The following is a 57353-nucleotide window of genomic DNA, read 5'->3' as shown; positions in this document are numbered from 1 at the left end:
TTGCCCGTGCCCGCGGCCTGGCCAGCCTGATGGCCATGGACTTCCAGCAACGCGCTGCACGCCTCAAGGCGCTCGCCCTGTACCTGGCCGAGCGCAAGGAACAGCTCTACGCCCTGTCCCACCATAGCGGCGCCACCCGCGCCGACAGCTGGATCGACATCGAAGGCGGTAACGCCACGTTGTTCTCTTATGCCGGCATCGGCAGCCGCGAGCTACCGTCGGGCAACCTGGTGCACGAAGGCCCGGCCATCGCGCTGGGCAAGCAGGGCCACTTCGCCGGCAGCCACATCCTGGTGCCGCGCGCAGGGGTGGTGGTGCACATCAACGCCTTCAACTTCCCGATCTGGGGCATGCTGGAGAAGTTCGCCCCGACTTTCCTGGCGGGCATGCCGTGCATCGTCAAACCGGCTACTTCCACCAGCTACCTGACCGAAGCTGTGGTACGCCTGATGAATGCCTCCGGCTTGCTGCCAGAGGGCAGCCTGCAGCTGGTGATTGGCGGCACCGGCGACCTGCTCGATCGCCTGCAAGGCCAGGATGTGGTGACGTTCACCGGCTCTGCCGACACCGCCGCCAAACTGCGCGTCACGCCCAACCTGATCCGTAACTCGGTACCCTTCACTGCAGAAGCCGACTCGCTGAACTGCGCCATTCTCGGCCCGGATGTGACCCCGGACAGCGAAGAGTTCGACCTGTACATCAAGGAGGTGGTGCGTGAAATGACCACCAAGGCCGGGCAAAAATGCACCGCCATCCGCCGCGCCATCGTCCCGGCCAAACATATCGACGCGGTGGCCACCCGCTTGCGCGAGCGGTTGAGCAAGGTGGTGGTCGGTGACCCGTCGCTGGAAGGTGTACGCATGGGCGCGCTGGCCTCCCACGACCAGCAGCACGACGTGGCCGAGCGGGTGCGCAGCCTGCTACAGAGCTGCGACCAGCTGTTCGGCGCCAGCGATGGCTTCGCTCCGCGTGGTGAGGGCGTGGCCGAGGGCGCATTCTTTGCCCCGACCCTGCTGCTGGCCCGCGACCCGCATGCCGAGGGCGGCGCCCACGATATTGAAGCGTTCGGCCCGGTCAGCACGCTGATGGCCTACGACGACCTGGATGAAGCCCTGGCGCTGGCTGCCCGAGGCAAAGGCAGCCTGGTGGCGACCTTGGTCACCGCGGACCGCAGTGTGGCCGCCAAGGCCATTCCGGTGGCGGCAGCCTGGCATGGCCGCCTGCTGGTACTGGACAGCGAAGCCGCCAAGGAGTCCACCGGCCACGGCTCGCCACTGCCGCAGCTCAAGCACGGCGGGCCAGGCCGGGCCGGCGGCGGTGAGGAGCTGGGCGGCCTGCGCGCGGTCAAACACTACCTGCAGCGCGCCGCAGTACAGGGTTCGCCGAGCATGCTCACGGCTGTCACTGGCGAATACGTGCGCGGTGGCGAAGTGATCGAGACCGAAGTGCACCCGTTCCGCCGCTACTTCGAGCAGTTGCGCATCGGCGAATCGCTCCTTACCCACCGCCGCACCGTCACCGAAGCCGACCTGGTCAACTTTGGCTGCCTGTCGGGTGATCACTTCTACATGCACTTTGACGAGATCGCGGCCAAGGAATCGCAGTTCGGCAAGCGCATTGCCCATGGCTATTTCGTGCTGTCGGCGGCTGCGGGCCTGTTCGTGTCGCCCGGTGCCGGGCCGGTGCTGGCCAACTATGGGCTGGATACCCTGCGCTTCATCAACCCGGTGGGTATCGGCGATACCATCCAGGCGCGGCTGACCTGCAAGCGCAAGATCGACCAGGGCAAGACCAGCCCGCTGGGCCAGCCGCAGGGTGTTGTGGCGTGGGATGTGGAAGTGACCAACCAGCTAGGCGAACTGGTGGCCAGTTATGACATCCTGACCCTGGTGTTGAAACAGCCGAAGTAATGTATTGATGCTACCGGCCTCTTCGCGGGCGTGCCCGCTCCCACAGGTAAAGCGCAACTGCTGGAAACTGTGCAGTCCCTGTGGGAGCGGGCAAGCCCGCGAAAAGGCCGGCGAGGTGTACATAAAGGCCAAGGGCCATCTCGTACATCTGCCCTAATCGCCCACCTCGTCCCTCGGCGTTATAGTCCAGCGATAACAACGCCAAGGAAGCCCTCATCATGCACCCCTTCAAGTTCGCCCTCAGTGCCGCCCTGCTGGTCGGCGTCACCGGCTGCCAGACCATCAAACCTTCCGAAGACACGCTCAAGCAGCGCACCGAGTTCGTCCTCAACACCAAGGTCTCGAAAGTGGCCGATGTGCGCAATGACAGCACCATCACCTACTACACCGCCACCACCGCAAAAGGCCAGTACGAGTGCCAGATGCCCAGCGGCGGCATCGTCGCCGTGGCCGGCATGGGCCTGTATGAGCCCACGCCGTCGTGCATGAAGGAAGGTCAGGCCATCATCCTGCAATAACCCACGCACAGCGCTTGCGCCCCCGCGCCGGCCTATATGGCCGGCGCCGCAGGCTCGTCTCGCAACGCGCGCAGGGCCGCTCGCAACTCGGCAGGGCGCACCGGTTTGGAAAGCACGGCGATATTACGCTCATGCACCACTGCCTGAATCTTCTCCGGGTCATGCCCGGTCATGATCAACGCAGGTACTTCCCAGCCGCGCTGGGCCCGCAGCCGGTCGATGCAGTCCACACCGGTAGCCTCCTGCCCCAAGTCATAATCGGCGACGATGACCTCACAATCACTGCTCAAACCAGCTGGCGAACTGTGCGCCTCCACTTCGCAACCCCAGCGCTGCAGCAGCGCCGATGTCGCCCGCAGCACGTTACGGTCGTCTTCCACCAGGCACACCCGCAGCCCGCCAAGCAGGCCAGGGGCTGCCGAGGCGCACTCGTTCTTCCCCAAGGTTGGTTGCGTAGCCAACTGCGGCAAGCCTTGCAGCCGTACCGCAGTGCCATGACCCAATCGCGAACGCAACTGGACCTCCAGGCCCATCAGATGCCCCAACCGCCGCACAATCGACAAACCCAGGCCCACCCCCTCGACATCGTTGTCGCGGACCTGGCGCACGCGGTAGAACTCTTCAAACACCAACCGCTGCTGCGCTTCGTCTATGCCCCGACCCTGGTCGTAGACAACAATGGCAAGGCCTTTGCCGCAGCGCCGTACCGCCAGCAGCAGCGGGCGATGAGCCGCATACTTGAAGCAGTTGGACAATACGTTCTGCACCATGGTGGCCAGCATGCCGCGGTCGGCACACGTCCAGTACGTGCAGGGCCGCAAGCGTATCTCCACACCGGCCCAGCGCGCGGCCTCGGTGTTCTGGCGCACCAGTTCAGCCAGAAAACCAGCCAGGGCGAATGTTTCGCTGCGCGGTTGCACGCGCCCGTTGTCCAAGGTGTAGAGGTCGAGAATCGAGCGAAACAGCTGCGATACGTTGAGCAGCGAGCGGTCGATGCTGTCCACCAGCCGCCGCTCCTCTTCGCCCAACTGCGCCTCACGCAGGCACGCCGTGAACAAGCCGATGGAATGAATAGGCTGGCGCAGGTCATGGCTGGCCTGGGCCAGGAAGCGGGACTTCTCGCGGTTGGCCGCCGCAGCCTGTTCCGAGGCCTTGCGCGTGCGCTCCAGCAGCAGGTGCGCATAGATCGGGATAACCGTACTGGTAGTGAGCAGCATCAGCACCATGAACGGGTTGGCCTGCCAGTAGGGCGTGATCTGGTAAACCACCAGCAACGCCACCAGCGCCAGCACGGTGGCAATCGCCAGGTAGCGCGAGCCGAAGCGCATGCCGTTGCCCAGGTTCACCCACACCATCACCGCATAGATCGGCAGCGCCGCCTCGCCACCGACCACCAGGCCGAAGCAGGTGCCGGTGTAGTCATGCACCATACCCAGCACGCGACGCCAGGGGTAATTGCCGGGCCAATGGGCAATAGCCTGGCGAAAAACGATCGACACCAGCACAAAGCCGCTGATGTAGTAGATGACCGGCAGGTACGGCGCATGCGAGTTGCCCGGCAGAAAGCCCAGCACAGTCATGTAGACCAGGGCACAGCAGGCGACGATGACCCGCAGGTTGGCTTGATCAAGTTCGTTGTTGTTATCCGGTTCCATGGCCAGTGTCCTTGTGCGCGGGGTCGCATTGCTGCCATCCGTGGGCAGCACCCTCTATCCGTGGCTGCTAAATTAGCATGGTCTACCAAATCCTCGGCTACAGGGAGTTGCCAGGCGTGACGTGTCGCATCATTGTGGCGGATGACCATCCGTTGTTCAGGGAGGCCCTGGCGCGCACTGTGCAGCGCGTAGTTCCGGGTGCCTGCATAGAGGAAGCCGGCGATCTGGATGAAGTGCTGGCCTTGGCCGATACTGGCGAGGCACCAGATACCCTGATCCTGGACCTGCGTTTTCCTGGGCTGGCGGATATCCAGTGCCTTGCACGCTTACGTCAACAGTTTCGACGCACCACGCTGATCATCGTATCGATGGTCGATGACCCCGCTATTATCGAGCAGGTAATGGCGAGTGGCGTAGATGGGTTCATTGGCAAAAGCATTGCCGCAGACGAGATCGGCGCGGCCATTCTTGCCGTGCGCGATGGCGAAGTGCTGGTAAAGTACGCGCCTTCAGGCTTGCTGCCCAACCTCGCCAGCGATAGCGCTGCGGAGCAACTTACGCAGCGTCAGCATGAAGTCCTGCAATTGATTGCCCAAGGCAAGACCAACAAGGAAATTGCCAAGGCTCTGGATATCTCGCCGTTTACCGTACGCATCCATGTATCGTCACTGCTCAAGGCGCTTGGGGTAAGTTCTCGTACTGCGGCTGCGGTGAAATATACCGGCAGCTGACACCGTTGGTCAGCGACTGCCGGCATTCGAGACGAGCATTGCGCGAAAGTTGGGCTTACACCATCGCTGCCGGGTCTCCTACAGACTGGTTCGGCTTGCTTCCCGAAATACGCCAGCTAACGGCGGTAATCCCGTAGCGTTCGGCCATCGGGCGGCTGATCTTCCTGACTTTTTCACGCCCGAACTTGGGAATGATGCCAATGCCCGCATCGCAACTTGCCCAATGCCAGGCCTCGGCATTGTCCAGGCGTTCAAGACGAATGATGAAACTGCGCGGCTGGCCATGCAGTTGGTAATCGATGATGTACAGCTGTGGGCTGGGCATCGCAGGGGCCTCCTCTTCTCCATGGATGACACCTGATTGATCGGGGTGTAGCCAGAAAATTCAAAGTTTTGTCGAACAATTGGCACCAGTGGCATTTTTGAGTGGCAGACGCAGCCTATGCGAGCCCATCGAGGCCCTGAGCGGCACGGTGCCATACTGAATGTCAGGCGTGCACACTCCAATGCACCGATTCAGCCGCGATCGGCATTTCATCGATGGCATGAATCATCCCGTTCTCCAGCGCCTCGCGAGGCCCCAGTATCCGTGGATAAGCCATCAGGTACCGCGGCACATCCAGCACCTCGCTCGCGCCCTGGGTCCGCTCGGCGACGATCTGCGCATACAGGCGCAGATCGTAATCCAGGCTCATCGCGTATTCGGCCATCCTTGAATGGTCCACCGAACCGTGCAAGGTCCAGTGAAACGGATGGAACAGGAATTTGCTGTAGCTGCATGCCGTGCGCCGCTCGCCAGCCAGGAACAGGATGTTGCCCATGGACTCCACCGTACCCAGATTGTGGGTGTGTACTTCGATGGGTAGCGTGCGCAGGAAGTTGTACAGGGTGAACCCGTAACTGCATTCCCCGCCCATGGTGGCGATGTTCAGCTGCAGCACTTCGGCCCCCTGCTGCAATGCCTTGGAACAGGTGTTGATCAGGTTTCCGCAGGTCGATGAATTGATCGGGCCGGTAAAATGAATGATATGTCTGGCCATGTTTGCCTCCTGGTTTCAGCATAAATCCACCAAAGTCTTGCCATTCTGGGGCATGGCATTGACGGTACAGGTGCATTCACTGCAGGCGCATCGTAGTTCGCTCATCACTTACCCTCCTCATCCCCGTCGACCACATCATCGGTCCACGGCTTGCCATCAAGGGGGGCGGAGCGCGCCAGTTCTGCTTCATCCAGGCCAAACCCGCCACCGATCTCTTCGGCATCCACATGACGCAAGCTCTGGTCGGCTGGCCCGCCATGGCCAGGCTCATGCGGATCACGTGCCCCCGGCTCGTCTAGCAGCGTATCCGGGCTGAGGTCATCATAGGTCACGCCATCCTCGTGCAGACTGTCACTCAGCGTCTCACCGCCAGTCATGCCACTCTCCGCCACACGGCGGGGCGGAAATTCATGGGCGACCTCCTGATCAGGGCGCTCGTCCCCCGCCCGCCCCTCGCGCTCATCCAGGCGGTCACTGAAGTCCAGCTCATGAACGCTGCCCATGCGGTCTTCGGTATCGTCGATTTCGGTCGGGGTATAGGGTTTCGGATCATCAGGTCTGGACATGATTGTCTCCATCAGTTGGCTTACCTAATGGTCGACTCCTTTACGCCCCGGATGATTCAGAGTTTCTTCTGTGCTTCAGGCCGACGACATCACGGCGCCCTGCTGGTCGTTCATCCCCTGGACTCAGGGTTCAGCAGCACCCGCTTGAACGCCTCGGCTGCAAGATGCACCTGAACGGCCCAGTCCCCAGCGGCATCGCTACCCGCATCGTCGGAAATGTACTTCAGGCACACAAACGGTATCCCTTCATTGCGCGCAATCAGCGCCAGCACATAGGCCTCCATGTCGACCACATCGTAAGGTGCGTCGCCATGGTTTATTTCGAAGCTGTCGCCGCTGCCACAGGTTTCCAGGGCCAGACCGGGAACTGCCACCCCGTGCTCCAGCAACACCGGGATATCCGACAAGGGCGTTTCATAACGGGCGAAGCCGAGTGGTGTCACATCCATGTCACGCTGCACAAAGCGCGTGCAGCACACCACCTCGCCTTTGCCATGGCGCTGGCTGCCGGCAGACCCGAGGTTGACGATCAGCTTTGGCCTGCGTGCGGCAATGGCCTTGGTCAGGGTTATGGCGGCATTGACTTTGCCGATACCGGTGAACACCGTGTTCACCTCGGCGAATACATCGCCCGCCTCGGCTTCGAGGGCGAAGACAAACAACGTGTCATCCAGGGAGATGTCGGGGAATTGCTTGATCAGCATCATGAACCAGATGTTTCCGAATGGCTGCAGGGGGCGCGGCCATTTTCAGGCAACCCCAGGCAATTGCAAGCCCTTGCGGCCGCGACAGCCCGGTTTGGGTAACCTGTTGCAGCGCCAGGTCGCCCCGGCACTGCAGGTCGGTCATTTACGAACGGCCGCCTTTACGGCCCGACTCGCGATCGTGCGGCATGTTGCTACCCGAGGACTGGCCGCCTTTGCGTCCAGCTTCGGAGGCCTTTTCACGGTCATTGGCGAAGTTACCCGGGTTTTTGTTGCCGCCTTGGCTGCCTTGCTGATTGCCGGTACGGCTATTGTCTTTGTTGGCCATGGTCATCAAGCCTCATATGACTTCGGAGTGCACGGCAAGCCGCCGTACACAGGTTGAGAGTTCAGCGATATCGGGGGATTCGCTTCATCGCGAAAGGTTCGGACCGGCGGCGTTAAATAAGCGGCAACGCCATATTTGGTGCGCTTGTCAGTCGTGCGGCGGATTATCCAGACTGGCTTGGCGGCGGCCGAGCCAGCCACCGGTCGCAGCCCAACCCAAGGCGAGTAATACGCCCATCACCATAGCCACCTGCGGGTGCTCGGCCATCATGTCCAACCCTCGCTTGACCCAGCCACTGAAGGCATCGCCACCGCGGTAGACCACCGTGTCGATAAAGTTTTTGGCTTTGTACTTGTCCTCGGCAGGCAGCACGGTGAACAGCATCTCCCGCCCCGGCCGCACCAACGCGTATTCCCCGGCCCGGCGCACCACCATCACCACCACGAATACCGCGAACACCGGCGCAAAGGCCAGCCACAGGAAACCTGCAGCCATCAACAGTGGCACAGCCACCAGCAACACCCCCACGCCCAAGCGACGGGCCAAGCGCCCGGTGAGGAAGACCTGGGTCAGGATGGCCAGGGCTTGCACCACGGTGTCGATCAGGCCGAAAACCTGGGTTTGCCGGGTGCGATCGGTGAACGTTTCGCTGACTATGCGCGCCTGCTCGAAATACAGGAAGGTGCTGACGCTGGCCAGCAACACCACGAACAGGGCAATACCCAACAGATACGGGGAACGCAGCACGGCGGTAGCCCCAGCAAACGGGTTGCCGCCCAGTGGCCGCGAGCCCGGGCGCTCGGCCTGTTCTGGCAGTGGTTGGCGCCCCCGCCAGCGTTGCAGGAACAGGGCCGCACCGATGCTGCCTAGCAGAAAGACCCCGGCCAGCACCAACAACCCCGCGTGGCCCAGCGGTGCCACCAGCAGGGTGCCAAGGATCGGACCGCTGAGCCCGCCCAAGCTGGCCCCGGCTGCCAGCAAGCCGAACAGCCGCTTGCCTTGGGCAGTTGAAAAGAGGTCGGCAAGCACGCTCCAGGCCAGTGAGATCGTCAGCAAATTGAACACCGATAGCCAGATGTAGAAGGCCCGGGCGGTCCACAAATCGTCAGGGTTGGCGGCAAGCAGCAAAGCGAACAGCAACAGGTTGCTGGTAAAAAAGCCGTAGGTCCACGGCAGGATATGCCTGCGTTGCACCCTGGAGGCCAGCCACCCGAACAGCGGCAGGCACGCCAGCGTGGCGATGAAGGTGCCGGTGAACAGCCATTGCAGGTTGTCCACACCGCCGGCGACACCCATGGTCTCGCGCACCGGGCGCAGCATGAAGTAGCCGGTGAACAGCAGGTAGAACAGCAGCAGGCCTGCGATGACCGCCGGCCCCTCACCGGGCTGGATGTTCAGGCCTTGGTCCAGGCGCCGCCGCCAGGTTTGCATAATGTCAGGCAAACTGCTTGATCAGCGCCTGTTGCTGCGCCGGGGTAAGCAGGGGCTCATGCCCGGCCTTGAGCTGATCGAGCTGCCTATCGGGGCGGCCGGTGGCGGGGATCACCGTGGTCACTGCCGGGTGGCTGATGGCGAACTTGAGAAACAGCTGCGCCCAGCTGCCAATGCCTGCTTCAGCGGCCCAACCCGGCAAAGCCTGGTCCTTGACCCTGGCGAACAGCCGACCATCGTCGAACGTCCGATTGATCAGTACCGCAACGCCCTTGTCCTGGCACAGCGGCAGGAGTTCGCGGGCAGCGTCGGGGGCATTGACCGAGTAGTTGATCTGGATGAAGTCCAGCGGCTCGTTGCGCACGATGCGGGCGACTTCGTCCTGACCGCTGTTCAGGTAATGAGTAATCCCGATATAGCGCGTCTTGCCCTGTTGCTTCAGCTCGCGGGCATAGGGCAGTTGGGTCTGCCAGTCACGCAGGTTGTGGATCTGCAGCAAGTCGACCTTGTCGGTACGCAGGCTCTTCAGGCTGCCAGCCCATTGCGCTTCGGCGTCGGCCCGGCTGTCGGCGGCAATCTTGGTGGCAATGAAACACTGCCGGTGCCAGCCGCCCTCTTCCAGCAATTGGCCGAGAATGCTGTCGGCACCGCCGTAGTTGGGCGAGGTGTCGATTACCCGGCCGCCCCCTTCGAAAAACGCCTTGAGCACCGCTTTGAGTTGCTGATACTGGGCCGAACCAGCTTCTACTTCAAAACTGCCGGAAGTACCGGCGCCAATCACCGGCAATGCTTCACCGGTGGCCGGTACTTTGCGCGTCAGCAAATTGGCTGGGGTTGCGGCGTGCAGCCAAGGGCTGGCGGCGGCCAGCAACCCCAATGTGGCACCTGCGCGTAGGACATCACGACGTGCGTACATGGAAAATTCCCGTCATGAATCGGAAACTTTCAAGGCTAGCCGCTCTATCCCGTGCCGGCAGGTGTTTCTGTATCTGGATGTTTAACGATCAGCCGCGCAGCAGTTGGCTGAGGTCAACACCCGTCTCGCCCATCGGCGGGCACCAGTAATAACCGCCGGTCAATGGCCGGCTGAAGCGGTACAGTCCGTCGATAATGCCGTCCTCCAGGCCGCTCATGCGCCGCAACTGCACTTCGAACGCATCAAAACTGTGGCCCAAGGCAACGAAGGCCAGCCCGGCACCACGTTGGTCAGCCCAGGCGACGGAGCGTCGAACCATGAACGCCTCCGGCTCAAAGCTTTCCTGGGCGGTGCGCTTGACGTGTGCGGACTCAGGGGCGTCTTCGAGCTCTTCGTTATCACTCAGACGCCGACCGATGATGTTGTCCTGGTCGGCCTGGGGCAGCGACTTGAAATACTCCAGGTCATGCTTCCACAGCTGGAATGCCGCAAAGCTGGAGCCGTCGGCAGCAATGGCCGCTTGTACCGCGTCTTCGTCCACCGGGTTTTCGGTGCCGTCTTCGTATCCTGTCAAATCATGGCCGCCACGGTGCAGGAAGCCATCGACACTGTCGGCCAGGCGCAAGGCCGGGGCCAGCGCCTGCTCCAGCGCCTGAGCACGCAACAGCAGGTCGCCGCGCTCGTTACCGCGCAGCCACAGCCACAGGGCGTGCTGGGTGCTCGGGTTTTCCACAGCAGCGTCCAGCAGCGGGAAAGCCCGCAGGCCCGGCACGTCACGGCCCAGGGCCTTGGCCAGCGGGGCGCCGACACCCAGGATCAGCTGGTCGCCATCGACCTGCGGCAGCAAGGCATCCAGAGCGGCAGGCAGCGCCTCGGGCGACTGCATGGTGAAAAACAGGTGACGGGCATGGGCCGGCACCGGGTTGGCAAGCAGGCCTTTCTGGAACGGCATGGCAGGCTAATCCTCGGTAAAAACCGGAATGCTACTGTGCCTGCAGCCCTACTGCAACGCGGCATGCAGCCTCGCCAGTCGTTGCGCCTGGTAACAAACGGTTACCAAGAGCTGGCCCTTTGCGATTAGCAATCAATCAACCTCGACCTACACTCCTCGAGATCCTTTGTCCGAGAGACCGCCCATGACCGCCTCGCCCCTGCTAACCGCCTTCCTGCCGCTCGCCTTGGGCATCATCATGCTCGGCCTTGGGCTGTCGCTGACCCTGGCCGATTTCGCTCGCGTGGTGAAATACCCCAAACCGGTAGTGATCGGGCTGGCCTGCCAGATCTTGCTGCTGCCGCTGGTGTGCTTCCTGATTGCCAACGGTTTTGGCCTGGAGTCAGCTCTGGCGGTGGGGCTGATGCTGCTGGCTGCCTCCCCGGGCGGTACCACGGCCAACCTGTTCAGCCATTTGGCCCATGGCGATGTGGCGTTGAACATCACCCTCACCGCCGTGAACTCGCTGATCGCGATCCTGACCATGCCATTGCTGGTGAACTTGTCGCTGAGCTGGTTCATGGCTTCGGACCAGGCCATACCGCTGCAGTTTGCCAAGGTCTTGCAGGTGTTTGCCATTGTCCTGCTGCCGGTGGCACTGGGTATGCTGATTCGTCGCTACGCCCCTGTTTTTGCAGCACGCATGCAAAAACCGATGAAACTGGTGGCGGCGCTGTTTCTGGCTTTTACCATCGTCTTGGCACTGGCCAAGGATTGGCAGACCGTGGTCGAGTACGCACCGGTGGTGGGCCTGGCAGCGCTGGTGTTCAACTTGCTGAGCCTGGCCGTGGGCTACTGGGTGCCGCGGCTTTTGAACATCCCCAAACGCCAGGCGATTGCCATCGGCATGGAAATCGGCATTCACAACGGCACGCTGGCGATTGCCCTGGCGTTGAGCCCCTCATTGCTGAACAACCCAACCATGGCGGTGCCAGCGGCGCTGTACAGCCTGATCATGTTCTTCACGGCAGCAGGGTTTGGCTGGTGGGTGAGCCGCGGGCATGTGGCCGCGCAGCCAGAGGGTGAAGCAGTGAATTGAGGCCTCAGCGGCGTTTACTGCGCAACTGCTGCTTCAACACCCTAAGCGGCGGGGCGTAGAAAAAACCGAACGACACACTGCCCGTGCGCCCCTTCACCGCGTGGTGTAACTGGTGCGCACGGTGCAAGCGCTTGAGGTAGCGGTTGACCGGCCGTGGCGCGCGCGGCCAGTGCCGGTGAAAGAACCCGTCGTGGGCCACGACATACAGCATGCCGTACCCCGCCACCCCGCCGCCAACCCACTGCAAGGGTGCATAACCACTTTTACCCAAGGCGACCAGCGCGGTGGCGATCAGCCCCAGCGCCAGCAGGTACAGGTCATTGGTTTCGAGCATGCCCAGGTGTGGCTCATGGTGCGAGCGGTGCAGCCACCAGCCCCAGCCATGCATGATGTACTTGTGAGCCAACGTGCCAACGCCCTCCATGGCCACCAGGGTGCCGAACAATACGGCGAGATTGAACAGCATGGAACGGTCCGCTGGATGGCAAAGGGAGGCGCAAGGGTAACGGCTGCCCAGGTTTTTTTCCATGTAGGCGTGACCGGCTGCAGGTCATGCACGGTCTTTCACTTTAGTTCCGCGTGGCTTGGTCAATCTGTAACGGCGGGCAGGTTGGCTCTGCATTGCGCCAGTGCCTCGTCACGCGCCGTCAACTGCTCCTCAAGCCGTTGCAGCTGCCGCGCCTGCTCTGCACACACATCGCGCCGGTTCTCCAGGCTCTGCGCTTGCACATCCAGCTGCCGGCGCATTTCTTCACTGGCGCCCTGAGCCTGGGCCAGGATCGTGCGCAAACCCTGAATCTGCGCATCGCGCTGTTCCAGCAACTCGTCCTGCGCCCGGCACTCGTTGGCGGCCTGGCGGTGCTCACCCAGCAAGCGCTCGTTATCCCGATGCAGGCGGGTCAGTTCGTCCTGCTTGACGATCATGCCCTGCTGCAACTGGCGCACTTCCACCTGCATCTGCTGCAACTGCGCTTCGTGGCGGCGCTGTTCCTGCTCGCGCTGCTCACGGCTGGCGTTGCGATAGTGTTCCAGGGCATCCCGGGCATGGCGGTGCTTGTCTTCCAGCGACTTGACCTGTTCGTCCTTGTCACTCAGGCGCACCTGCAACTCACCCAACGACTGATTGAGGCTCGCACTGCGCAGCTGCTCGGCCTGCAGGGTGCTTTGTGTAGACAGCAATTTTTCTGTCTCGGCGGCCAATGCCGCTGCATCGATCTTGTGTTGCTGATGCGCTGCAACCAGTGCCTGCCGGGTGATTTCCAGTTGGGCCTCAAGCGTTTCCCGCTGTTGAGTGAAGGTGCTTTCGGCTTGCTCGATCTGCAGGTCGGCCTCGTCCTGCAGCTGGGTTGCCAATTGCCCGACCATGCGGCTCAACACATCGCTCAGCGCTGCGCCGCCTTCGGAAGCCACCGGCTGCTGGCCGTTCAGCTCCTTGAGGTAACGGTGAATCGTGGTCTTGGAGCCGGTATTGCCCAGCTCGATACGTATGGCATCGATGCTGGGGTTCTCGCCCCGGGCAATCAGCGCCTGACGCGCCTGCTGCACTACCACCTTGTTGATACCGCCCCGGGCCATGCTTGCTCCTACGATTTTGTACTGTGTTATGTAACATGTAATTACGTACCAATTATGGCGATTTCGGCTTCCACCTGCAAACGTTTCCTCAGGTGGAATAATCACGGCTTATCGCATGTTAGAGGTGGGAAACGCAGAAAACGGCTGAGACCAAGCGTATCGTCGAAAGCAAAACGCCCCGCTCGGCACAAGGCCGGCGGGGCGCTTCATTAAAGGGTTGGCTGTTATCAGCGGGTCGTGCGCTCTACCGTGGAAGGTGTTCTGCGCATCAGCACCTTGCCATTGCGCACCGATACCAGTGCATGCCCTTGAGTGCGTACCATTTCGTAATCGTCAGGCGCCGACAACAGCAGCAGGTTCGCCGGCCGGCCCACTGCGATGCCGTAGCGCTCACCCAGGTTCAAGGTGCGGGCGCTGTTATCGGTGATCAGGTCAAGGCAACGTTGGAGGTCTTCATAGCCGAGCATGTGACAGATGTGCAGGCCGGCTTCAAGAATGCGCAGGATATTGCCGTTGCCCAGCGGGTACCAAGGGTCGACGATGGAGTCCTGGCCAAAGCATACGTTCATGCCGGCCCGGTCGATCTCGGCAACGCGGGTAACACCACGGCGTTTCGGGTAGTTGTCGAAGCGCCCCTGCAGGTGAATGCTTTCGGTCGGGCACGACACAAAGTTGATGCCAGAGAGCTTCAGCAGGCGGAAAAGCTTGTAGCAGTAGGCATTGTCATAGGAGCCCATGGCCACCGTATGGCTGGCCGTGACCCGGGCACCCATGCCGCGCACCCGTGCCTCTTCGGCCAGTACTTCCAGGAACCGCGATTGCGGGTCGTCGGTCTCGTCGCAGTGCACGTCCACCAGGCAACCTGTGCGTTCGGCCAGGTCCATCAGGAACTTCACCGACGAAACGCCCTGGTCGCGGGTATTCTCGAAATGCGGAATACCGCCGACCACATCAGCGCCAATCGCCACGGCTTCGGTCATCAGCGCCCGGCCATTGGCGTAAGACTCGATCCCCTCCTGCGGGAAGGCGACAATCTGCAAGTCGACCAGCTCACGCACTTCATCACGTACCTCGACCATGGCCTTGAGTGCGGTGAGCTTCGGGTCGGTCACGTCGACATGGGTGCGAACATGCTGGATACCGTGATCCACCAGCATGCCAATGGTTTTTTTCGCACGGGTCTTGATGTCGTCGTGAGTGGTGATTTCCTTGCGCTCGGCCCAGCACTCGATGCCTTCGAACAGGGTGCCGCTCATGTTCCACCTGGGCTCGCCGGCAGTGAGCGTAGCATCCAGGTGGATATGCGGCTCGACAAAAGGCGCCACCACCAGATTTTGCCCAGCATCCAGGTCATCGCCAGGGCCGGGCGCTTGCACCCCGTCCTGGGGCGTGATGGCGGCAATGCGCTCGCCTTTCAGTTCAATGCGGAACAGGCCAGGCTTGCCGCGCAGGCGTGCGTTGAGGATGTGCATAGTGTTGCTCCTTGCCGTGGACTTCACTCTCACGCAATTGTAGGAGTACCCCCATATTCCGCGCCGCCTGCTTCGCGGGCAAGCCCTGCAGAGCTTTTAAGCCGAGGCGTCCAGCCCCATCTGCCAGAAGTCCGCCTCCAGGCTGGACGCCTGGCCAAAGATCCCCACCAACTCGGCAAACCGCTGCTCGGTCATGCTCCGCGCAGCCAGCTCATTCAGGTGCTTGCGCGCGGCCGCCGCAACACCTTGGTAGCTTTCCCCGGCATACTCGCCAATCCACTCGCGGTACGGGTGGTTGCTCAAATCGCCAATCCGTTCGGCAAGGGTCCGGCCGATCTCGGCATAACCGATCACGCAAGGTGCCAATGCCACCTGCAACTCCAGCAGGTCGCCGGCAGCGCCGCAGTCCAGCACATAGCGGGTGTAGGCCACCGTGGCCTGGTGCTCTGGCGCAGCCTCGATGTCGGCTTGGGTCAGCCCCCAGCGCGCGCACAGGCGCAGGTGCAGCTCGGTTTCATCCAGGATCGCCGCCAGCGTGGTTTGAGCGGCGCGGATATCTGCCGGGCGCCGGCTTTTGTAGGCAGCCAGTGCCCAGGCGCGGGCAAACTGGATGAGGAACAGGTAATCCTGTACCAGGTAGGTACGGAACGCTTCCTCGCTGAGGGTGCCCTCACCCATCTGCTGGACGAAGTCATGGTCGACATAGCTGTGCCATTGCGCAGAGGCTGCGGCCTTGAGACGGTCGAAGATATCCATGCTCATTTGCCCTCCGGGTAAACGGCATCGAAGAAGGCCAGCTCCAGCGCGACGGTGCGTTGGTAGAAGTCACTTGCCAGTGCAGCTTCCTGGGGGCCGACGCGGTCCAGCTCGGCCTGCAGGAAGGCGACAAAGCGCTGGAATGCCGGGTTGTCGTGCAAGGTGATCCATTCGGCATGGACGAAATTGTCCGGCATCGGTTTGGGCGCCTTCAGCGCCCAGTCCAGGTACAGGCCTTCGGCAACGTTGAGCACTGCCAGCGCCGCTGCATAGGAGCGGGTTGCTGCCGCTTCGCGCATGATCGCCTTGAACCCTGCAGTTGGCGCAGTATCGGCCGGTTCACTGCGTTGCGCGGGGCTGACATCCAGGGCCTCGAAGGCGCGCAGGAAGTAGGTGTTCTCGTCGCTGGAGATCATGCCGGCAAAGCGGCCCAAGCGCAGGCGCGCCTCGAAGGTATCGGCAGTGGCAATGGCCGCGCCCAACAAGGTCAGGAAGCTGTCGAGAAAGCGATGGTCCTGCACCAGGTAGTCGACCATGATCGGGTCCGGCAGGCTGCCGTCGCACAATTGGGTCACGAAGCGGTGGCCAACGGCCGCCGACCAGGTTGGCTCGCATTGCTGGCGCAGGGACTGGCTGAAACGTTCGGTCATGTTGCTGTCCTTGTTGAAGGTGACAGCGAGACCTTTGCAGTGGACATGTACGGGCCTCGCAGTGAGGCCGGCAAAAAGGCAGGTTACAAGCCCCATCCCTTCGCCGGCATGATCCGGATCAGGTTCGAAGGGTCACCGCGCTGCTGCTTGCAGCGGTTTCTCAGCCCCTTGCAGGGCTCCCCTTGGTGGCGAACAGGTATACCCCAGCACGGCGGGGGTGTCACGCCCCATCCACCCAATCAGTGGGCATTGGGGCCCCGCTAATGGGGACTTATCCCCATTCTTGACGCGCCATTATTTAGCGCACCCTAGGTGCCACAAGGATTTGTTTAACAAAGCATTACTGAAATATTTGTTGGCACAGCCGTTGCTCAAGGCCTTTTACCGGGCAAAACGCCATTGATGGCCTACAGCCATAAAGCCGCGAGCGAGGCACAAGGCAATGAAAACACCTGCCGTGATCCACCCTAACAGGCACACATTCCAGCTGGCCTCCATCACTGCGCTGATGCTCAGCCTAGGGCTGATCACGGTCGCGGCCTCCCCGCTCGACGACAACAGCCAGCCGCCGCCGACCGACCCATCGGCCTATAGCGACCAGCCAGCCGACCCTACCCCGGCCCTGCTCAACCTGAACACCTTGCCGGAAGCCAACGAAGGCTCGCTGGAGCTGACCGATGGCGTGTTCGGCGATCGCAATACGGTGCGCACCGACAACGTGCTACCGCCTGCCCTGCAAACGTCGGACAGGTACCCCACTAACGGCAAGCCCAGCCCGCTGTTCGGTGCGCAGCCGTTTACCCAGCAATTGCTGCTTTTTGAAGAGTTCGGCCCAGAAAAACTTGACCCGGCACTGCCGCCCCCCGACCTGACCTTCCCCGTGCCCACACTGGGCGCAGCTCCCGCCCAGGATCCTAACGTGGTAGCCCGCAGCGGCCCCAGTGGCACGGCCCTGGAAGCCTTCCTGAAACAACCTGGCCTGTACCCGTTCCCGACCCAGTTCGCCAACGTGCTGGACCGCAACCCGTGGAAAGCGCAGATCGAGCTGTTCCTCAACCGCCAGCCGGTCGGTTCGCCGGCAGAAGGCCGGCCACCAGGAAAAGGCTGGTCGCACCAGCGCTGGAACGAGTTTTACCCGCAGGCGGCGTTCAAGACCGCCCAGGCCGGTGCGCGCATCAACCTCGGGCTGCGGGACCGCAAACAGCTGCACAACTATGCCGTTGGCGAATTTGCGCCTGGCGGCCTGTATTACCAGACGTCCGACATCCCGACCACACTGGGCACCACCAAGGGCATCGACACGCGCTTCCACCCGAACATGCCCTTGCAGAACCACAAATCACTGTGGACATTCGACGGCACCTTCCCGGCCAAGCTGTTGATGGTGCGTTACGGCCAGCCGATTTTGATGCGCCATTACAACGCCCTGCCGGTCGACCCCTCGGCCAACGGCGGCTTTGGCCTGCACACCATTTCCACCCACGAGCACAACGGTCACTCGCCGGCCGAGAGCGATGGTTTCGCCAACGCCTACTTCTTCCCGGGCCAGTACTATGACTACCGTTGGCCGGTGCAACTGGCCGGCTACGACACCATCAACACCCGTGCCCAGGACGCCCGTGCCGCATTCCCCTGCGCGCCGGGTGAAACCCTGTTCGTCAACGACGGCACACCGGGCCTGAAGACCTGCCAGAACGGCAGCATCAAGATTCGTGGTGACTGGCGCGAAACCATGAGTACCCACTGGTTCCACGACCACATGATGGATTTCACGGCGCAGAACGTCTACAAAGGCAATGCCGTGATGATGAACTACTACAGTGCCCTGGACCGGGGTAACGAGGCCCTGCAGGACGGCGTCAACCTGCGTTTCCCCAGCGGCTCGGGCATGCCGTGGGGCAACCGTGACTATGACGTCAACCTGATGATTGCCGACAAGGCCTGGGATGCCAACGGCCAGCTGTGGTTCAACCCGTTCAACACCGACGGCTTCCTCGGGGATCAGATCCTTGTGAACTGGCAGTACCAACCCAAGCTCAAGGTGCGTGCGCGCAGCTACCGCTTCCGCATACTCAACGGCTCGGTGTCGCGCTACTTCAAGTTTGCCGTGGTGCGGGAAATTGCCGGCACCAGCGGTGAGTTCAAAGGCCCGTCCGGCTCCAACGTGTCGTATGCCCGGGTGCCGTTCCACATGATCGGCAACGACGGCAACATCATGGAACACGCCGTGCCATTCGACGGCACCATGGACCTCAACGGTGACGGTGATACCAAGGACAACAACGGTATCCTGCCGCTGCAAGGCATTGCCGAACGCTACGACATCATCATCAACTTCGCCAAAAACGGCATCAAGGCGGGCGACAAGCTGTACTTCGTCAACCTTGAGGAGCACCGCACCGGCAAAGGCCCTGAGGGCACCATTTCGCTGGCTGATGTGCTGTCGGAAAAGTACAAAGCCGTGATCAAGCAGACCAGCAAGGGCCCGCAGTGGGACAAAGGCGACCCCGCAGTCGGCAAGTTCCTGCAATTGCTGGTACAGCCTTACACCGGCCAGGACGTGAGCATGGACCCGGTGGCCTATGAGCCAGCCAAGCCAGGCAAGGCCGCCGGGCTGAAAATGCTGCCGCTGACGATTGACCGCAACCTGGCAGCCGACCAGGCCAAGCTCAAGGATGCCCGCCACCGCGAGTTCATCTTTGGCCGCTCCGACGGTACCGACACAACGCCCTGGACCATCAAGACCGATGGCGGCTTCGGCTACAGCATGGACCCAAGGCGCATCAGTGCGGCGCCTCAACTGGCCAACCAGTCCACCGACGGCGGTTTCAGCGGCGACGGCACCCTGGAAGTGTGGAAGATCAAGAACGGCGGCAATGGCTGGAGCCATCCGGTGCATGTGCACTTCGAGGAAGGCGTGATACTGAGCCGCGACGGCAAGGCCCCACCCGAATGGGAAAAATGGGCGCGCAAAGACGTGTATCGCATCGGGCCGGATGCCGACTCGTCGGAAGAAGTGGAAATGGCCATTCGCTTCCGCGAGTTCGCCGGTACCTACATGGAGCACTGCCACAACACCCAGCACGAGGACTCGTCGATGCTGCTGCGCTGGGACATAGAACACCCGGGGCAGTTCCAGGTAATGCCGACCCCGCTGCCGGGATGGGATGGCGTGCAATACATGGCTTCGGTAGGCCTGCCGACCTTCCGCACCAAAGGCCATGACGACAACGACGACCCGGCCAACAAGCCACCCGTCGCGGCCAATGACAGTGCGGCAACCACCGCTGGCAAACCGATCACCCTGAACGTGCTCGCCAACGACACCGACCCGGACGGCAACGTGCCGCTGACCGTAACCGGCCTCAACCAGCCGGACTCCGGCCAGGGCAGCGTCAGCACAGACGGCACCACAGTGACCTACACACCACCTGCCACAGTCGCTACGCCGTTCACCGCGAGCTTCAGCTACACGGCGCGCGATGCCAAGGGCGCCGAGTCGGTAACCCCGGCCACGGTCAACATCGCCGTGACCGCAGCGGCAGCGGTCGACCAGATCCAGGTCACCAGTGCCACGGTGCAGGTGCGCAGCGGCAACCGCTTCACGTGGGATGTGCAGGGGACTACCACGGTGGCCACAGGCAACAGTATCAGCGTGACTGCCGCAACCACCGGCGGCCCGGTAAGCCTGGGTAACGCCACGCTGACTGCTGCTACCACGGGAGCTCGCTGGCGGGTGTCGGTGACCACCACCGGCCTCGGCCCGGCCACACCGGCAACGGTCACCGTGAAATCGACGCTTGGGCAGAGCGTGACGGCGCCGGTCAAGTACCAGTAAGTGCAAAGCGGGGGCCGCTGTGCGGCCCTTCGCGGGCACGCCCGCTCCCACAGGAATTTCAACAGCGCTTGAAACTGCGGGAGTCCTGTGGGAGCGGGCATGCCCGCGAAGGGCTGCAAAGCAGCCCCAACCAGCCAAACATCGAGGACTGCATCATGCCTGGCTCATGGCGTTTCCTGCTGGTGCTCGCACTGTTCGCCGCCAGCATTCCCTACTGGCCGCTACAGCCGCAACAACCGGCGGCCGAAGAAGCCGACAGCCCTTGGGGTGCCAGCTATTTCCCCAACATCTCCCTGCTCACCCAGGACGGCGAGAAGGTGCATTTCTACGACGACCTGATCAAGGACAAGGTCGTCGCCATCAACTTCATCTTCACCGGCTGCTCCGACTCCTGCCCGGTGGAAACCGCCCGCTTGCGCCAGGTGCAAAAGATTTTGGGAGACCGGGTCGGCAAGGACATTTTCCTTTATTCCATCAGCATCGACCCTTACAACGACACCCCCGCCACCCTCAAGCGCTACGCCGAAAAGTTCGGTATCGGCCCCGGCTGGACGCTGCTAACCGGCGAACCCGCCGACATCGAGCAATTGCGCCGTAGCCTGGGGCTGTGGATCGACGGCCTGGAAAACGGCCGCTCCAAAGACCACAACCTCAGCCTTATCATCGGCAACCAGGCCACCGGCCGCTGGATGAAGGCCTCGCCCTTCGAAAGCCCGTATATCCTCGCTGACCGGCTGGGCAACAGCCTGCACAACTGGAAGCAGGCCAGCGCCATGAGCAATGACTATGCCCAGGCTCCCGAGATACGTTCGCCCAGCAGCGGCGAGCAGATATTCCGCACCCGCTGCTCATCCTGCCACGCACTGGGCAACACCGAGCCAGGGCAGCCCGGTATCGGCCCGGACCTGCTGGGTGTGACCCGCCAGCGTGACGCCAGCTGGCTGACCCGCTGGCTGAAGGAACCCGACCGGATGCTGGCCGAAAAAGACCCCTTGGCCATGCTGCTGTTTGAGCAGTACAACCGCCTGGCCATGCCCAACATGCGCCTGGGCGATGCCGAAGTCAGCGCACTGATGGGCTATATAGAGGAAGAAACCGCACGCCTACAGGCGCCCCTGGCGGATACAGGAAACCCTTAAAGGCAATTAGCCATCAGTCATCAGGCTGTCATCTCCCTGTCGTATTTTTTGAGCATCACCCAGGGTCGGGAAATAACAGCAGTGATACGCCGTTCGCTTTCATCCGCCAGCCTCTTGCGGCTGCTGATCCTGATGCTGTGTGCTGCGACCCTGGCCTTTCTCTGGGGGCTGCACATTACCCAGAAAGCCGCCGCCCGCCAGGACGCGTTGTCGGCCAAGGCCGCCGAGCACCTGAACCTGGCCAGCATTGTCGGCGAAAGCCTGCGCCAGCTGGTCGACCGCGCCCAAGCCGTTGGGCGTGTCACTCAAGATGACATGAAGGTACTGCGCCAGGGCAACTTCAGCCTGGCGCGCATACTGGCCGAAGACCCTGTCTTCAAGCGCATGAGCCTGTACGACCGGCAAGGCCGGTTGTTGTCAGCCAGCCATACCGAAGAGGCCACCGCACTGCCCGAGGACTGGCTACGCCAGCTGCAAAGGCACGTTGCCCGCTATGGGTTCAAGCCCTTTCTACCCAGCGTGCAGCCGCCTGAACAGCAGGCCACCCTGCCCAACTGGCGCCTGCCCTTTCTGCTGCCGTTGACCGACCTGCCAGGTCGCGAAATCGAAAACATCCTGGTCGTGCAACTGGACATCGGTTACCTGGCAGTACTGTTCCAGCACATCGACCTGGGCAGCAGCGGGCTGGTGCGCCTGCTACAGGATGACGGACTCGAACGGCTACGTATAGACACCAGCGGCGTGGTAGTCGCCGGCGATGCGCTGCAGCCAGAACTGCCGGATACCGGCAGCGATGCGGGCATGCTGACGCAATACGCGGCCGGCGACGCGTACCAAAGCCTCTACCGACATGTACCAGAGCGCGGGTTCAGCGTAGTTGTCAGCCAGCGCCAGGATGAAATCCTCGCGCCCTCGACGCTGGCCTATTCCCGACAATTCTGGTTGAACCTGAGCATGACGCTGATGATCATCGCCAGCCTGCTGTGGACCTTGCGCCTGTTGCGCAAGCGCCAGGAGGCCTTCAGCGCGCTGGAACAAGCCCAGCAGGTAAACCAGCAGCTTATCGGCCGCCTTGAGGACGAACACCGGCGCAGCAGCCATGCCGCCGCCACCGACCACCTCAGCGGGCTCCACAACCGCCGCCAGTTCGTCGAAGTAGCCGGCCAGGCGCTGACCCGACAGCGTGGCATGCGCCGGTTGATGGCGATCCTGTTCATCGACATGGACCGTTTCAAGTCGATCAACGATTCGCTCGGGCACAAGATCGGCGACTTGTTGCTGCAGGCCGTGGCCGGGCGCATTCAGCGGTTACTGGAGCCCGGTGACGAGGCTTCGCGCTTTGGCGGCGACGAATTCGTGGTGTTGCTGGCGGGCGAGCGCAGTGAAGAGCAGATCAACGCCTGGGTTCGTGAACTGGTGCAGCGGTTGTCGGCCACCTACGCCCTTGACGGCCAAGAGGTCAACACCAGCCCAAGCGTGGGCGTGAGCATATGCCCGCGCGATGGCCAGGACATCGACAGCCTGATCCGCAGTGCCGATGCCGCAATGTATTCGGCCAAGCAGGCCGGGCGCGCCCAGTATCGCTTCTTCGACCCCTCACTGAACCTGGCCGACATCCAGGCCTTCACCCTCGAACAGGCGTTCGGCAGCGCCTTGGCCGAGCGCCGGTTCGTGCTGCACTACCAGCCACAAATCCGCCTCGACACCCAACAGGTACTGGGCTACGAAGCGCTGGTGCGTTGGGACCACCCCGAATTCGGCCTGCTGTACCCGGACCGCTTCATCGACCTGGCGGAGCGCAGCGGCTTCATCGTCGACCTGGGCTGGGAGGTGTTGCGCCTGGCCTGTGAGGCACTGGCGGACTGGGACGCCGAAGGCCGAAGAACGCGGCTGGCCGTCAATGTATCCGCCCTGCAACTGCGCCAAGGCGACTTCGCTGCACGGCTGCTGAGCGAACTGCAACGGTATGCCATTGCCCCGCAGCGGCTGGAGCTGGAAATCACCGAAACCACCATCCTCGACCCCGAAGGCACGGCCGTGGAGCACCTGCATACCCTGCGCGGTGCCGGCCTGGGCATCAGTCTGGATGATTTCGGCCGCGGCTACGCCGGCTTTGCCCATCTGCATTCGCTGCCTTTGAGCAAGCTGAAGATCGACCGCTCGCTGATCGCACCGCTGTCCAACAGCCACGATGACAGCCCGATCGTGTCCTCCACCATCATCCTGGCCAAGCGCCTGGGCCTGGAAGTGGTTGCCGAAGGCGTGGAAACCCGCGAGCAGGTGGTGTGCCTGAAGCTCGCCGGCTGTGATATCGCCCAGGGTTACCACTTCAGCCGGCCGCTGTCGTCGGCGCAGTTGCGCGATTATCCGCCCTTCAATTGCATCGAGGAGAAGGCATGCGTGTACTGAGAACACTGGTATGGCTGATGTCCGCCAGCGTGTCAGTCAATGTCGCACAGGCCGATTGCACGCCACACAGCTTGCGCCTCGCGGTGATCCCGATCAAAAGTGCCACCGACATGGCCCGTGAACACCAACCCCTGCTGCAACGCTTGAGCCAGGCGGCAGGGGTACCGGTGGAACTGGTGATTGCGACCTCTTACGAAAGCGTGGTTGACGCGATTGTTTCCGGTGGTGCGGACATCGCCCGCCTTGGACCCGCCTCGTATGTAATGGCCCATCGTCGCGCTCCGGGTATCGAGCCGTTTGCCACCTTCACCTTGAGCGCCGGCCCGTATACCCCGGCTGGCAATCATTACCAGGCGCTGCTACTGACCCGCGGCGACAGCCCTGACGATATCGAAGCGCTGCGCGGCAGGCGCGTTGCCCTGACCGACCCGGCCAGCACCTCCGGCAGCCTGGTGCCCAGTGTCGAGTTCGCCGCCCGGGCGGGCATGCCGCTGCCGCAGTTCTTTGGCGCGCTGGTGTACGCCGGCAACCATGACAAGGCGTTGGAGGCGTTGCTACAGGGCCGTGTGGATGCCGCGTTCGTCGCCAGCGAGCGCACCGATGCCTATCTGGCCCTGCATGCGATCGCGCCGACGCAGCTCAAGGTGCAGTGGCGTTCACAGCCGATCTACTACGACCCGTATGTATTCAGTGCCAGCCTCTGTCCGGCCCTGAAAAGCCGTATTCGCAAGGCCATGCTCGATGACCCGCAGGCACTTGCAGCGTTCGTGGCCTCGCAGGATGCCAGTGGGCTGGTGCCAGTCAGTGCGGCCGAGTATGCCCCGCTGCAGCAGATGATGGATGCCGCCTTGCCGCCCCATTAGCAGCCGATATGCAATTCTTGTGGGAGCACCAGTGCCTGTGCCATCACCTGCAGAGGGCGAGCTACAGGACAGGCAAACCATTTCGGTTTATCGTGTGCACATTACCCGCCGGCACCCGCACCATGACCGATATCGAGCGCTACCTTCGCGCCGCCACCCGCGACAACACCCGGCGCAGCTACCAGGCTGCCATCGAACACTTTGAAACCCACTGGGGCGGTTTTCTTCCGGCCACCGCCGAAAGCATTGCCCGCTACCTGGCCGACCACGCCGACCAGCATGCCGTCAGCACCCTGCGCCAACGCCTGGCTGCGCTCAGTCAGTGGCACGTCGCCCAGGGTTTCCCCGATCCAACCAAGGCGCCACTGGTGCGTCAAGTGCTACGGGGTATCCGCACACTACACCCGGCACCGCCCAGGCAAGCTGCCCCGCTATTACTGCAGCACCTGCAAACTGCGGTGGCCTGTTTCGAGGAGGAAGCCCACCAGGCTCGTGAACATCACGACCTGGCCGCGCTGCGCAGGGCCCGTCGCGACAGTGCCCTGCTATTGCTGGGGTTCTGGCGTGGTTTTCGCGGTGATGAACTGGCGCGCCTGCGCATCGAGCATATCCAGGCCGAAGCCGGCGTCGGTATCACGCTGTTCCTGCCCCGCAGCAAGGGCGACCGCGAGGCCTTGGGCGTGCAACACCGCACCCCTGCCCTGAAGGCCTTGTGCCCGGTCACAGCCTACCTGCAATGGCTGGAGGTCGCCGGTATTGCCCATGGGCCGGTGTTCCGCAAGCTCGACCGCTGGGGCAACCTCGGTAACAACGCGCTTAACAGCAACAGCCTGGTCGGCCTGCTGCGTCGCATGCTGGAACGTGCCGGGGTACCTGCGGCGCTGTATACCGGCCACTCGCTAAGGCGTGGCTTTGCCACCTGGGCTACCGCCAATGGCTGGGAGCTCAAGTCGCTGATGAGTTATGTGGGCTGGAAGGACGCCAAGTCGGCGCTTCGCTACATCGACTCGGCGCAGCGCTTTGGCGAATTGGCCGTTTTACCAGCCAGCCAGACGCAACAACTCATTCCTTGAAGGTGTGCCGGACAACGCCGCCCGTTTCCGGGTGGCCGGTTTCAGCACAGGCTCTGCGCCGTAGATCAGGTTCGCTGTCCGCAGCGCCACAGGCGACCAATGTCGCAAGCCCGCGCCTGTAGCAGCTGGGCAGCATTGGTACATGCCTGCTCCAGGCTCATCGGCCCGCTGGCCAAGGCAAAGGCCGCATCGACCCCATGAGAATACAACTGTTGGTAGCCCTCACCCAAGGTCCCGGCCAGCACCACCACTGGCACGCCATGACGCTTGGCTACCCGGGCCACCCCCATCGGCGTCTTGCCGCGCAATGTCTGTGCATCGAAACGGCCTTCGCCGGTGATCACCAGATCCGCCCCTTGCACCAGGGCGTCGAGGCCAGCCAACTCGGCCACCACCTCCACCCCTGGGCGGAACTGTGCGCCCATGAAAGCGCGGGCGGCGAAGCCCATGCCACCGGCTGCGCCACAACCTGGATAGTCGCGCACATCCGCACCCAGTAGCTGTGCACAATGGTCAGCAAAATGGCCCAGCGCCTGGTCCAGCGCCTGCACTTGCTGAGGGTTGGCACCCTTCTGCGGGCCGAAGATCGCCGACGCACCGTTGGCGCCGCACAGCGGGTTGTCTACGTCCGCAGCCACTTCGAACTGCACCTCGGCCAAGCGCGGGTCGAGGTCGCTGGCGTCGATGCGCGCCAGCCTGGCCAAGGCAAGGCCGCCCTCTTCAAGCGGCTGCCCGTCGGCATTCAGCAGGCGCAGGCCCAACGCCCGCAACATGCCGCTGCCTGCATCATTGGTGGCGCTGCCGCCGATGGCCAGCACCACCCTCTGCGCACCGGCGGCCAGGGCTGCAGCTACCAGTTCGCCAGTGCCCCAGGTGCTGCTACTGCAAGCATCGCGTTGGCCGGTCGGTACGAGTTGCAGGCCACTGGCCTGAGCCATTTCGATAATTGCCGTGCGGCTCTGCGGCAACCAGCCCCAGCCTGCCTCCACGCTTTGCCCCAGCGGCCCACGCACGGTCTGGCGGCGCAGTTCGCCGTGGCTGGCGGCCAGGATTGCGTCCATGGTGCCTTCGCCACCGTCGGCCATCGGGCACTCGACCAGTTCCGCTTCAGGCCACGCCTCGCCCAGGCCCGCAGCAATAGCGCGAGCGACACCGGCAGCGTCGAGGCTGTCCTTGAACGAGTCGGGGGCAATGACGATCTTCATGGGGATTCTCCTGTCCTGATGAGCGGCATGCTGACAGTTGTTCGCCATGACGGCCTCGGTCAAATGCACAAAACGCCAGGCGGGTTGTTTGGGCACATGCCTTCGTAGACAGATGCGATCGTCTGTAGGAGCGGCCTTGTGTCGCGATCGGGCCGCAAAGCGGCCCCGGCAGTATTTGCCTTGATGCCGGGAATGGGGCCGCTCTGCGGCCCGATCGCGACACAAGGCCGCTCCTACAATTACCGCGACAGGCTTCAATCTGCTGGAAGTAGCTGCAACCCCAGGTACAAGCTCAGCATACCTTCCATCCGTAGCGGGTCGACCTCCCCCAGTTCCGCAATCCGCTCCAGCCGGTAGCGCAGGCTGTTGCGATGGATACCCAGGGCATCAGCGCATGCCTGGCTCTGGCCGTCATGGGCACACCAGGCACGCAGGGTGGTGAGCAACTGGCCGCTGTTGTCCCTGGCGCGGATGCGCTGCAACGGCTCCAGCAGCTCATCCAGCGCGTCATCGTTGCGGTGGCGCCACAGCAGCGCCGGCAACCGGTAGCGCTGCAGGCTGAGCAGGCGCTCACTGGGCAATACCTCGCGGCCATAGGCCAGCAAATCGCGTACCCGACGGTAACCCCGGCGTAACTGCTCCAGACTTTGCGCGGCACTGCCCAGGGCCAGCCGCTCCACGTCCCAGCCGTGGCGTTGCAGGCGCTCCAGCAGGCGCGGCTCGTCCAGTGCAACGCTGGCCGGCCGGCACCACAGCAATGACTGGCGAGCCGGGCTGACGCACCAGCTGTCCGGGTACCGGCTCGACAACCATGCCGACAGCGCCTCGGCGGGTGGCCCGGAGGCCAGCTCGAACAGGCAGGGTACTCGCGGCAGCTGCGGTTTCAGCCCCAGTTGCCGGGCCTCGTCGAGCAGCCGGGGTGAATCACCGCTGCCACCCAGCAACAGCGCCAGCAAATCATCACAGCGCTGCCGTCGCCATTGCTGGTCGGCCTGTAAATGGCGCTGGGCCAACAGCATCTCGGCAGTCATGCGTACCAGTTCGCCATAGGTGCGCACCTGCTGCGGGTCACCGGTCAGGCCCAGTACACCCATCAGCCTGCCATCGAGCATCAGGGGCAAATTTACCCCGGGCTGCACGCCTTTAAGGCATTTGGCCGCGTCCACGTCCAGCTCGACGATCCGGCCGTTGGCCAGTACCAGTTGCGCGCCTTCATGGCGGGTGTTGATGCGCTCCGGCTCGCCACTGCCCAGGATCAACCCCTGGCTGTCCATGACGTTGACGTTGCACGGCAGAATAGCCATTGCCCGGTCAACGATATCCTGTGCCAGGTCGTGGTCGAGTTCGAACATTGCGCGATCCTTTAGGTGTTAGGCTTTTGGGCTAGGGCACAGCAGCCACGGCCAAGCGCTGTGCAAAAGCACAAAGACAGGCTAGCCGCAGTCCCCGAGACTCGTCAGGGCGAGCGCCGGAACAGGCGACGCGGCAAAAACCATAACAACAGAGAATCCGATCATGGCACACAGCCCCGCCCTTGACCAAGGCACGGACACCACCCGCAATGCGCTGTACCGGCGTATCACCCTGCGGCTGATTCCGTTCATTTTCATCTGCTACCTGTTCAACTACCTGGACCGCGTCAACGTCGGCTTTGCCAAGCTGCAGATGCTCGACGCCCTGAAATTCAGCGAAACGGTGTACGGCCTTGGTGCCGGCATCTTCTTTATCGGTTACGTGCTCTGCGGCCTGCCAAGCAACCTGGCACTCAACCGCTTCGGCCCACGGCGCTGGATTGCGCTGATGATGATTGCCTGGGGCAGCTTGTCCACCTGCCTGCTGTTCGTCACCACCCCCACCGAATTCTACGCCCTGCGCCTGCTCACCGGCGCTGCCGAAGCCGGCTTCTTCCCAGGCGTGGTGCTGTACCTTTCGCGCTGGTTCCCGGCCGCCCGTCGCGGGCGCATCATGGCCCTGTTCATGTCGGCGATCCCGGTGTCGGGCCTGCTCGGCGGGCCGTTTTCCGGCTGGATCCTCCAGCACTTCGCCGCCGGCCAGCATGGACTGGCGGGTTGGCAATGGATGTTCCTGATCCAGGGCCTGCCCACCGTTGCCCTGGGTGTGCTGGCGGTGTTCCTGCTCAGCGACGGCTACCAGAAAGCTGCATGGCTGAACCCGGGTGAACGCCAGTTGATCGCCGCCGATCTGGAGGCCGACGCTGCGAGCAAGCCCACCACCACCGGCGATGGTGTACTCGCCGTATTGACCAACCCGCTGATCTGGACCTTCGGTTTCGTCTACTTCTGCATCCAGAGTGGCGTGTACGCGATCAACTTCTGGCTGCCATCGATCATCAAGAGCATGGGCTTCGACAACCCGCTGCTGATCGGTTGGCTCAGCGCCATCCCGTACCTGTTGGCTGGTGTGTTCATGATCCTTTGCGGGCGTTCGGCGGACCTGCGTAACGAGCGCCGCTGGCACCTTGTAGTGCCGATGCTGATGGGCGCCGTCGGCCTGCTGATTGCGGTGAACTTTGCCGGCAACCCGGCCATTGCCATTCTCGGCCTGTCGATCGCCACCATGGGCGCCCTCACCGGCTTGCCGATGTTCTGGCCAATGCCCACCGCGTTGCTCAGCGCCGGTACCGCTGTGGCGGGCCTGGCAATCATCAACTCGGTTGGCCAGATGGCCGGCTTCCTCAGCCCGTACCTGGTGGGGTTCATCAAGGACCAGACCGGTTCGACTGACGCGGCGTTGTATTCGCTGGCGGCGCTGATCGTTGTCGGAAGCCTGGTGGCCCTGCGCGTAACGCGGGCGAATGCAATGAGCGTTGCTCGCTCCGCCGATTGATAAACTCAAGGGCCATTGCGGCCCTTGTTCTTTCACGCTTGACCACCTCCACGGATTTGGCTGGCGAGTATGGGCCCGACTACCAAGCCTACCCCAATAACCCCTGCTGCAACGCGAACCGACCATCGTTTGAGCGTTGAAGGCTGACGCCGTGCAATGTTCAGGAATGCCGGGATTCCACTCGTTTCAGCACTTCTTCCGAAATGGTCATCTGCAAATGTTTGAGCTGCCAATCCCCTTGGATCTTTGCTCTGTTTGTATGTCGGTATAACCTTGTCACGCTGTGTTGCAGGGTTGTACCGCACCGCGTCAAGCTGGCGCTGATCGATATGCCGCGAGGCTTCAGTAAAACCGGGTAGTTCCTCATTGTCTTTCCAGTTACTGGGAAGGCTATCGCGACGTTTGCGAGATATTCGGACAGGCGTCGCCTTCAGGGGGCCGGAAGCTCGACGTTTAGGGCTGTAAGCCGGCGGGCGCATGTGGCCCCATCTGCGGAAAAGCCCGGTAGGGTCTGTGAAATTGACGGGGTCGCCTCCACAGTACGCATATGCATTGACTCCACCTTTGCCAAATGGGCTCAACGGATCCGGGCTGCAGAAGGTGCCGCGCGCCGGACTATAGAGACGCCTTCCTTGCCCCAGGTGATAACCTTCCACCCATGGGTCCAGAGGCTGCCCGTTGTACCCTAGAACGTTGCATCCTGAACTGCATGCGTTCATTCCATAAGCCGTATAGGTAGCCAACAGGCCTTTGGGACAGCTGCAGAGGTTGTTTGAACTGGATGTGGTCACTTTGCTTTCCTCGCTATGAACCTCGCTTGAAACTAACCAGGTGATTGCATGAATGGAACTCGCAGATTTCACAGGGTGCGGGTACACCAAGGCGCAGTCCGAGCAGCGCTGCGGTTATCATCAGGCTGCCTTTCAAAGTGCCCCGGTTGTGTGTAAAACAGGTGGATCAGCCGACCGCAAAAGGACCCACGCGCATGATCTACCGCCCCCTCGGCCACAGTGGCCTGCAGGTTTCCGCCCTTACCCTGGGCAGCATGATGTTCGGCGAGCAGACCAGTACCGAGGACGCCCTGCGTATCATCGACAAGGCCTGGGACCAGGGCATCAACTTCATCGACACTGCCGACGTTTACAATGCTGGGCGCTCGGAAGAAATCGTCGGTGAAGCCGTGGCGCGCCATCGTCAGGACTGGATCGTTGCCAGCAAGGTAGGCTTCGGCCCGGCCGATGGCCTGCCAAATCGCAGCGGGCTGTCGCGCAAGCACATTTTCAACGCGCTGGAAGCCACACTGACCCGCATGGGTATGGATTATCTGGATATCTACTACCTGCACCGGGAAGACCACAAGGTGCCGCTGGAAGAGACCGTACAGGCCATCGGCGACCTGCTGCGTCAGGGCAAAATTCGCTACTGGGGCGTGTCCAACTTCCGTGGCTGGCGCATTGCCGAGGTCTGCTACATTGCCGAGCGGCTCGGCGTGCCCAAGCCAGTGGTCAGCCAGCCGCTGTACAACATCGTCAATCGCCAGGCCGAGCCGGAGCAGCTCAGTGCAGCCGCCGCACACGGGCTGGGGGTTGTGCCATTCAGCCCATTGGCCCGGGGCGTACTCAGCGGCAAGTATGCACCGGGTGCCGTGCCCGATGCCGGCAGCCGCGCCGGGCGCCAGGACAAGCGCATCATGGAGGTGGAGTGGCGCCAGGAGTCGCTGACCATCGCCCGACAGATCCAGGCTTATGTTGAAGCCAAGGGCGTGGGAATTGTCGAGTTCGCCATTGCCTGGGTGCTGAACAACCAATGCGTGAGTTCGGCGATTGTCGGGCCCAGGACTGAAGAGCAGTGGGATACCTATGGCGGTGCCCTGGCAGTGAAGATCACTGCAGAGGATGAAGCGTTCATCGATTCGCTGGTGACGCCGGGGCACGCGTCAACGCCAGGGTTCAACGATGTGGCGCATTATGTGAGCGGACGGTTGGCCCGTAGCTGATCGGCTTCCTGTACCGGCCTCTTCGCGGGTAAACCCGCTCCCACAGGTGGCCCACACTGTTCAGAACTGTAATCATCCTGTGGGAGCGGGTTTACCCGCGAAGAGGCCGGGACAGGCAGAGCAGACATTCAGGATTAGCCATTGGGGAGCTCAACGCCGGGCTCCCGGTCCCCCCTTTCCCCAATCATCTCGGTATCGTGCGCACCATTGGTTTTCACCTCTGGAGCTGCAATGAAACTCTTCCAACCCTTGCAAATCGGTCCGCTTACCCTGCCCAACCGTGTGTTCATGGCACCCCTCACCCGCCTGCGCAGCCTCGAGCCGGGCGATGTGCCGACCGCCATGATGGCCGAGTATTACCGCCAGCGTGCCAGCGCCGGGCTGATCATCACCGAAGCCACCCAGATCTCCTTCCAGGCCAAGGGCTACTCCGGCTCGCCCGGCATTCATAGCACCGAGCAGATCGCTGCCTGGAAGCTCATCAACGAAGGCATTCACGCCGAAGGTGGCCACAGCGCCGTACAGGTATGGCACACCGGGCGGGTGTCACACACCTCGTTGCAACCCGGCGGCGAAGCACCCGTGGCGCCCTCCGCGCTGCCGGCCGGCGCCCGTACCACCCTGCGTGACGAGCAAGGCAACCTGCTACGTGCCGACACCTCCGCCCCGCGTGCCTTGAGCGAGAACGAAATCGCAGGCATCGTCGCCGACTTCGGCCAGGCCGCGGTCAACGCACGCGAAGCCGGCTTCGACTTCGTCGAACTGCACGCTGCCCACGGCTATCTGCTGCACCAGTTCCTTACCCCGAGTGCTAACCAGCGCGAGGACCGCTACGGCGGCAGCGTCGAAAACAGGGCGCGCATCGTGCTTGAAGCGGTGGACGCGGCGATCGCCAACTGGAGTGCCGAGCGTGTGGGTATCCGCGTGTTCCCGCTGGGTGGGTTCAATGGTGTGGACAATGGCGAAGACCAAGAGGCCGCAGGCCTTCACCTGATCCGCGAGCTGGCCAAGCGCAACCTCGCCTACCTGCACCTGTCCGAGCCGGACTGGGCCGGTGGCAAGCCACTGCGTGACGAATTCCGCCAGGCAATCCGCGCTGCCTACCCTGGGGTGATCATTGCTGCTGGTGCCTATACCGCCGAGAAAGGCGAAGACTTGATCGAGCGTGGTCTGATTGATGCCGTCGCGTTCGGGCGCAGCTACATTGCCAACCCGGACCTTGTACAGCGGCTGCGGGTGCAGGCACCTCTGAACGAACATCGGGCACAGTTCGATTACGCCAATGGGCCTGAAGGCTACACAGACTATCCGCTTCTGGACCGCCCTCTGGGCGCTTCCAACCCGCTTGAACTGTAAAAAAAAACGGAGCCCTTCAGGGGCTCCGTTCTCCAGTGAACTGGCACGCCGTGGCATGCCCGTCACTCATGCAACTTACTCGGCGCGCACTTGCGCAGCCTGCATGCCCTTCTGTCCCTTCTCAGCAACGAAAGACACTTTCTGGCCTTCTTTCAGCGACTTGAAGCCGTCCGATTCAATGGCTTTGAAGTGCACGAAAAGGTCGTCGCCACCGCCATCGGGGGTGATGAAGCCGAACCCCTTCTCATCGTTGAACCACTTGACCGTACCTGTTTGTCTGTTGGACATACTCAAAACCCTCGAATGCTCATGGTTGCGCTTGCGTGGACAATAAAGCCGCCGTTCGTTCGGCTGGCCTCTTCACAATGCATCTTGGGCGATCTAAAGCCAACTAGCCACTGACACTTCTATCAGCACGCAAAAAAAACCGGCTTAGGGGGCATAAATAAGGATCTGGTATTCACCAATCAGTACTCCCAAGGCACGCCCGGCTCCCAGCTGGCCACCAACAAGTCAATGAAACCTCGTACCCGAGGGGACAGGTGGCGCTTGCTCGGATACACGATGCGAATCGGGTCCGCTGGTGGCCGGTAAGCGTGCAGTACCTCCACCAGGGTGCCGCTGCGCAGGTCGTCTCCGGTGATGTAGGTGGGTAGGTGAATCAGTCCGAAACCGGCCCGGGCGCCGTCGAGCATCGCCTCGGAGCTGTCAATGTTCAACCGACCAGGGTCTTCGCACAGGTGCAGCCCCGCCTGCGTGTTAAAACGCCAGGGCATGGCTTTCTCGCCCGCGAGAAAGGCGATCTTGTCGTGGCCATAAAGGTCGGCAGGCACCAGCGGAATACCCCGCACGTCGAGGTACGCGGGCGAGGCGCAGGTGACAAACTGCTGCCAGGCCACTGTGCGGGTCAACAGCTGTGAGTCTTCCTTGGGCGCGCCAATACGCACCGCGACGTCCACACCCTCCTCGACCAGGTCGACGAAGCGGTCGGTGAAGCGGATGTCTGCGCGCAGCTCAGGCCACTGCTTGAGGTACTGGTCCAGTATCGGCAGCACATGGCGCTGGCCAAACGACAGCGGCGCAGTCAGGCGCAAGGTGCCGGTGGGCTTGCCCCGGCGCAGGGCCATTGTGCTTTCAACCTCGTCCAGATCATCCAGAATCTGCCGCCAGCGCTCATAGGCGACCAGGCCTTCGTCGGTCAGGCTCAGCTTTCGTGTGGTGCGGTTGAGCAGGCGCACAGCCATGCGCGCTTCCAGCCGGGCAATGCTCTTGCCCACTGCCGAGCGCGTCAGGCCCAGGCTGGCGGCTGCGGCGGTAAAACTGCCAGCCTTGGCCGCGCTGACGAAGGCGGTGATGTCGCCGAAGCGGTTGGGTTCCATGGCTCGGTTCCTGGGTTCAAGGTGACCGCTGTAGATGGGTCTGAAATTGAAGATTGCAAGCGGGGGCTGCCATGCAGCCCTTCGCGGGCACGCCCGCTCCCACAGGTTCAGCGCATCTTTCAGGCTGCGTACATTCCTGTGGGAGCGGGCGTGCCCGCGAAGGGTCGCAAAGCGGCCCTATACCAGCCCTGTCACCTGTTTCAGTGCTGGCGAGTACCCAGATATCGGTCTGTCCAGGCAGCCAGTGGCAGTGGCGGCTGTTGCTCGACGATGCGACGCCAGATCAGCGCCAGGTCATCGCCATTGAACATTGAACCTGGCCCAGCGCCTTTCCACGTCGTAGGCACATCGGCAATCCAGTGCCCCTGGCTGTCGCGGTGGGCCATGTTGAAGCGGAACGTGTAATTACCGGGAATGCCCATGCGCAGGTCGGTTACTACCAGCGCATTGCCCACCTGGTCGTATCGCAGCCAGTCACCGGTAAACCAGCGCAAGCGCTGGTGCAAAGGGTCACCGGCCAGCGCTTTGGCCAGTTCCAGATTACGCGGCAAGCGTTGCATCTCGGGTGGCTGGCGGTCGAACGCGCTGCTGATACCTTCGTAGTAATCGCCGTCCGGGGTCTTGGCCAGTACCCGCCAGACCAGGCTGTTGAACGCGATCGGCACGGCACGCACCTCGCTGGCGACGATCCCTTGCTGGTCGAGCGACGCCTGGAAGCGCTGTTCGGCCGCCATGCGCCCGGCCAGGCCGAAACCCAGGTAGCCGGTGCTGACCACCAGAGCGATGGTCAGCAGGCGGCAAGCCCTGCTGGTCACGCCCTTGAAGATGGCGTAGGTCACCGCAGCCAGCAGCGGCAGCGTGTAGACCGGGTCGATGATGAACACCGCCGCCCAGCTTTCCGGGGTAGTCTGCAAAGGCCAGAACAATTGCGTGCCGTACACCGTGAAGGCGTCGAGCATCGGGTGGGTGACCAGTACCAGCCAGAACGCCACAAACAGTCTGGGCAAGGTGTAGCCCTTGCCGGGCCAGCATCTGTTGACCAGCCAGGCGAGTAACCAGGCCAGCCCGGTGAGCACGAACAGCGAGTGGGAGAAGCCGCGGTGGTAAGTCATCTGCGACACCGGGTCGGCGTAGCGGATGATCACGTCGAGGTCGGGCAGCGTACCCAGTGCTGCGCCATACAGCAGCGAGCGGCGGCCCTGGATACGCCCGAGCACGGTCCCTTGCAGGGCCGCGCCCAGTACAGCTTGGGTAATGGAGTCCAAGAGTGACATTCCTGAAAAATTCGTTCCCCGAAGCTACCTTCATACACCGCTGACGCGCAATTCCCCTGGATGGCTCAGAACAGCTGCCATGTGTACACCAGCGTCAAACGGTTTTCGTCGATGTCGCTGCGGTAGTTGGAGCGCGCCATGGCGTTACGCACCCTGATCCCTAGCCCCTTCAGCATCCCGCCCTGCACGGCATAGCCGATGTCCAGGTCACGCTCTCGGTCACGCCCTTCGTAACCCAGCCCGGTATCAACATTGTTACCGGTGATGTAGCGCACCGTCGCCGTCAGCCCCGGCACCCCCATGGCAGCAAAGTTGTAGTCGTAACGCACCTGGTACGAACGCTCGTCGGTATAGGCGAATTCATAGGTCGGCACTTCGTTGCCCAAGGGCGAGATGTTGGCAAATACCCGTGGGAACGGGCTGTCGCCATAGATGCCCTGGTAGCCCACATGGAAGCTGTGCCCGCCGTGCCGCGCGGTGAACATCGAAAATAATGCCTGGTTGTCGATGTTGCCCAGCAACGCATCGCCATCATCACGCGCGGTGAAGTAGCCAAGGTTGGCACTGAGCACCCAGTCGCCCAGCGGTTTGCTGTGCTTGAAGCCGACGAAACCCTGCTCGTAGATGTCCTCCAACTGCCCATACCAAAGGCTGACGCTGCTCAGGTTGGCATTGAACGCATAGTCCCCGCCCACGTAGTTGAAACCATCGCTCTCGGCCTGACGCATCGGCACATGGCCGAGCATCGCGTTCATCTTGCCGTCGCCGCCTTCGTTGCGCAGGTGGGTACTTTTCAAATGCCCGGCCTGCACGGTCAGCCCGTCAATTTCCGACGAACTCAGGCTGGCACCCTGATAGGTCGGCGGCAGCAGGCGGATGTCGCTGAAGGTCAGCACCGGCAGGTTCGGTTGCAGCTCACCAACGCGCAGTTCGGTCTTCGACAGCCGGGCCTTGAAGGTGGGCGCCAGGCGGCTGTACTCGTCGGTAGCCCGGCCGTCGCCATGCACCGGCAGCAGCCCAGTGTTGGCACGATCGGGGCTGCTGTCCAGCTTGATACCCAGCAGGCCCAGGGCATCGACACCAAAGCCGACCGTACCCGGGGTGTAGCCGCTCTTGAAGTCGAGGATGAAGCCCTGGGCCCACTCCTCGGCCTTGGACTGCTTGTTGGCCCCGACGATATCCGAGAAATCGCGGCTGAAGTAATAGTTGCGGGCACTCAGGGTGGCCTTCGAGTCCTCGAAAAACCCGCCTTCGGCGGCCAGCAACGGTTGGCTGAGCAAAGTCAGGCCCAGGGCAACGCAAGGGGTGTGATTCATTCCGAAGCTCTCTTGATCTTGTTTTTATGGATAAAGCGTTGGGAACACGACAGCTCATGGGGTACGACGCAGCACCTCCCGGGTACGTGGCTTGCGCAGCGTGAGCAGCGCATGGGCCAGCAGGCCGAACAGCAGCCCCCAGAAAGCCGCCGACAGGCCAAGGAAGGCCACCCCCGAAGCAGTGACCAGAAAGGTGAAAAGCCCTGCATCGCGCTCGGCCGGCTCTGCCAGGCTGCGGGCCAAGGCTTCGCTGATGGCGCCATACAGGGCCAACCCGGCCAGGGCAGCGATCAGCGCGGCGGGAAAGGCTGCAAACAGCGACATCAATGTGGCACCGGCGATGCCCAGCAGCAGGTACAGCGTGCTGCCAGCCACCGCCGCCACATAGCGCCGCCTTGGGTTTTCATGGGCCTCATGGCCTGTGCACAGGCTGGCGGTAACCGCTGCCAGGTTCAGCCCGTGGCAGCCGAAGGGCGCCAGCACGGCACCGGCCACGGCACTGGCGCTGATCAACGGGCTGGCCGGTGTGGCATACCCCGCATTGCGCAGCACCGCCATGCCGGGCATGAACTGGCCGGTCAGCGCCACCAGCACCATCGGCAGCGCCAGGCTGAATACCGCCGACAGGCTGAACTGCGGGGTGACCCACTGCGGTGAAGCCAGTTCCAGCACCAGCGCCTCGCTGCGGAACGCACCGCTGGCCACGGTCACCAGCGTACCCACGCACAGCACCGCAGCTACCGCGTAACGGGGCTGTACCCGGCGCATCAACACGTAGGTGACGAACATCGCCAATACCAGCAACGGCTGCACCGGCAGGGCGCGGAACACTTCAATACCGAAACTGAACAGGATGCCGGCCTGCATGCCAGCGGCGATGGACCCCGGCAGGCGCGCGATGATGCGGTCAAAGGCCCCGCTGATGCCGATCAGCAGCAGGACCAGGTTGGCCACCAGGTAGGCACCCACGGCCTGTTCCAGGCCAAGTTGCGGCAAGGCGGTGACCAGCAGCGCCGAACCCGGTATCGACCAGGCGATCACCACCGGCACGCGGTAGCGCAGGCTGAGCAGTGCGCCAAGGATGGCACTGCCCATGGACACGGCCCACACCCAGGATGACAACTGCTGATGAGACAGGCCTGCAGCTTCGGCGGCATGAAAGATGATCACCAGCGGGCCGGCGTAGGAGATCATCGTGGCAATGCAGCCCGCGACGATGGCGGACAGCGAGCTGTCCTTGATCAGGGTTTTCATCAAGCCTCTCGCTATGCCTGGGCCGCAACGGCCTGGGCTTGCCGACGGCCGCTGGCCAGGTGCACGGCCATGGCCAGGGCGGCGATTGCGCCGGGGATGGCGAAGGCGATGAAGTTGAGTTGCAGGGGCAGGTTGATGCCCATCAGTGCACCGCCCAGCAATGGGCCGACGATGGCGCCGTTGCGGCCGATACCCGATGCCCAGCCAAGCCCCGTGGAACGCACCGACAGCCCGTACATTTGCGCGGCGCCGGCATACAGCAGGATCTGCGTACCAATGGTGGTAGCGCCAGCAATGAAGATCAGTAGGTACAGCACCGGCATCGGGCTGTTTACCCCCAGCAGGCTGATCGACAGCGCGGCAGCGATGAAGAACGCCACTTTGACTTTGACCAGGTTGTAGCGGTCACCCAGCCAGCCGCCGAGGATCGCCCCGGCCATGCCGCCGAAGTTCAGTACCAGCAAGAACGACAGGCTCGAACCCAGGCTGTAGCCGGCGTTGGCCATCAGCTTCGGCAGCCACGAGCTAAGGGCATAAACCATCAGCAGGCAGCAGAAGAACGCCAGCCACAGCGCCAGGGTACGAATGGCCAGGCCGTTGCGGAACAGCTCCAGCACCGACGCCCCGCCGCCCTTGCGGTCCGCCGCCTGCAACACGTCATCGGCCTGCACATCGCAGTCCGGATCCAGGCGCTTCAGCAGTTTGCGCGCCTCTTCGCTACGGCCTTGGCGCACCAGAAAACCGATGGATTCCGGCAGGTAGTAGAGAATCACCGGCAACAGCAGCAGCGGCACGGCTGCGGCGAAGAACATCGACTCCCAGCCGAAACGCGGCAGCATGAAAATGCCCACGCCCGCTGACAGCATGCCGCCGAGCGAATAGCCACTGAACATGATCGCGACCAGCGTGCTGCGCAGGCGCTTGGGCGCGTATTCGTTCATCAATGCCACGGCATTAGGCATAAGGCCACCACAACCAAGGCCAGCGATGAAGCGGTAGATGCCGAACTCACTTGGGCTGCTGGCGAAGCCATTGAGAATTGTCGCCCCCGAGAACAAGGCGAAACAGATGGCAATGCCCTTCTTGCGCCCGATGCGGTCGGCCAGGCTGCCGAATGCCAGGGCGCCGAACATCATGCCGAACAGCGCATAGCTGCCCAGCGCACCGGCCTGCAACGGGGTCAGGCCCCACTCTTTCATGATGACCGGCAGTACCACGCCGTAGATGAACAGGTCATAGCCGTCGAATATCAGCAACAGGCCGCACCAGGCCATGACCATCCAGTGGAACGAGGTAAAGCGCGCGTTATCGATGATCGGGTGTACGTCAAGGGTTCGCATGGCATCTGTCGCTCTTGTTTTTGTTGTGATGGAAAGCTGTTGCCTTGGGGGTGTTGATCAGCCGAGGTCGCCGCCCCCTACCGGCAGGGTCACGCCGGTGATGTACGAGGCTTCGTCGGACGCGAGGAACAGGATTGCCCCGACCTGCTCGTCGATGCTGCCGTAGCGGTGCATCAGGCTGCTGTCGAGGGTCTGGTCGACGATCTGCTGGTACCAGTGTTTTTCCTGCTCACTCTGCTCGTTGCTGTTGCGCGGCACCCGCCGGGGTGGCGCTTCGGTGCCACCGGGCGCGGTGGCGTTGACGCGGATGCCACGGCCAGCGGTTTCAAAAGCCAGGCAGGCGGTAAGCGCATTGACGCCGCCCTTCGCAGCGCCGTAAGGCACACGATTGACACCACGGGTGGCGATGGACGAAACGTTGACGATGGCGCCGCTACCGCGTTCGAGCATGTACGGCAGTGCGGCGTGGCAGCACCACAGGGTGGGGAACAGCGAACGGCGCACTTCTGCCTCGATCTGCTCGACTTCGTAGTGCTCGAAAGGCTTGGCCCAGATGGTGCCGCCGACGTTGTTGACCAGGATGTCGAGGCGGCCGAAGGTTTCCACGGCGCTGGCCATGACACGGGCGCAGTCGGCGTGTTGTTCAAGGTCGGCGGTAAGGGTGAGCATGCCCTCGCCTGCCAGTTCGTGGACCAGCTCGGAACGGTCTACCGCGACCACTTGCGCGCCTTCGGCCTTAAGCCGCCAGCACACGCCCCGGCCGATGCCCTGGGCGGCACCGGTGACCAGGGCGACCTTGCCTTGGAATCTGTTGTTCATACCTATCTCTCCGGTTCGCCACAATCCCTGTGGGAGCGGGCATGCCCGCGAATGCGTTCGACCAGACAAAGTTGTTGAACCTGCTGGCCTCTTCGCGGGCATGCCCGCTCCCACAGGGTCGGCGTAATGCTTGGAATAAAAGGAGGCTGTCAGGCCGCAGCCGCGAACTTCTCGTAGTAGAAGTTGGCCGGGGTAATGCCCTGCTCGCGCACGTACTGGCTCACCGCCTCGACCATCGGCGGCGGGCCGCACAGGTAAACATCCACATCGCCGTCGTTGAGGTGGCGAGGCTCGATGTGCTGGGTCACGTAGCCCTTCTGCGGGTAGTCGCTATCCGGGTTGGCCACGCAGGCGCTGTAGGTGAAGTTGGGGATGCTTGCCGCCAGTGCTTGCAGGCGGTCGAGTTCGACCAGGTCAAAGTCGTTGGTTACGCCATAGATCAGGTGCAACGGGTGTTCACTGCCCTGTTCGGCAATCTTTTCCAGCATCGCTGTGAACGGCGCCAGGCCGGTACCGCCAGCCAACAGCAGCAACGGACGCTGGATCGGCCGCAAGTAGAAGCTGCCCAGCGGCCCGGCCAGGCTCATGCTGTCGCCAGCCTTGGCCAGGTTGGTCAGGAAGCTGCTCATCAACCCGCCCGGTACGTTGCGGATCAGGAAGCTGACTTCGCCGCCCTTCTGCAACGAACTGAACGAATAGGCGCGGCTCTGCTCGCTACCCGGCACCTTGAGGTTGACGTATTGCCCCGGCAGGAAGGCCAATCGGCTCAGTGCTTCGCTCTTGATCGACAGGGCAATGGTGCTGGCCGACAGTTGGCGTACATCGCTGATGGCGGCCTCGAAGCTGGCCTGCTCGGTCTTGCACAGCTGTGACGAGGCCGGGATGCGGATGACGCAGTCGCTTTCGGCGCGCATCTGGCAGGTGAGCACGAAGCCTTCGGCGATTTCGTCTTCGCTCAAGGCGTCTTCGATAAAATTGTCGCCCAGGTCGTAGCGGCCGGCCTCGGCCTTGCACTTACAGGTACCACAAGCGCCGTCGCGGCAGTCCAGCGGGATGTTGATGCCCTGGCGGTAGGCAGCGTCTGCCACGGTTTCATGGCTGGCGGCTTCGATGAAACGGGTAACCCCGTCTTCAAAATTCAGTGCGATCTGGTAGCTCATGTTGCACCTCGCGGGCGAGCCGGGCCACGGCGCGTCGCAGGACGCACCGGGCAGTGCTCGCAAAACCCTGTATCAGATGTGATAGATGTCGATGACCTGACGCACGTAGTCGTTCTTCAGCACCACCTTCTTGGCCTTGATCAGCGGCTGCTCGCCGCGCAGGTCGAGGGTGTAGAAGCTGGTGCCGAAGTAGCTGTCGGTGGTCTTGTAGCGGAAGCTCAGGGTGTGCCAGTTGAAACGCACCTGGCAGCTGCCCTCGCCCTGCTCGACGATCTCGATGTTGCTGATGTTGTGCGAGGTGCGGGTGTCGGGCACGGTCGCACTGGAGCGCTCGGTCTTGATGCGGAAGATGCGGTCTTCCAGGCCGCCACGGTTGCCGTACCAGATCAGCGAGATCTCGCTTTGCGGGTCTTCGGTGAGGGTGTCATCGTCATCCCATGATGGCATCCAGAAGCTGGCATCGCTGGCGTACAGTTCCAGCCACTGGTCCCATTGGGCGTCGTCCAGGAAGCGCGCTTCGCGGTAGAGGAAGTCGCGCACGGTCTCATAAAGGCTCATTGCACGGCCTCCACGGGGATCAGCTGCTGCTCATCCTTCAGGGCCTGGATCATGGTGTCCTGCCAGTACTTGTGCTGCAGCACGAACAGGCCTTCGTCCTCGGTGCGCACGCCAGACAGCAACGGCTCGAGTTCGATTTCCCTGGCTGCCTCGTCAGCGCCTTCCACCCAGTGCCTGGCGCCGCGCGACATGTCATTCCAGCCAGTGCCACCGCCATAGCCGGTCTGGCACGAGCGGAACTCTTCCAGGTCGTCCGGGGTGGCCATGCCACTGACGTTGAAGAAGTCCTCGTACTGGCGGATGCGCTTGGCGCGCGCATCGGCGCTCTCGCCTTTCGGCGCGATGCAGTAGATGGTGATTTCGGTCTTGTTCACCGAAATTGGCCGGGCCACGCGGATCTGCGAGCTGAACTGGTCCATCAGATACACGTTCGGGTACAGGCACAGGTTGCGCGAGTTCCCGATCATCCAGTCGGCGCGGGCCTGGCCATAGTCGGCGGCCAGCTGGTCGCGGCGCTCAAAGGCCGGGCGGTCTTCCGGGTTGGCCCAGCGGGTCCACAGCAGCAGGTGGCCATGGTCAAAGGAATAGAAACCACCACCGGTCTTACCCCACGCGCCGGCGCTCATGGTCTTGATCTCGTCACCCGCCTCGCGCTGCTTGCGCTGGCTCTGGGTGGCCGCGTAGTTCCAGTGCACGGAGCTGACATGGTAGCCGTCGGCACCGTTCTCGGCCGTGAGCTTCCAGTTGCCTTCGTAGATATACGAGCTGGCGCCGCGCAACACTTCCAGACCTTCCGGCGACTGGTCGACGATCATGTCGATGATCTTGGCCGACTCGCCCAGGTGCTCGATCAGCGGCTTCACATTGGCATTCAGGCTGCCGAACAGGAACCCGCGGTACGACTCGAAGCGTGCCACCTTGGTCAGGTCGTGGGAGCCGTCGCAGTTGAAGCTGTCGGGGTAGCCAGCGTTGCTCGGGTCTTTCACCTTGAGCAGCTTGCCGCTGTTGTTGAAAGTCCAGCCGTGGAACGGGCAGGTATAGCTGGAACGGTTGCCGCGCTTGTGTCGGCACAACATGGCCCCGCGGTGGCTGCAGGCGTTGAGGAAAGCATTGAGCTCACCGTCCTTGTTGCGCGCGATGAAAATCGGCTGGCGGCCCATGGTCAGGGTGAGGAAGTCGTTTTTCTCGGGGATCTGGCTTTCGTGGGCCAGGTAGATCCAGTTGCCCTCGAAGATGTGTTTCATCTCCAGGTCGAACAGGCGTGGGTCGGTGAACATCTCGCGCTTGCAGCGGTAGATGCCCTTTTCACGGTCGTCCTCGAGCATGGCATTGAGGTAGTCGAATCCCAGGGACATGGCCAGGGTCTCCATTGTTATTGTTTAGACCTGGTCAGGTTAGGGGCTGGGATTGGGCGGGAATATCCGGTTTGTGCGGGGTGTTATCCGTTTTGTGCAGGTCGTTGTGAAAGGCTCAAGGGCCTCTTCGCGGGTAAACCCGCTCCCACAGGCTCACCTCAAGCCTGAGGACCTGTGCAAGACTTTGTGGGAGCGGGTGAACCCGCGAAGAGGCCCTTGAAGTTCAGCGCCGATTACGGAGGGTTTCCGAAGGCAATTCGCCAAACTGTTGCCGATACACCTCGGAGAACCGCCCAAGGTGGAGGAAGCCATAGTCCATGGCCAGCTCAGTGACGTTGCGTACCGAACAGCTCGCGTCGCTCAGGCAGGCATGCACCTGCTCCAGCTTGCGCTGGCGCACATAGTGCTTGGGCGTGGTCTGCAAGTGGCGGTCAAACAGCGCATACAACGAACGCAGGCTCATGCACGCCTGCTCTGCCAGCGCTTCGGCGCTCAGATCAAGCTTCAGGTTGCGGTCGATGTGGTCGATGATCCGCTCCAGGCTAGCGCCTGGCGAACCCAGGCTTTCGCGGCGGATATTGGTGCTCATCAGGGTCAGCAACTTGCTGGCGACGATCTGGCTGTAGTGGCCCTGCACCCTGGGCAGCGAATCGCTCACCTCTGCCTCATGGCACACCATGGCCAGCAGGTTGACGAACCCGTCCAGTTCATCCAGCCGGTAATGATTGCGCAAGAAGCGCACGCCCCCTTCGGGCCGGTGCCAGCGCTGCTCGTCGCAAATCGAATCGAGCAGCCGGGTTGGCACTTTGAGGATGAACTTCTCGCAGTCTTCCGAATAGGTCAGGTCAACCGGATCATCCGGGTTGATCAGCAGCAGCTCGCCCGGCACCAGGTGCTGTTCGCGCTTGTGCCCGCGCCACAGGCAGTTGCCGTTGAGCAGTACTTGCAGGTGATAAATGGTTTCCAGCGCCGGCGAGGTAACGCGCACGCTCCCGCCATAGCTGATACGGCACAGATCAAGTTCGGCGAATTTGCGGTGGCTGAGGCTGGCCTGGGGGTGGGTGGTGCGGGACAGACCGATGCAGTGCTGGCCTACGTGCTGGTTCACATAATCGGACACAGCATACGGGTCAGCGTGGTGAAACACGCTACTGCGTTCGCTCAGCAGGCGGCTTTCCATAGGCAAGGCACTCGGTATCGTTATTGTTCTGGTCGCCGCTTCCTACGGCCTTGTGGGCTGTGGTTGCGGTCGTCACGGTCATTTTATCGGGCCGGTCGCGGGTCGCGGGGGGCAGGCGACAACCGGTGGATGGGGACACTACAGCAAAAAGACGGGGGTTGGGCAATGCGGCGATGGGATTGGTTGGGCGGATAGCGGACATGACGCGTGCAGCGAGTGTTCGTTTATCGAACAGTGTTTTCCTGCTGCGGTGCCCACCCCTGGCTGCGCGCCCGGTACTGGCGTGGGGCGATGGCAAACAGCTCACGGAAGCGCCGGTAAAAATGCGGGAAGCTGACAAACCCGCTGGCCACCGCTACTTCGGTCAACGATTTGCTGGTGTGCTGCAACAACTGCCGCGCATGGGTCAGGCGGAGCTCCAGATAATACCGGGGCGGCGTGGCCTGCACATGCCGGCGGAACAAGCGCTCCAGGTGGCGGCGGGACAGCCCTGCATGCTCGGCAATCTCGTCAATGCCAATCGGGTCTTCGATGTTGGCGTGCATCAGTTCCAGCGCCAGGCGTACGCCTTTGGGCAAGCTGGGGTCGATTTCCGGTGCGCTGGCCGGTGCATCGCTCATTATCCGCGAGCGGTCACAGGCCAGCATCTGCTCCACGGCCCGGCGCAATGGTACGCCTCCGCAGTGTTCGAGCAACGCCAGCATCATGTCCAGCGCACTGCTGGCCCCCGCGCAGCTCATGCGTCGACGGTCCAGTACATGGGCCTGGCGGCTGATACGTACCTTGGGGAACAGCTCACTCATCATTGCCCGGCCATCAGGGTGGAAGGCGCAGTCGTGATCGTTGAGCAAGCCCGCCTCGGCCAGGAAGTAAGCGCCGTTCCACAGTCCGCCCAGCCGGCAGCCATACTGGTCGGCCTGACGCAGCTTGGCACGCAGTTGTGGCGCAGTTTCCAGGCGCACGCGGAAGCCGCCACACACCAGCAGGCAGTCCAGGCCTTGCACGTCGAGGTCGGCCAGCTGTGTCTTGACCGGCAGGGCGATGCCCAAGTCGCTCATCACCTGAGCGCCCTCACCTACTACCTGGACCTGGAACAACGGCGTGGCACTCATCAGGTTGGCGGTGACCAGGCTGTCCATGGCAGCGGTGAAGGCCATCATCGAGAAGTGTTCGCGCAGCACGAAGGCCACGCGCTGGCACGGGATTGACAGTGAGGTTCGGATGGCGGGGTCCAGGTGGGCCAGGTTGGTGTTCTTGAGGATGCTTTCGAAGTGGCTCATGGCGTTAACTCAACAGCGGAAATCGCGTTGGCTGCTTCGCGGGCTCGCCCGCTCCCACAGGCATTGCACAGTTTTCAGAACCTGTGGCGGACCTGTGGGAGCGGGCGAGCCCGCGAAGAAGCCAACACTGATGGATCTGGTTACTTGCTGGCCTGCGCCGCGGCATCGCGCGAGGCTTGCAGCCACTGGTCAAACTGCTGGCGGTGGGCGGCAACCCACTCTTTGGCATGACGCTCGATGTCTTTAGGCTTCTTCTCGCCCTGCTGCATCTTCAGGTTCTGGTTGCTCTCGTCATCGGTGCTGATCTGCACCTGCGACAGAAACTTCACCGCGGCCGGGTTCTTATCGGCAAAGTCCTTGTTCAGCACGGCTACTACCTTGTCGATGGCAAAGCCCAGGTTCTTGCCGTGGTAGATCGTGTCGACGTCGTTGTTGCCATCCGGCAGGTCGGTCTTCGGCACTTCCAGCCAGACCACATCCTTGCCTTCGACCAGCACGCTGGCGATCCACTGGGGCACCCAGGTGAAGTACAGGATCGGCTTGCCTTCCTTGAAGCGGGCGATGGTGTCGGCCATCAGCGCAAAGTACGAGCCCTGGTTGACGGTAACGCTCTTGTCCAGGTCGTAAGCCTTCATGTGGTGGGAAATCACCAGCTCGCAGCCCCAACCGGGGTTGCAACCGGTCATGTCGGCCTTGCCGTCGCCGTCGGTGTCAAACAGCTTGGCGATTTCGGGCTTTTTCAGGTCAGTGATGTACTTGATGTTGTATTGGTCGGCGGTTTTCTTGTCGATCAAGTAGCCTTGGGCGACGCCCGGCAGGATATTGCCGGTCTTTATCATCGTATCGCCACCCGTCGCGTTCAGGGCTTTCTGATAGAAATCGTTGTGCAGCTTTTCCCACAAGTGCACGGTGAAATCGGCGTCACCATTGCCCAGCGCCATCATCATCACGCCGTATTCGGTCTCCTTCGGCTCCTGGACCTTGTAGCCCAACTCGCGCAGCCCTTCCATGGCCACTTCGCCACGGAAGCGTTCTTCAGCGATGGAGGGGAAAATCGGCGTTACCTTCACCCCATCACCGGGTTTTTCCGCCGAGGCGTGTGCGCCCAGTGCAGCGCCCACCAAGGTCAGCGCCGTGGCCCATTTGAGGATGCTGCGGGAGAACTTGGATTCGTGCATCGTCGCTTACCTTTTTCTGATTTTTATCTTCAAGTGCGGCAGGTCGAGTGGCTCAAAAGTCTTGCTGTGCTCAGGCAGTCTTGCGCCGCCCTTGCGGTTGCGCGGCACCACACAGGCGCATCACCACGCCCACAGGGCCGGTGTGGTACCAGCGCAGGCTCGGGTCTGCACTAGTGCGCGCGCCCATGGCCTGGGTCAGGCGGTCGAGGAAGATCGCCAGCAACACCAGCCCGACGCCACCGACCGTGGCCAGGCCCATGTCCAGGCGGCCGATGCCGCGCAGGACCATCTGGCCCAGGCCACCGACCGAAATCATCGAGGCGATCACCACCATCGACAGCGACAGCATCAGGGTCTGGTTCAGGCCGGCCATGATGGTCGAGGTGGCCAGCGGCAACTGCACGCGGGTCAGCATCTGCCGTGGGGTGCAGCCGAAGGCGCGGGCGGCCTCGATCTTGTCTTCCGGCACCTGGCGAATGCCCAGGTTGGTGAGGCGCACCAGCGGCGGCAAAGCGAACACGATGGTCACCAGCACCCCGGGTACGTTGCCGATGCCGAACAGCATTACTACAGGGACCAGGTAAACGAAGGCAGGCAAGGTCTGCATGGCGTCCAGCACTGGCCGGATAATGCTTTCCAGGCGGTCGCTGCGGGCACAGACGATACCCAGCGGGATACCGATGACCGCGCAGAAAAACACAGAGGTCAGCACCAGCGCCAGCGTGGTCATCGACTCCGACCACACGCCGATCAGCCCCAACAAGGTGAGGGTGACAAAGCACAGCAAGGCCATGCGCTTGCCCGCCAGCTGCCAGCCCAGCAGAGACGACAGGATGATGCCGATGGTGGGCGGGATGCTCTGCAGGGTGAACTCGATGCCATTGAGCACCTGGTCGATCGGCCAGCGAATGGCGCGGAACACCTCGCGGAAGTTGTGCACCAGGAAGTTCAGGGTGGCGGTGACCCAGTCACCCAAGGGAATGGTGGCCGCCTGGAACGGGTCGAGCAGGCTGAATTCTGACATGAGGGCTTTCCTCTTTTGTATTTAGTGGCGGCACAGGGTCTGCAGCAGCTCGTTCTTCGACAACGTGCCCTTGAAGGCACCCTGGCGGTCGAGTACCGGTACCGGGTACGGCAAGTCGGCCGCGACCCCGAGCACCTCGTGCAGTGGGGTGTCGGTGTACACCGGGCGCTGCTCGTGCAGGCTGTAGCGCTCACTGGCGCTGGCGCCGCTGGCATCGGTATCGACCACGCCCAGCAACTGGCCGCGCTCGTCCACCAGGTAACCGAACGGCACGCCGGCCTGGAAGCTCGGGGCCTTGCCGTTGACCTTGCACACCACCGCCGGGTCAAACCTGGCCACGTCGCCCGCCTTGAGCACCCGCGAGCTGTCAAAGCTCTTGAAGAAGGTACGCACATAGTCGTTGGCTGGCTCGTTGATCAGTTCCTGCGGGGTGCCGATCTGCACCACGCGGCCGCCTTCCATGATCGCGATGCGGTGACCGATGCGGATGGCTTCTTCGATGTCGTGGGAAATGAAGATGATGGTGCGCTGCTGCTCGGCTTGCAGGCGCATCAGCTCGCCCTGCATTTCACTGCGAATCAGCGGGTCGAGGGCCGAGAAGGCTTCGTCCATCAGCAAAATGGTAGGGTCATTAGCCAACGCCCGGGCCAGCCCCACGCGCTGTTGCATGCCGCCGGACAATTGGTGCGGATAGCTGTGCTCGTGGCCGGCCAGGCCAACCTGGCTCAAGGCTTCTCTGGCGCGGCTGTGGCGTTCGCCTTCCGACACACCGGCAATTTCCAGCCCGAAGGCGGTGTTTTCCAGCACGCTCATATGCGGCATCAGCGCAAAAGACTGGAACACCATGCCCATTTCCTTGCGGCGCACATCGAGCAGGGCCTTGTCGGAAAGCCCGGTAATTTCCTTGCCGTTCAGGTGAATGCTGCCGGAGGTGGGCTCGATCAGGCGGTTGAACAACCGCACCATGGTCGACTTGCCCGAACCGGACAGGCCCATGATGACGAAGATCTCGCCACGCTTGACGGAAAAGCTTGCATCGAACACGCCGACGACGTGGCCGGTCTTGCTGAAGATTTCGTTCTTGTCGGCGCCCTTGCGGAGCATCTCCATGGCCATGTTCGGGTTGGGACCGAACACCTTGAAGATGTTTTTTACCGAAAGAATCTCATCGGCATGGCTCATACGACCCTCTTTATTATGCTTATTAACCAATCTTTAAACATCGCACTTTCAATAAGGCGGGTAGAGATCAGTGCGAGTACGTTGGCAGTCCGTTCAAATTCGAACGCGAGTCAAAACCGGCACGCAGAATGTCCTGCTTCAAAGTTTTTTCGACATCGATGTCTCGAATGTCGCGCCGTGGTTCAACGTTATGCCTTGTCCCAAAGCGGGTCCAACGACATTTGTATGGCGCTAACCATTACCTGAAGTTATCAATCGGGCGCCAAGCCCGGCGGCAGAGCCCTGCGCATTTACCCACAGTCGCACAACAGGCTAGAGTCATCGGATTGGCTAGACGAAGGACTTCGCCCCCACCCCATGGTCAGACACTCCGAACCCGATCAGACCCTGATCAAGATGCCCTCGCTGCGCGCGGTCAAAGTCTTTGTCGCCGCCGCCAAGTACCAGAACTTCACCCGTGCCGCCGAGGCGCTGTGCGTGACGCAGGCAGCGGTCAGCCGGCAGATCCGGGAGCTGGAAACCTACCTGGGCGCCGAGTTGTTCACCCGTGTGGGGCGTGCGGTAGAGCTGACGGTGGCCGGCTCGATCTTTTTCGATGCTGTGCAGTTATCGTTCGTCAACATCTCCCAGGCGGCAGAGCGTATCCGCAGCAACACCAACACCAAGCACGTAGTCACGCTGTGCTGCTCGCCGGCATTTGCCGCCCTGTGGCTGGGGCCGCGCATGCCGAAGTTTTTCGACGAAAACCCGGACATCGACATCAACCTGGTGACCACCCAGAACTTTCTGTCGATGGAGCCAGGAGTGCGCCCGGATATCTACATCACCAAGCTGGGGAAAGTGCAGGCGGGCTACAGCTCCCACCAGCTCAACCACGACGTGATCTACCCGGTGTGCACGCCGCAGTACCTGGTGCAACACCCTGAAGTACGCACCCTGCTTGGGCTGCGCGATGGCACGTTGCTGAACCTCAGCCCCTATGGCCGCTCACAGGTGGCCGAACACGTGGACTGGAACGTGTGGCTGGCCTTTCACGATGTCGACCTGAAAAGCCGTGCCAATACCGCGCCGCACTTTTTCAATGCCAACGACTACAACTTGCTGGTGCAGCTGGCATTGGGGAGCCAGGGTGTGGCGCTGGGTTGGCATCACCTGATTGCACCGCTGGTGGCGCAAGGGCTGCTGGTACGACCCGTGGAACAGGAACTGGTATTGAAAGATACCTTCCACTTCCTGGCATTTAACGAAGACAAGGAGCACGACGCCAGTTGCCGGCGGTTACGGGAGTGGTTGCTGGATGAGTTTCAGCCATTGCTGGGATCTCTGCGCACTCGCTGATACTGGTGTAGGCATTGCTGCGAATTTACTGCACCGGCAGAAAGTTCATCAGCAAGAGGCTTTGCGCGTAATTCAGGCCAATCCGCCGATAGCGCTCATCCAGCAATTCGGCCAACAGATCCAGCCGCGCCACGATCTTGCCAAACTCCACGGCAAAACTCAGGTTGCTGCCCTCTTCTGATATCTCGTTGGAGAACAGCAGCAATACCCCATTGGCGTCCTGCCGCTGGCTGAGCATCCAGGTGGCCTTTTCGATATTGCGCGCCGCGTTGTTGATGAACAGCGGGTCGAGGGCATCGGTCATGTAAAACTCGCTACGCCCGCCATGCGCGGTGATCAGCATGCTGCCGATGGCATAGATGAAGGCACCAACCCGATCGCCGCGAAACTCCGCGCTCAGGGCGTAGCTCAATGCCGCGAGGTCACGCCGGTTACCGAGTTGCGGCAGTGGCTGGTGTTGTTCGATGGCCATGCGGATCTGGCGCTCGGCCGTGGCCGCATCCACGTAGCCCGACAGCTTCCACTGGTTGGGGTTGCGCAGGTACAGCTTGTTCATCAGCAGGTACAGGCTTTGCAGGTTGTCGCGCATCGACAGCGTGGCCAGGCGGTCGACGCTGGTCTGGAACAGCTCACTGGGTTTGCCGTTACCGAACTGGCTGAGCATATCGCGGCCTTGCTCCTGGGTGCAGGCGCACAGGCATGTGAGGGCGCCTGCCAGCAGCAGGCGTGGGAGGAAATTCGGGTAGCTTGCAACCATCGGCACCGGGTCGATATTCGGCGGCCGCACCGGGAGTCAGTGCAGCCTGGCCAAGCATAGAGCCCGAAAACCGGAAAAAGTGCGGCGGTTGAGGATTCTGGACACCTGCACCGGCCTCTTCGCGGGCTCGCCCGCTCCCACAGGGACTGCACAGGCCGCAGTATCTGCGGTGAACCTGTGGGAGCGGGCGAGCCCGCGAAGGGGCCAGTGCAGGCTAACAATGCACTACATGGCGTGGCGCAGCATCTCAACCATTTGCGCGTGCAGCGCCGGGTCACCGCAAGCCACTACACACCCGCCATTCTGCGCACTGCTGCCATCCCAGGCAGTAATCACCCCACCCGCCCCTTCAATTATTGGCATCAGTGCCTGCACGTCATACGGCTGCAGGCTCGCCTCGACGATCACATCGACAAACCCGGACGCCAGCATGCAGTAGGCATAGCAATCGCCACCGTAGCGCATCAGGCGCGCCTTGCCGGCAACGGACTCGAACGCGGCTTTGCGTTCTGCGGTGTCGAACATGTCCGGCGTGGTGCACATCAGCGTGGCCGAGGCCAGGTCGGCACAGGCACGGGTTTTCAGTGGCGTACCGCTGCGCCAGGCGCCTTCAGGGGTGCCGACAAAGCGTTCGCCGGTGAAAGGCTGATTCATCACGCCAACCACTGGGCGCGTGCCATCATTCAGGGCAATCAACGTGCCCCACAGCGGCAGGCCGGTGATGAAAGCACGGGTACCGTCGATCGGGTCGAGCACCCAGGTCAACGGGCTACTGCCGATAGCAACGCCGGCCTCTTCACCCAGAATACCGTGCTCTGGGTAGCGTGCCTGGATCAACTCACGCATGGCGTCCTCAGCTGCCTTGTCCGCCACGGTCACAGGGTCGTACAGGCGTCCGCCCTTGTCCTCGACATCCAGGCTGGCGCGGAAGTATGGCTTGATCGCCACAGCGGCAGCATCGGCGAGTTGCTCGGCGAAGGCGCGGAATTCGCCAATCTGTTCAGCACTCAGGGACATTGCAACAAACCTCGTGACAAAGATGGAGGGCGGCATCATACCCGACAACCCGCAGTGCGCCAGCCGCTCACACAAAGTGCCACTATAATGCCATGATCGCCACTTCATTTAACCGTCACTCATTCGTTGTACTAGGATACCAAGCACCTCCCGTCGCAAGCCCAGGATGCGGCTGGCGAACCCGCGGCGGGATCACCATTACTGGCCTTCATGGACGATACGATGAATTCGAACCAGCTTTACCCGCAGATTGGCAAAGTCATTGCCAGCACCGGCAGCCGCCAGTTCCCCCGCATGCTGCACGACCTGATCCAGGCCCACCTGTCCATCGACGCCACGCAGATCCGCCAGTTGCCAGGCATGCCCTGCGAATCGTTGCTGCTCGATGAAACGGTGTTTTCCTCGTACGCACAGCCGGAAGGCGACTTCAGCGACCCTTCGCGCTTGCACCGGATTTGCCATAAAGGCAATGCACGCCTGGAAATACAGGTAATACGTGCCGACTCAACCTATGGTTTTTCAACCTTCGAACGTAGCCGCCTGGATGCGATTTCACCCCTGTTGTTGCCAATGCTGGAGAAGCATGTCGATGCCTTGCAGCCTGGCCCGGAGCGGCACACCAAGGAAAACCTCGAGCAGCGCTTTGTCGAGCGGCTGGCGCAGTCAGGGCTCAAGCTTTCCGGGCGCGAGCGCCAGGTGTGCCTGGGGTTGCTGGCCGGGCATACTGCGCCAGAGCAGGCTGAGCGGCTGGCGCTCAAGGTGAACACGGTTGAAAGCTACCTGCGTCGGGCGGCGATCAAGCTGGGCATCAGTGGTCGGCATTCGTTGATGCGCTGGATGTATGCCGAGGGCTGACTGGCGTTTCCTGCGTCGGCCTCTTCGCGGGCAAGCCCGCGAAGAGGCCTGCTTCAATCCCGGGCCAACGCCTCGATCGGGTCCAGCCGCGCCGCGTTCCTTGCCGGTACAAACCCGAATACCACGCCGATCAGCGTCGAGCAGGCAAACGCCATCACGATCGACGCTGGTGAAAACACCATCTCCCACTGTTTCACGAACAGCTCGAACAGATACCCCACCCCATACGACAAGCCGATCCCCACCAGCCCGCCAAACAGGCACACCATCACCGCCTCCACCAGGAACTGCTGGCGAATGTCCGATTGCCGCGCCCCCACCGCCATGCGAATGCCGATTTCGCGGGTACGCTCGGTTACCGACACCAGCATGATGTTCATCACCCCGATGCCACCCACCACCAGCGAAATCACCGCAATCAGCGACAGCAACAGGGTCAGCGATCGGCTGGTCTTCTGCACGGTCTGCATGATGCTGTCGAGGTTGTTGGTGAAGAAATCCTTCGTGCCATGGCGTTGCAGCATCACCCGGGTCACCTCTTCCTCCACCCGTTTGCTCGGCACACCGTCCTTGATGCGCACGCTGATGCTGTCCAGGTGCCGTTGCCCCAGCACCCGGCCGGCGGCGGTTTCGTAGGGCACCCAGATGTTCAGCTGATTGCCGGCGACGAACAGGTTCTTGTTTTCGGCCGTTACCCCAATCACCGTGCACGGCAGATTGCCAACCAGGATTACCTGCCCCAGCGGGTCGATGTTCGGGCCGAACAGGCGCTTGCGCGTGTTGTGGTCGATCACCACCACCTGCGCCTGACGGCGCGCGTCGTCGGCGCTGAACACGATGCCGGCTGCCAGCGGGATGTTGCGAACCTGGAAGTAATGCTCACTGACGCCGTTGAGCTGAACGTCCACATCCAGGTTGCGGTAACGCACCAGCGTACTCTGGCCGATCACCGGGGTGGCGCTGTCGACGTAGTACAGTTCGTTCAGTGCCGCGACATCGGCAGGTACCAGGGTTTCGATGGTCTTGGCCCGGCTGTCACCGAAGTTGCTGCCGGAATAGATGTCGATGGTATTGCTACCGATGGCCTGGATGTCCTTGAGCACATAGCCCTTGGCACCTTCGCCAATCGCCGAGATGGACACCACCGAAGTGATGCCAATGACGATCCCGAGCATGGTCAGCAAGGTACGCATCCGATGCGAAATCAGCGCAATCCAGGCCATCTTGAACGCCTCGCGGAACATGCCCAGGCGTACTAGCACGCGGCGTGTACCTTGTGCCTGGGGCGCAGCTTCCGGCTTCGCGGCAGGCGTGGGCGGTGCGGGGCTGCGCCGATCGCCGACGATCTGCCCGTCACTGACCTCGATGATGCGTTCGGCATGCGCGGCCACCTTGGGGTCGTGGGTCACCAGGATCACCGTGTGCCCGGCCGCGTGCAGTTCCAGCAGGATGTTCATCACCTCCTTGCCGCTGGCGGTGTCGAGGGCGCCGGTCGGTTCATCGGCAAGGATCACCTGGCCACCGTTCATTAACGCCCGGCAGATGCTCACCCGCTGCTGCTGGCCGCCCGACAGTTGGCTGGGGCGATGCTCCAGGTGGCTTTGCAGGCCTAGTCGGGTCAGCAACTCGCGCGCGCGCACATGGCGATGGCCCTGGGGTGTACCGGCATACACCGCCGGAATCTCGACGTTGTGCAGGGCATCCAGGTGCGGCAGCAGGTGGTAGCGCTGGAAAATGAAGCCGAAGTGGTCGCGGCGCAACGCCGCCAGGGCGTCGTCGTCCAGTTCACGGGTTTCCTGGCCACCTACCTGGTAGCTGCCGCTGCTGGCGTTGTCCAGACAGCCAAGGATGTTCATCAGGGTCGACTTGCCCGACCCGGAAGCGCCGATGATCGCCACCAGTTCGCCGCTGTCGATCTGCAGGTCGATGCCTTTCAGCGCCAGGAATTCGCGGTCGCCGGCCTGAAAGCTGCGTGTCACCCCCTGCAAGCGCAACAACGGCTCGTTATGCACACCGGTAACCGCCATCCCTGCACTCGGCTGCACATTCATGTTCATGCTCACGCCCCCGTTTCGCCAGACACCGGCTCACCAATCACTACCCGGTCGCCTTCGGCCAGGCCGTCCTTGATCTGCACCTTGACGTTGTTGTTGATGCCCGCCTGCACGTTGCGCACCTGGGCGAAACCCTTGGCATCCAGCACCCGCACCGGGAAGCTGCCATCGCCATTGCGCGCGCCCAGCGCGGCAACCGGCACGGTGAGTACGGCCTGGGCGGTGTCGAGCACGATATGCACCTGGGCAGTCATGGAAATACGCAGGCGGTGGTCGGGGTTTGGCACTTCGAACAAGGCGTTGTAGAACACCGCGCCACTGGGCTTGCCGCTGCTGCCTTCGTTCTTGTCGCTGCTTTGCGCGTAGTTCTGTGGTGCGGGCTCGGTACCGCGCAGCCTGGCGTAGTAACGCTTGTCTTCGCCGAGGATGGTGAAATACACCGCCTGGCCAGGGGTGATGTGGATGACATCGGCTTCCGACACCTGCGCCTTGACCGTCATGGTGTCGAGGTTGGCCAGCTTGAGCAGCACCGGCGCCAGCTGGTTGGCGATCACGGTCTGCCCTTCCTGGGTGACGATGCCCACCACATGGCCGGTGATCGGCGCGTTGATGCGGGTATAGCCCAGGTTGACCTTGGCGGTATCGATTTCTACCCGTGCGCTCTGGATCTGCGCATCCAGCGAGCGGACGGCAGCCTGCTGCACTTCGTATTGCGACTCGGCATTCTCGAAGTCCTGGCGCGACACCGATTCGTCGGCCTGCAGCTCGCGGTAGCGTTCATACACGCGCCGGGCCTGCTTGAGCTGGGCCATGGTCGATCGCCGCTCGGCCTGCAGTTTATCCTCATCGACCTCGGCCTGACGCAGGGTATTGCGCAACACCAGCGGGTCGATCTCGGCCAGCCACTGGCCCTGGCTGACCTTGTCGCCGAGCTTGACCTTCAGCGACTTCAGCTGGCCGGACACCTGGGCACCGACATCCACCTGCTTGATGCCTTCGAGCATGCCGCTGGCCAGCACCGCGTTCTCGATATCGCCACGCTCGACGGTGGCGGCGATGTATTGCGGTGGCTTGGCCGGCGCCTGGATGGCGTACAGGCTGATGCCGGCGACGATGACCACGGCCAGGCCGAGGCTGTACTTGCGGAATCTGGATTTGTCCATGAACACTCACTTTCCTCTGTAATTCGGATGCAATGGCACCTGTGGGAGCGGGCTTGTCCCGCGAACACCGGCACTGCCGGTGCCAGCCACCGCGTTGCCTGCTTCGCGGGCATGCCCGCTCCCACAATGACCGCTGTTATCTGCACGATCGGTGCTGGCTCATGGTTATTGCCTAACCTTGCCGTGCTGCAGTGCCTGGCCGTCATGCCACCAGGCTGCCAGGCTGAACACATCCGGCACTTTCAAAATGCTGAAGTGGTCCCCCGGCCCCTGCCACAGCGCCAGTTGTGGCATCAGTTGTTGCCAGCCCTCCTGCATCGCCGCATGCTCGCGGGCATTGCCCAGGGCATCGAGTTGCGGGTCATCCACCAATACCAGGCCCACCGGCCCGGTGTACGTCAGTGTCGGCCGGTAAACCGTGCGCAGTGCCGTGGCAAAGGTGCGCACGGTGCCATCCAGCACCCGAGGCGTGGAGCGTGCGGGCAACAGCCCGTTGCGCACCATGCCGGCGTGCAACTGCTGCAACTGTTGGTCATCCGTCGCCAGGGCGAAAGCAGCCGGGTCGATACCCAAGGCCTTGCCCGTGGCCAGCTGCAGCGCTTCGACCAGCCGCAGCAAGGCCTCGCCGAATGTGTATGGCTGGCCACAGGTGCTGTCGGTACCCGGTGCCTCGCTGTCGATCAGGGTCAACGAGCGTACCGACCGGCCCTTGGCTTCGAACCTGGCGGCGATGGCATGTGCCACCCAGCCACCGAACGAGTGCCCGACCAGGTTCAGCGGGCCGTGCGGGTACAACGCTTCGATCGCCTGCACATGGCATTCGGCTGCGGCTTCCACCGTGCCGTGCGGCACGCTGCCACCG

General features: G+C 62.4%; 51 protein-coding genes and 1 riboswitch (2 of these 52 cut by a window edge). Of the genes, 14 read left to right on the top strand and 37 right to left on the bottom strand.

Annotation, left to right across the window (positions count from 1 at the left end):
* Window positions 1-1910 carry the 3' portion of a phenylacetic acid degradation bifunctional protein PaaZ gene (gene paaZ, locus P0Y58_16255; protein WEK28460.1) on the top strand. It extends 145 nt beyond the left edge of the window, so 1910 of the gene's 2055 nt are visible here — the last part of the coding sequence; its start codon lies off the left edge, out of view; its stop codon occupies window positions 1908-1910.
* Between the two features lie 218 nt (window positions 1911-2128).
* A complete protein-coding gene (locus P0Y58_16250; protein ID WEK28459.1) occupies window positions 2129-2428 on the top strand; it encodes a hypothetical protein in 300 nt (99 codons plus the stop codon).
* A 32-nt stretch (window positions 2429-2460) separates the two neighbouring features.
* Here the strand turns inward: P0Y58_16250 and P0Y58_16245 are convergent, their stop codons facing one another.
* Window positions 2461-4083, bottom strand: coding sequence for a hybrid sensor histidine kinase/response regulator (locus P0Y58_16245; GenBank protein WEK28458.1), 1623 nt, complete (start codon window positions 4081-4083; stop codon window positions 2461-2463).
* 116 nt (window positions 4084-4199) lie between these two features.
* On the opposite strand from P0Y58_16245, the gene P0Y58_16240 reads away from it, so the two are divergent.
* Entirely contained in the window at window positions 4200-4814 is a 615-nt protein-coding gene (locus P0Y58_16240; protein WEK28457.1) for a response regulator transcription factor, read from the top strand.
* Window positions 4815-4869: 55 nt separating this feature from the next.
* Here P0Y58_16240 and P0Y58_16235 read toward each other — a convergent pair whose 3' ends face one another.
* The 8 genes from P0Y58_16235 to P0Y58_16200 form a co-directional block, all read right to left on the bottom strand.
* Window positions 4870-5139 (bottom strand): hypothetical protein, encoded by a 270-nt coding sequence (locus P0Y58_16235; GenBank protein ID WEK28456.1) that lies wholly within the window; start codon window positions 5137-5139, stop codon window positions 4870-4872.
* Between the two features lie 163 nt (window positions 5140-5302).
* Entirely contained in the window at window positions 5303-5854 is a 552-nt protein-coding gene (locus P0Y58_16230; GenBank protein WEK28455.1) for an ATP-dependent Clp protease proteolytic subunit, read from the bottom strand.
* Between the two features lie 104 nt (window positions 5855-5958).
* Entirely contained in the window at window positions 5959-6420 is a 462-nt protein-coding gene (locus P0Y58_16225; protein WEK28454.1) for a phosphotransferase system, HPr-related protein, read from the bottom strand.
* Window positions 6421-6530: 110 nt separating this feature from the next.
* Window positions 6531-7127: a nucleosidase gene (locus P0Y58_16220; protein WEK28453.1), complete on the bottom strand. Its 597-nt coding sequence runs from the start codon at window positions 7125-7127 to the stop codon at window positions 6531-6533.
* 142 nt (window positions 7128-7269) lie between these two features.
* Window positions 7270-7452, bottom strand: coding sequence for a KGG domain-containing protein (locus P0Y58_16215; protein WEK28452.1), 183 nt, complete (start codon window positions 7450-7452; stop codon window positions 7270-7272).
* A 147-nt stretch (window positions 7453-7599) separates the two neighbouring features.
* The gene (locus P0Y58_16210; GenBank protein ID WEK28451.1) at window positions 7600-8883 is read right to left on the bottom strand and encodes an MFS transporter; all 1284 of its coding nucleotides are present in this window, start codon (window positions 8881-8883) and stop codon (window positions 7600-7602) included.
* A 4-nt stretch (window positions 8884-8887) separates the two neighbouring features.
* The gene (locus P0Y58_16205) at window positions 8888-9799 is read right to left on the bottom strand and encodes an aldo/keto reductase (protein ID WEK28450.1); all 912 of its coding nucleotides are present in this window, start codon (window positions 9797-9799) and stop codon (window positions 8888-8890) included.
* A gap of 88 nt (window positions 9800-9887) precedes the next feature.
* Window positions 9888-10751, bottom strand: coding sequence for a Dyp-type peroxidase (locus tag P0Y58_16200; GenBank protein ID WEK28449.1), 864 nt, complete (start codon window positions 10749-10751; stop codon window positions 9888-9890).
* Window positions 10752-10935: 184 nt separating this feature from the next.
* Here P0Y58_16200 and P0Y58_16195 point away from each other — a divergent pair, with 184 nt between their 5' ends.
* The gene (locus P0Y58_16195; GenBank protein ID WEK28448.1) at window positions 10936-11829 is read left to right on the top strand and encodes a bile acid:sodium symporter family protein; all 894 of its coding nucleotides are present in this window, start codon (window positions 10936-10938) and stop codon (window positions 11827-11829) included.
* 4 nt (window positions 11830-11833) lie between these two features.
* On the opposite strand, the gene P0Y58_16190 is transcribed toward P0Y58_16195, so the two are convergent.
* The 5 genes from P0Y58_16190 to P0Y58_16170 form a co-directional block, all read right to left on the bottom strand.
* Window positions 11834-12295: a beta-carotene hydroxylase gene (locus P0Y58_16190; GenBank protein ID WEK28447.1), complete on the bottom strand. Its 462-nt coding sequence runs from the start codon at window positions 12293-12295 to the stop codon at window positions 11834-11836.
* Between the two features lie 122 nt (window positions 12296-12417).
* A complete protein-coding gene (locus tag P0Y58_16185; GenBank protein WEK28446.1) occupies window positions 12418-13404 on the bottom strand; it encodes a DNA-binding protein in 987 nt (328 codons plus the stop codon).
* Between the two features lie 227 nt (window positions 13405-13631).
* Window positions 13632-14876 carry a cytosine deaminase gene (gene codA / locus P0Y58_16180; protein WEK28445.1) on the bottom strand — a complete coding sequence of 415 codons (1245 nt, stop codon included), beginning with the start codon at window positions 14874-14876 and terminating at the stop codon, window positions 13632-13634.
* A 96-nt stretch (window positions 14877-14972) separates the two neighbouring features.
* Complete coding sequence (gene tenA, locus P0Y58_16175; GenBank protein ID WEK28444.1) at window positions 14973-15638, bottom strand: thiaminase II; 666 nt, start codon at window positions 15636-15638, stop codon at window positions 14973-14975.
* Window positions 15635-16282, bottom strand: a complete 648-nt coding sequence (locus P0Y58_16170) for a TenA family protein (protein ID WEK28443.1) — start codon at window positions 16280-16282, stop codon at window positions 15635-15637. The genes tenA and P0Y58_16170 overlap by 4 nt, the downstream gene beginning before the upstream one ends.
* 78 nt (window positions 16283-16360) lie before the next feature.
* Window positions 16361-16475, bottom strand: a riboswitch (TPP riboswitch).
* 249 nt (window positions 16476-16724) lie between these two features.
* Here P0Y58_16170 and P0Y58_16165 point away from each other — a divergent pair.
* From P0Y58_16165 to P0Y58_16145, 5 genes are all read left to right on the top strand, one after another.
* Window positions 16725-20120, top strand: coding sequence for an Ig-like domain-containing protein (locus P0Y58_16165; protein WEK28442.1), 3396 nt, complete (start codon window positions 16725-16727; stop codon window positions 20118-20120).
* 155 nt (window positions 20121-20275) lie between these two features.
* Window positions 20276-21259, top strand: a complete 984-nt coding sequence (locus P0Y58_16160) for an SCO family protein (GenBank protein WEK28441.1) — start codon at window positions 20276-20278, stop codon at window positions 21257-21259.
* Window positions 21260-21340: 81 nt separating this feature from the next.
* Complete coding sequence (locus tag P0Y58_16155) at window positions 21341-23668, top strand: EAL domain-containing protein (protein ID WEK28440.1); 2328 nt, start codon at window positions 21341-21343, stop codon at window positions 23666-23668.
* On the top strand, window positions 23656-24531 hold the full coding sequence (locus P0Y58_16150; protein WEK28439.1) for a phosphate/phosphite/phosphonate ABC transporter substrate-binding protein: 876 nt from the start codon (window positions 23656-23658) through the stop codon (window positions 24529-24531). The genes P0Y58_16155 and P0Y58_16150 overlap by 13 nt, the downstream gene beginning before the upstream one ends.
* Window positions 24532-24653: 122 nt before the next feature.
* Window positions 24654-25604: a site-specific integrase gene (locus P0Y58_16145; protein ID WEK28438.1), complete on the top strand. Its 951-nt coding sequence runs from the start codon at window positions 24654-24656 to the stop codon at window positions 25602-25604.
* Between the two features lie 65 nt (window positions 25605-25669).
* Here P0Y58_16145 and P0Y58_16140 read toward each other — a convergent pair whose 3' ends face one another.
* Window positions 25670-26809, bottom strand: a complete 1140-nt coding sequence (locus P0Y58_16140; GenBank protein ID WEK28437.1) for a glycerate kinase — start codon at window positions 26807-26809, stop codon at window positions 25670-25672.
* Between the two features lie 254 nt (window positions 26810-27063).
* Window positions 27064-28161, bottom strand: coding sequence for a sugar diacid recognition domain-containing protein (locus P0Y58_16135; GenBank protein ID WEK28436.1), 1098 nt, complete (start codon window positions 28159-28161; stop codon window positions 27064-27066).
* A 163-nt stretch (window positions 28162-28324) separates the two neighbouring features.
* On the opposite strand from P0Y58_16135, the gene P0Y58_16130 reads away from it, so the two are divergent.
* The gene (locus P0Y58_16130) at window positions 28325-29656 is read left to right on the top strand and encodes an MFS transporter (GenBank protein WEK28435.1); all 1332 of its coding nucleotides are present in this window, start codon (window positions 28325-28327) and stop codon (window positions 29654-29656) included.
* 32 nt (window positions 29657-29688) lie between these two features.
* On the opposite strand, the gene P0Y58_16125 is transcribed toward P0Y58_16130, so the two are convergent.
* Window positions 29689-30447, bottom strand: coding sequence for an RHS repeat-associated core domain-containing protein (locus P0Y58_16125; GenBank protein WEK28434.1), 759 nt, complete (start codon window positions 30445-30447; stop codon window positions 29689-29691).
* Window positions 30448-30641: 194 nt separating this feature from the next.
* Here P0Y58_16125 and P0Y58_16120 point away from each other — a divergent pair, with 194 nt between their 5' ends.
* Both P0Y58_16120 and P0Y58_16115 read left to right on the top strand, forming a co-directional pair.
* On the top strand, window positions 30642-31652 hold the full coding sequence (locus tag P0Y58_16120) for an aldo/keto reductase (protein WEK28433.1): 1011 nt from the start codon (window positions 30642-30644) through the stop codon (window positions 31650-31652).
* Between the two features lie 231 nt (window positions 31653-31883).
* On the top strand, window positions 31884-33008 hold the full coding sequence (locus P0Y58_16115; GenBank protein ID WEK28432.1) for an alkene reductase: 1125 nt from the start codon (window positions 31884-31886) through the stop codon (window positions 33006-33008).
* Between the two features lie 75 nt (window positions 33009-33083).
* Here the strand turns inward: P0Y58_16115 and P0Y58_16110 are convergent, their stop codons facing one another.
* The 15 genes from P0Y58_16110 to P0Y58_16040 all read right to left on the bottom strand — a co-directional run bounded on the left by P0Y58_16110 (window position 33084) and on the right by P0Y58_16040 (window position 49307).
* Complete coding sequence (locus tag P0Y58_16110; GenBank protein WEK28431.1) at window positions 33084-33296, bottom strand: cold-shock protein; 213 nt, start codon at window positions 33294-33296, stop codon at window positions 33084-33086.
* A 179-nt stretch (window positions 33297-33475) separates the two neighbouring features.
* Complete coding sequence (locus tag P0Y58_16105; protein ID WEK28430.1) at window positions 33476-34387, bottom strand: LysR family transcriptional regulator; 912 nt, start codon at window positions 34385-34387, stop codon at window positions 33476-33478.
* Between the two features lie 200 nt (window positions 34388-34587).
* Window positions 34588-35652 carry a metal-dependent hydrolase gene (locus tag P0Y58_16100; GenBank protein WEK33343.1) on the bottom strand — a complete coding sequence of 355 codons (1065 nt, stop codon included), beginning with the start codon at window positions 35650-35652 and terminating at the stop codon, window positions 34588-34590.
* A 74-nt stretch (window positions 35653-35726) separates the two neighbouring features.
* Complete coding sequence (locus tag P0Y58_16095; GenBank protein WEK28429.1) at window positions 35727-36977, bottom strand: OprD family porin; 1251 nt, start codon at window positions 36975-36977, stop codon at window positions 35727-35729.
* Between the two features lie 54 nt (window positions 36978-37031).
* Window positions 37032-38231, bottom strand: coding sequence for a benzoate/H(+) symporter BenE family transporter (locus P0Y58_16090; GenBank protein WEK28428.1), 1200 nt, complete (start codon window positions 38229-38231; stop codon window positions 37032-37034).
* An 11-nt stretch (window positions 38232-38242) separates the two neighbouring features.
* Window positions 38243-39571 carry an aromatic acid/H+ symport family MFS transporter gene (locus P0Y58_16085; protein WEK28427.1) on the bottom strand — a complete coding sequence of 443 codons (1329 nt, stop codon included), beginning with the start codon at window positions 39569-39571 and terminating at the stop codon, window positions 38243-38245.
* A gap of 57 nt (window positions 39572-39628) precedes the next feature.
* Entirely contained in the window at window positions 39629-40390 is a 762-nt protein-coding gene (locus P0Y58_16080) for a 1,6-dihydroxycyclohexa-2,4-diene-1-carboxylate dehydrogenase (GenBank protein ID WEK28426.1), read from the bottom strand.
* A 149-nt stretch (window positions 40391-40539) separates the two neighbouring features.
* On the bottom strand, window positions 40540-41550 hold the full coding sequence (gene benC / locus P0Y58_16075) for a benzoate 1,2-dioxygenase electron transfer component BenC (protein ID WEK28425.1): 1011 nt from the start codon (window positions 41548-41550) through the stop codon (window positions 40540-40542).
* Window positions 41551-41622: 72 nt separating this feature from the next.
* On the bottom strand, window positions 41623-42108 hold the full coding sequence (gene benB, locus P0Y58_16070; protein ID WEK28424.1) for a benzoate 1,2-dioxygenase small subunit: 486 nt from the start codon (window positions 42106-42108) through the stop codon (window positions 41623-41625).
* Window positions 42105-43463 carry a benzoate 1,2-dioxygenase large subunit gene (gene benA / locus P0Y58_16065; GenBank protein ID WEK28423.1) on the bottom strand — a complete coding sequence of 453 codons (1359 nt, stop codon included), beginning with the start codon at window positions 43461-43463 and terminating at the stop codon, window positions 42105-42107. The genes benB and benA overlap by 4 nt, the downstream gene beginning before the upstream one ends.
* A 223-nt stretch (window positions 43464-43686) precedes the next feature.
* Window positions 43687-44643: an AraC family transcriptional regulator gene (locus P0Y58_16060; GenBank protein ID WEK28422.1), complete on the bottom strand. Its 957-nt coding sequence runs from the start codon at window positions 44641-44643 to the stop codon at window positions 43687-43689.
* A 224-nt stretch (window positions 44644-44867) separates the two neighbouring features.
* Window positions 44868-45923, bottom strand: coding sequence for a GlxA family transcriptional regulator (locus P0Y58_16055; GenBank protein WEK28421.1), 1056 nt, complete (start codon window positions 45921-45923; stop codon window positions 44868-44870).
* Between the two features lie 140 nt (window positions 45924-46063).
* Window positions 46064-47101, bottom strand: coding sequence for a glycine betaine/L-proline ABC transporter substrate-binding protein ProX (gene proX / locus P0Y58_16050; protein WEK28420.1), 1038 nt, complete (start codon window positions 47099-47101; stop codon window positions 46064-46066).
* Window positions 47102-47171: 70 nt separating this feature from the next.
* Window positions 47172-48125 (bottom strand): glycine betaine/L-proline ABC transporter permease ProW, encoded by a 954-nt coding sequence (gene proW, locus P0Y58_16045; GenBank protein WEK28419.1) that lies wholly within the window; start codon window positions 48123-48125, stop codon window positions 47172-47174.
* 21 nt (window positions 48126-48146) lie between these two features.
* Entirely contained in the window at window positions 48147-49307 is a 1161-nt protein-coding gene (locus P0Y58_16040) for a glycine betaine/L-proline ABC transporter ATP-binding protein (GenBank protein ID WEK28418.1), read from the bottom strand.
* Between the two features lie 357 nt (window positions 49308-49664).
* On the opposite strand from P0Y58_16040, the gene P0Y58_16035 reads away from it, so the two are divergent.
* A complete protein-coding gene (locus P0Y58_16035) occupies window positions 49665-50645 on the top strand; it encodes a LysR family transcriptional regulator (GenBank protein ID WEK28417.1) in 981 nt (326 codons plus the stop codon).
* 25 nt (window positions 50646-50670) lie between these two features.
* Here P0Y58_16035 and P0Y58_16030 read toward each other — a convergent pair whose 3' ends face one another.
* Entirely contained in the window at window positions 50671-51402 is a 732-nt protein-coding gene (locus tag P0Y58_16030) for a hypothetical protein (protein ID WEK28416.1), read from the bottom strand.
* Between the two features lie 225 nt (window positions 51403-51627).
* Window positions 51628-52419: a histidinol-phosphatase gene (gene hisN / locus P0Y58_16025; GenBank protein WEK28415.1), complete on the bottom strand. Its 792-nt coding sequence runs from the start codon at window positions 52417-52419 to the stop codon at window positions 51628-51630.
* A gap of 222 nt (window positions 52420-52641) precedes the next feature.
* On the opposite strand from hisN, the gene P0Y58_16020 reads away from it, so the two are divergent.
* Window positions 52642-53274, top strand: coding sequence for a helix-turn-helix transcriptional regulator (locus P0Y58_16020; GenBank protein ID WEK28414.1), 633 nt, complete (start codon window positions 52642-52644; stop codon window positions 53272-53274).
* A 53-nt stretch (window positions 53275-53327) separates the two neighbouring features.
* Here P0Y58_16020 and P0Y58_16015 read toward each other — a convergent pair whose 3' ends face one another.
* The 3 genes from P0Y58_16015 to P0Y58_16005 form a co-directional block, all read right to left on the bottom strand.
* On the bottom strand, window positions 53328-55325 hold the full coding sequence (locus P0Y58_16015; protein WEK33342.1) for a MacB family efflux pump subunit: 1998 nt from the start codon (window positions 55323-55325) through the stop codon (window positions 53328-53330).
* A gap of 8 nt (window positions 55326-55333) precedes the next feature.
* The gene (gene macA, locus P0Y58_16010; GenBank protein WEK28413.1) at window positions 55334-56491 is read right to left on the bottom strand and encodes a macrolide transporter subunit MacA; all 1158 of its coding nucleotides are present in this window, start codon (window positions 56489-56491) and stop codon (window positions 55334-55336) included.
* Window positions 56492-56656: 165 nt separating this feature from the next.
* Window positions 56657-57353, bottom strand: partial view of an amino acid adenylation domain-containing protein gene (locus tag P0Y58_16005; protein ID WEK28412.1) — the 3' end only. It continues 10742 nt past the right edge of the window; the window shows 697 of its 11439 coding nt (coding positions 10743-11439); its start codon lies off the right edge, out of view; it ends in the stop codon at window positions 56657-56659.

The organism is Candidatus Pseudomonas phytovorans (assembly GCA_029202525.1).
Taxonomy (GTDB): domain Bacteria; phylum Pseudomonadota; class Gammaproteobacteria; order Pseudomonadales; family Pseudomonadaceae; genus Aquipseudomonas; species Aquipseudomonas phytovorans.
Note: the sequence above shows the minus strand (reverse complement) of the source record. Positions and strands in the feature narration are given on the sequence as shown.

Excerpts from the sequence above, each read along its gene's own strand:
- P0Y58_16250 (WEK28459.1), top strand. The coding sequence starts at position 2,129 with ATGCACCCCTTCAAGTTCGCCCTCAGTGCCGCCCTGCTGGTCGGCGTC.
- P0Y58_16245 (WEK28458.1), bottom strand. The coding sequence starts at position 4,083 with ATGGAACCGGATAACAACAACGAACTTGATCAAGCCAACCTGCGGGTC.
- P0Y58_16235 (WEK28456.1), bottom strand. The coding sequence starts at position 5,139 with ATGCCCAGCCCACAGCTGTACATCATCGATTACCAACTGCATGGCCAG.
- P0Y58_16230 (WEK28455.1), bottom strand. The coding sequence starts at position 5,854 with ATGGCCAGACATATCATTCATTTTACCGGCCCGATCAATTCATCGACC.
- P0Y58_16225 (WEK28454.1), bottom strand. The coding sequence starts at position 6,420 with ATGTCCAGACCTGATGATCCGAAACCCTATACCCCGACCGAAATCGAC.
- P0Y58_16220 (WEK28453.1), bottom strand. The coding sequence starts at position 7,127 with ATGATGCTGATCAAGCAATTCCCCGACATCTCCCTGGATGACACGTTG.
- P0Y58_16215 (WEK28452.1), bottom strand. The coding sequence starts at position 7,452 with ATGGCCAACAAAGACAATAGCCGTACCGGCAATCAGCAAGGCAGCCAA.
- P0Y58_16210 (WEK28451.1), bottom strand. The coding sequence starts at position 8,883 with ATGCAAACCTGGCGGCGGCGCCTGGACCAAGGCCTGAACATCCAGCCC.
- P0Y58_16205 (WEK28450.1), bottom strand. The coding sequence starts at position 9,799 with ATGTACGCACGTCGTGATGTCCTACGCGCAGGTGCCACATTGGGGTTG.
- P0Y58_16200 (WEK28449.1), bottom strand. The coding sequence starts at position 10,751 with ATGCCGTTCCAGAAAGGCCTGCTTGCCAACCCGGTGCCGGCCCATGCC.
- P0Y58_16195 (WEK28448.1), top strand. The coding sequence starts at position 10,936 with ATGACCGCCTCGCCCCTGCTAACCGCCTTCCTGCCGCTCGCCTTGGGC.
- P0Y58_16190 (WEK28447.1), bottom strand. The coding sequence starts at position 12,295 with ATGCTGTTCAATCTCGCCGTATTGTTCGGCACCCTGGTGGCCATGGAG.
- P0Y58_16185 (WEK28446.1), bottom strand. The coding sequence starts at position 13,404 with ATGGCCCGGGGCGGTATCAACAAGGTGGTAGTGCAGCAGGCGCGTCAG.
- codA (WEK28445.1), bottom strand. The coding sequence starts at position 14,876 with ATGCACATCCTCAACGCACGCCTGCGCGGCAAGCCTGGCCTGTTCCGC.
- tenA (WEK28444.1), bottom strand. The coding sequence starts at position 15,638 with ATGAGCATGGATATCTTCGACCGTCTCAAGGCCGCAGCCTCTGCGCAA.
- P0Y58_16170 (WEK28443.1), bottom strand. The coding sequence starts at position 16,282 with ATGACCGAACGTTTCAGCCAGTCCCTGCGCCAGCAATGCGAGCCAACC.
- P0Y58_16165 (WEK28442.1), top strand. The coding sequence starts at position 16,725 with ATGAAAACACCTGCCGTGATCCACCCTAACAGGCACACATTCCAGCTG.
- P0Y58_16160 (WEK28441.1), top strand. The coding sequence starts at position 20,276 with ATGCCTGGCTCATGGCGTTTCCTGCTGGTGCTCGCACTGTTCGCCGCC.
- P0Y58_16150 (WEK28439.1), top strand. The coding sequence starts at position 23,656 with ATGCGTGTACTGAGAACACTGGTATGGCTGATGTCCGCCAGCGTGTCA.
- P0Y58_16145 (WEK28438.1), top strand. The coding sequence starts at position 24,654 with ATGACCGATATCGAGCGCTACCTTCGCGCCGCCACCCGCGACAACACC.
- P0Y58_16140 (WEK28437.1), bottom strand. The coding sequence starts at position 26,809 with ATGAAGATCGTCATTGCCCCCGACTCGTTCAAGGACAGCCTCGACGCT.
- P0Y58_16135 (WEK28436.1), bottom strand. The coding sequence starts at position 28,161 with ATGTTCGAACTCGACCACGACCTGGCACAGGATATCGTTGACCGGGCA.
- P0Y58_16130 (WEK28435.1), top strand. The coding sequence starts at position 28,325 with ATGGCACACAGCCCCGCCCTTGACCAAGGCACGGACACCACCCGCAAT.
- P0Y58_16120 (WEK28433.1), top strand. The coding sequence starts at position 30,642 with ATGATCTACCGCCCCCTCGGCCACAGTGGCCTGCAGGTTTCCGCCCTT.
- P0Y58_16115 (WEK28432.1), top strand. The coding sequence starts at position 31,884 with ATGAAACTCTTCCAACCCTTGCAAATCGGTCCGCTTACCCTGCCCAAC.
- P0Y58_16110 (WEK28431.1), bottom strand. The coding sequence starts at position 33,296 with ATGTCCAACAGACAAACAGGTACGGTCAAGTGGTTCAACGATGAGAAG.
- P0Y58_16105 (WEK28430.1), bottom strand. The coding sequence starts at position 34,387 with ATGGAACCCAACCGCTTCGGCGACATCACCGCCTTCGTCAGCGCGGCC.
- P0Y58_16095 (WEK28429.1), bottom strand. The coding sequence starts at position 36,977 with ATGAATCACACCCCTTGCGTTGCCCTGGGCCTGACTTTGCTCAGCCAA.
- P0Y58_16090 (WEK28428.1), bottom strand. The coding sequence starts at position 38,231 with ATGAAAACCCTGATCAAGGACAGCTCGCTGTCCGCCATCGTCGCGGGC.
- P0Y58_16085 (WEK28427.1), bottom strand. The coding sequence starts at position 39,571 with ATGCGAACCCTTGACGTACACCCGATCATCGATAACGCGCGCTTTACC.
- P0Y58_16080 (WEK28426.1), bottom strand. The coding sequence starts at position 40,390 with ATGAACAACAGATTCCAAGGCAAGGTCGCCCTGGTCACCGGTGCCGCC.
- benC (WEK28425.1), bottom strand. The coding sequence starts at position 41,550 with ATGAGCTACCAGATCGCACTGAATTTTGAAGACGGGGTTACCCGTTTC.
- benB (WEK28424.1), bottom strand. The coding sequence starts at position 42,108 with ATGAGCCTTTATGAGACCGTGCGCGACTTCCTCTACCGCGAAGCGCGC.
- benA (WEK28423.1), bottom strand. The coding sequence starts at position 43,463 with ATGTCCCTGGGATTCGACTACCTCAATGCCATGCTCGAGGACGACCGT.
- P0Y58_16060 (WEK28422.1), bottom strand. The coding sequence starts at position 44,643 with ATGGAAAGCCGCCTGCTGAGCGAACGCAGTAGCGTGTTTCACCACGCT.
- P0Y58_16055 (WEK28421.1), bottom strand. The coding sequence starts at position 45,923 with ATGAGCCACTTCGAAAGCATCCTCAAGAACACCAACCTGGCCCACCTG.
- proX (WEK28420.1), bottom strand. The coding sequence starts at position 47,101 with ATGCACGAATCCAAGTTCTCCCGCAGCATCCTCAAATGGGCCACGGCG.
- proW (WEK28419.1), bottom strand. The coding sequence starts at position 48,125 with ATGTCAGAATTCAGCCTGCTCGACCCGTTCCAGGCGGCCACCATTCCC.
- P0Y58_16040 (WEK28418.1), bottom strand. The coding sequence starts at position 49,307 with ATGAGCCATGCCGATGAGATTCTTTCGGTAAAAAACATCTTCAAGGTG.
- P0Y58_16035 (WEK28417.1), top strand. The coding sequence starts at position 49,665 with ATGGTCAGACACTCCGAACCCGATCAGACCCTGATCAAGATGCCCTCG.
- P0Y58_16030 (WEK28416.1), bottom strand. The coding sequence starts at position 51,402 with ATGGTTGCAAGCTACCCGAATTTCCTCCCACGCCTGCTGCTGGCAGGC.
- hisN (WEK28415.1), bottom strand. The coding sequence starts at position 52,419 with ATGTCCCTGAGTGCTGAACAGATTGGCGAATTCCGCGCCTTCGCCGAG.
- P0Y58_16020 (WEK28414.1), top strand. The coding sequence starts at position 52,642 with ATGAATTCGAACCAGCTTTACCCGCAGATTGGCAAAGTCATTGCCAGC.
- P0Y58_16015 (WEK33342.1), bottom strand. The coding sequence starts at position 55,325 with ATGAATGTGCAGCCGAGTGCAGGGATGGCGGTTACCGGTGTGCATAAC.
- macA (WEK28413.1), bottom strand. The coding sequence starts at position 56,491 with ATGGACAAATCCAGATTCCGCAAGTACAGCCTCGGCCTGGCCGTGGTC.